Here is a 56,812-nt window from a genome sequence, read left to right as displayed (position 1 = left end):
AACATTTGCAAGCCATGCGTTGTCCCATGTGGGTTTTGCCGGGGCAACAGGCGCTTTGCTGCTGGGTTTTTCACCATTATCCGGCATGACGCTTGGTGCCTTGAGTGCAGGGGTACTGATGGGTTTTGCCGGTGAGCGCACAGCTGGGCGGGACGTGATGATAGGGCTGGTGCTCTCCGTGGCACTCGGCTTGGGAGCCCTGTTTCTGCATTTCCTGACCCATGCTGCCAGCGCGGCTACAGCCTTGCTGTTTGGTGATATTCTCGGTGTAAGCCGGTCCATGCTGCTATGGTTGCTGGTCTTGAGCGTCAGTTGCCTTGCGGTGCTGGCGTTTTTGTCGCGGCCCCTGCTTTTTGCCTCGCTGCAACCGGAACTGGCTGAGGCCAAAGGGGTTTCTATCCGGCTGCTGGACGTGATTTTTCTGGCTCTTGTGGCCCTGGCAACGGCAGAATGTGCGCAGATAACCGGAATTTTGCTGGTGTTTACGCTGATGGTCGCCCCTGCGGCAACGCTTCTGCGTATGGGGCTGGCACCATTAGTGGCACTTGCCGGGACGATTTTTCTGGCGGTCGCGGAGGCATGGGGCGGACTGGTTTTGTCCTGGTATACTGATGCCCCTACATCCTTCTGGATTGCCCTTATAGGGGGCATTGTCTTTCTGCTCACCTGCGGTGCACAGCGACTGTTTGGCCGTTAGACTTGGCCCACCACTGGCACCGCGCAGAGCGATTGATTACTGTGGCAGGGACCAGTCCAGCCATGCCCACAGCGTCATAAAAACAGCCAGCCCGATATGCAGGTAAATCAAGACCTGCATATCAATAACGGGTACGTCTGTTTCTGCTTTTTTCTTTTTCTTTGGCAGGCTCATGGCGTTTTCATCCTTACGGTACCCTGTGGGTTTGTGCAGGCCATCAAGCTGTTGTGTGAGGGAGGGGATGGTAGGCCCGGTTAAAATACACAAGACCGCCTATATTCTGGTTGACCCTTAACCCTTCCACAATGGCAAACAGCACACTGTGCGTTCCTACTTCTACAATCTGGCTGATGCGGCAGTCAAACGTGGCAACGGCCTCTTCCAGTACCGGTGCGCCGGTGGCCAGTGTGGTCCAGTGGCCTAGAGCGAAACGCTCAGCCATGGTGTTAGGGCTGGCAAAGTGGTTGGAAAGTGCCTGCTGGGCGGAGGACAGCACGTTAACGCACAGTGTCCCCCCTTCCATAAAAGCGTCCCGCGTACGGCTGCCACGGTTGAGGCAAACAAGTAATGTGGGCGGGGTATCTGTGACAGAACAGACGGCCGAAGCAGTGAACCCAATGGGGTTGGTCTGTGTTCCGGTTGTCACAATGTTAACAGCGGCGCCAAGCCGGGACATTGCATCGCGGAAGGCACTGGTCTCCAAGGCCGACATCTGCTCTCCTCTGGGTTATCGCATGGTTGCAATGTTTTGTGCATGAATGAAGAAGGAAAGCAATGACTGACGATCGTCTTTCAGGGGTATCAACAGTTAAAACCCAACGTGCAGGACATCTTGGCCGCATTATACTGGACCGCCCAAGCCACCTGAACGCCGTGGATCTGAACATGGCCGAGGGTATAAGCCGCGTGCTGGATGCGTGGCAGAATGACCCCGGCGTGCAGGTCATACTGCTTCAGAGTTCGTCCCCCCGTGCATTTTGTGCAGGGGGAGACCTTAAGGCACTCCACGGGCTGATTGCACAGGAAGGTACTGATAGAGCTTTCCAGGCTATGTCCGGTGTTTATGCCGTGATGCGGAAAATAGCAGCATACCCCAAACCCACCGTGTCCTTTCTGGATGGTATTGCCATGGGTGGGGGTATTGGGTTGGGTGGCCATGCCACCTATCGTGTTGTGACGGAGAATTCCGTTATCGCCATGCCGGAGACGGGTATTGGCCTGACGCCAGATGCTGGAGGCTCTTGGATTTTAAGCCGCGCCCCCGGTTTTTCTGGCCTGCGACTGGCCGTTACCGGCAACCGGATGAACGGCATTGGAGCAATCATGGCCGGCTTTGCCGATCGGATGGTACCAGCCGAAACGCTTTCAGACATTGCAGCCTTGCTTGAAAAGCGCGGCGCTCACGAGGTTTTTGCACTGATCGCGCCTATTCCGGCGGTGAATGTGCAGGGATTGGATGGCTGTTACGATGCGCCGGATCTGGCAACGGCTGTCAAAAATCTGGTCGAACGTGGGGGAGAGGAAGGGCAGAAAGATCTTATGGCGCTGTCTCAGGCGTGCCCGTTCTCCGTTCAGCTTGCGTGGGAGGCATGGCACCGTGCCCGCAACCTGACAACACTGGATGCGGCCTTTGAACAGGAGGAAACTCTGGTCAGCCACCTCATACGGCGTAAGGATTTCACGGAAGGTGTGCGCAGCAAGTTGATTGACCGTGATGGTGCGCCGCAATGGACCCCCGGCACGCTACCAGAAGTTGATATGGCGGAGGTTCATGCCTGTTTTACAAGATAGTCTCAGAGCGTAGATGGTGGATATGGCGGCATGAAGAATTGCCGCCAGTCTTCAAACTGTTGCTGTAAATCAGGCGTCGGGCTGCGCCCCTCAAGCTTGCCATGGGCCTGATAATGCGCCTGGCCGGAGGGCCAGTCACCTAACTGGACGGAAATAGCGACATCCGGATTTTGGTGCAGGTACCAATCCTCAGAAAACTGTTGTCCGCTTACGGTGCGTTCTTCCCAATATCCTCTTTGCAGAAAATGGTCTTTGCCCGACGCAAATTGACCTTCCTTGACAGCAGTAGCGACATCCGGGTTCGCATCAAGGTAAGCGGCCTCATCAAAAGGCTGCTGTGCCAGATATGTCTTTAAAAGGAAAAGCAGCAGGCTTTTGGGCACGGGAACAGTGCTGCTTTGGTCACAGGCAGGGGCAAAACCGAGTGTGCGGGCGAAAAGGGATGCTGCGATCATAAGTAAGCATAAACATTAACAATTGGTTAATGCAATATATCAGAACAGGTTGTAGCCTCTCTTCAAATAAGGTCGTGGTGTTTGAAATACCTTTGATAAGGGTAACAGAGAGTCCGCATTAGGAGTGAAGTGACAGGTACCATGCTGACAGTTGATATCAATTCCCTACATCGGCATGAGTTTACGCCTCTTTTTTCTCCAGCGTTCACGCTTCCGACGCCGCGCGTGCAAAATCTTAAGATCATTCCCCCGCAGATTCTGGAAGCCATGCGTCCGGGCTGGCTGACCGGCCAGCATGCTGCACGCCCCATTCAGGTTACGAAACTGTTTGATGTTTTTGTCACGGAAGAGGGATTGGTTTTTACACAAGATAGAAAGCTGATTGCCCAGAGCATTACACAACACAGCCCGCAAGAATGCCAAGGAGCCTATGAGCGCTTGACTGTTCAGGGCGCTTACCAGAGCATAGAGCAACCAAGCCTGCTCCTCCGCAAACGTGGCGACCATAATTACGGCCACTGGCTTGTGGAGGTCCTGCCAAAACTCTGGGCGGCTGAACACCGTGTGGCCGTTACCACTCTGGTTGTGCCTGCTCTGGCGTCTGCCATGCAGAGCATTATACGGGATTCCATAGCGCTCTCAGCAGCGCGACACTATGCGTATCTGCCGTTGTCTACTCAGGATATCTGCTTTTTTAAGGAGTTGGTTCTGGTCCATGGGTTGACTGAACATGGGGTTTATATGTCCCCGCAGGTTTTTGCCCGCACGGACGCCATGCGGATGAGTTTGCCGGAAAGCCAGCCTATGAAGATTTACGTGGAGAGAACACAAAGCGCCCGCAGGGTAGTCAATGCGGCAGATTGCCAAAAGGTTTTGCAGCAGAAGGGTTTTATCAGCGTTGATCCGGCACATCTGACGTTTCTGGAACAAGTCCGGCTTTTTAAGAATGCAGTATGCGTGGTTGGGGTTATGGGCGCAGGCATGGCCAATATGGCTTTCTGCCCGCCCGGCTGTAAAACCGTCGTGCTGGCTCCTGCGACAATGCCAGACACGTTTTTTTCCTTTATCGCCGGGTTGCGTGGCCTGAATTACACGGAAATACGGGGCCCAATGACCCCGGAGACCATGAGTTGGGATGAGCCCTTTAGCATTGACCCTGCACAGCTTGAGGCCAGTCTGGCGGTGTAAACGCTTACCCGAACACAACGTGATGATGTGGCACGGGTTCTGTCACGGCTGCATTGGCGCCGCGAATGTCAGGTGAAAGCTGCAATGGCCCATAGCGGTGGAAAAAGCCCGGCACGGAGGAAACGATATAGGCTGCCTGCTCAAGGCAGGAGACAACGCGCTCTCGTGGTAGGCAGGAGCTTTGGGGATGGGGCGTTGAGCTAATGCTCTGTGCCGCCTGTAACAGGCGTGCGGCTGTTACATCAGGAGCTTCATGCAGTGTTTTGAAGGATGCCAGAGCGTCCAGCAGCGCCGCGTGAGCTTGCGGAGCCAGTGTGGTGCGGCCCGCATTCCAACGGAGGCGCACGATTAATCTCCCCAGTGAGAGGGCGGCAAAGGCGGCATCTGTGTAGCCTGTGCGGTCAACCGTTTCATCCAAAAAGGAAAGACGCATGATAAGGCGGGAGATTTTCTGTAACTGTAGGCCTTCCCACGCCACCCACAGAACAGGTTTGTTATGGCGCGAGGTAGCAAGCCGTTGCACGCTGTGGGTGAGGGAACTGACCAGACGTGCAGCATCCAGCCTGTGATCTGCCGGAAGAATGACACGAAAGACCAGCACGAGCAGAATACAGGCGACAACCATAGTGGCCCAGTTGTTGGTCAGCGTGAGGTCATCATAGACAATCGGGTTGCTGACCGAGAGCATCATGGTGAAAAAGACAGCATATCCAAACGCGCCAATACTGTAGCGGGGGTGCAGTTGCAGCCACACACCAGGCAGCAGAAAAACGCAGAGTGTTAACCAGAGCAGCGGATAGCCATCAATACGGGGCAGGCCGATCACATGGCACAGGAAACTTGCCGGAATAGCCAGCGCAGTTCCTACCGCCATAAGTGGACTGGTCTTGGCAGCGGAGGGGGTGGTGGAGAGCAAGCTGGAGGCGGCCACAACATATAGCATCAGCATTGGTCCCGCACTCCAATGGAAAACATACCAGAGCAGCCCAGCCAGAAGTGCAATGAACATACCACGTGCGCCGTTCCGCATGGCCATGGGCCACTCCAGATAGCTGTTCAGTTTAAAGGGCACACGATGGGGGCGGAGCGTGGTGATATCTTTAAGGGCCAGATCGAGCTGAATCAGCACGTCCCGTGTATTATCAAGTGAGGCAAGAACACTGGGGACTGGGTTTTCACGTTCCAGCGCATCCAGTTTTCTTAACGTGACATGAATGGTGTCTGACACAGCTTTGGGGTTGGCTTCCCAGCCATCCTGCTCTGTCAGGGTGAGAATGGTACGCAGTGTCTCGGCAACATCGCGGTGCACCTGGCAGGAAGCGCCATTGGCAAGAGAGAGGTTAAGCCAGTAAGGGTGATATGTTACAATAAGCCCGGTCAGGCGGCTTAGGCCTATGCGGAGGTGCGTAACACGGGCCTGCATGTCCCGGTCATCCGCCGCAGCGTATTCAATAGCGGGGCCAAGCCCTGTCATGCGGGCCAGCAGACGGCCGCGGCTATCGTAAAGTGGTTGAGGCAGCCCACGAAAGGCCGGAGTGGCTGAGGTGTTTTCCAACCCGGTGACTTGCTCATCCATAACATCTGCGGCCTGCGCGGGGGAGGCACGGCTACTTTCTGCATCATGAAAAGAGAGCGCATGGCGGACCGTTTCCCGAAAGGCGTCATGCAGTGTTGCCAGTATTTTGGCCGGGGTACGCGGTGTGGTCAGCATGAACACAAAAGCGGAGACCACCACCCCGGTTGTGACAGCAGAGAGCCGCCCCATGGCCGCCAGGAAAATGGAGTCAGGGTCTGCAAAAGCCGGGGAGGACACGATAACAATAGTGTACCCGGTCAGCACCGCAGCATAAGCCCGGAAGAGGCGCAAAAACGTGGCCATCATGCAGGACAGGCCAATAAAGACGGACAGCGCAGCAAAATAAAGAACGGGTGACTGCACAAAAGCCGCCATTACTGCCACGCTGATACCCGCGCCAAGCAAAGTGCCAATAACACGCCAGACGCTTTTGGACACAATGGCCCCTACCGTGGGGTTGGCCACAATAAGCACGGTTGTTGCAGCACTCATGGGGGATTGGAGCTGAAAGGTGAAGGCCAGAAAAAGCGCTATGCCAACCGCTAAAAACACGCGGGCCGTGTAGGCTGCTGTACGCAGGGTCGTCTGCCACCGGACATCATCGGCAAACATGGCGGGAGCGTGCTGATTGAGAAAGGACAAAAACACGTTTGGCATGGTGTATTTTTTCTAGAAACAGTCAGACGGTTGGTTCAGGCGGTACAGAAAGCAGTAGGTCAAGCTGACTAATCAAAGGCGGGATCTGCTCAGCAGGCATGGTGGCCGTCATGTCCTGCTCAAGCTGGGCTGCGACATCATGAAAAATGGCGCAGCGTTGTTGGCCGGTGTGGGTCAGCGTAATGCGCTTTGCCCTGCGGTCCTGCTCATCGGGATGGCGGGCGATAAACCCTTCTTTTTCCAGAAGATCAAGAATACGGACCAGAGCAGAACAATCCGTGTCCATGGCTTGTGCAAGGTCACGCTGAGTTGCGCCACCTGGCATCATCATCAAATACGCCATGGGCCGCATGAGGGCTACGGTCATGCCATGGGGGCGGAGGGCGCGTTCAAGCCGGGTACGCCAGATAGAGGCCAGCCGCATGACACGGAAGGTCAACGCCATGTTATGAAAACGTGCGTCTTCCAGCCCTTTCAAACCATGCTGGGCACTCATGCGTGAACTCCATTGTTAGTATGGTAATATTTGACATGAAAAATATATTGGCACGAATATAACAGAACCTCAGGCCGGGTCAACGCGGCCTCCGAGACAGTTTTTTGCACTCCGTAAAATTATCAATTTTATCAGGCGCTTTTTTCTTGCAGCGTGCGTTGTAAGGCCTTTAAAGGCCTCTGGCTTGCGCCTGTGCGAAGGGCCGTAAAAGCATAAATGAGCCGGACACAACCACATGGGAGAGACGCCAGGTGTCTCAAAAATTTCCGCCAGCAACCCTGATCGGTTTGGGGGCGCTCTGCGCGGCAACGTTTATTGCCATTACCAGCGAACTGGCCCCCATCGGATTGATGCTGGAGATGTCGCGCACCTTTAATGTAGGGGGGGGCGTATCGGGCTGGCCATTACGGCCTACGCATTGATTGTGGCTGTTATTGCTGTGCCTCTGACCAGCCTGACGGCACGGATAGACAGGAAAAAACTGCTTCTTACGGCATTGGTCGGGTATGTGGCGACCAATGTGATTTCCGCGTCTGCCCCCACATTTACAGTCCTTTGTCTTGGGCGTGTTGTTGGTGGAGCTGCACACGCTCTGCTTATGTCCATGGTGTCTGCTTACGCGGCGCATCTGGTGCCTGCACGGCAGACCGGGCGTGCCATTTCCATCGTCTTTGGCGGGGCCTCGCTGGGCGGTATATTAGGGGTGCCTGGGGCTGCCGCACTGGGGCATTTTGCCGGTTGGCGCATAGCTCTTTGGGTGGCAGCAGGTCTTGCTGCCGTTCTTACCGTCTTTATTGCGGTTTATTTGCCCAGGGTTGGGCATGGCACGCAGGCCCCTTCCTTCACGCTGGCGCGCAAGCCGGGTGCTGTGCGGGCTTTTATTCAGGCCTTGTTGGCAAACGCTCTGTTCTTTCTGGCGCATAATACGCTCTACACCTACATTGCGCCTGTGCTTATGGCGCATGGTTTGCCAGAAAGCTCTATCAGTCTGGACCTGCTGATTATTGGTGCCTGTAGCCTGTCAGGGCTTTGGGCTTCAGGTTTGGTGGTGGATAAAAGCCCACGCTGGGGCTTGCTGGTATCCGGTGCTGTTATGGTGCTGGGTATTCTGCTTGTGTGCGGTCATGTTGTGTCTGGCGTGGCAACGGTTGCAGTTGTTGCTCTGTGGTGCTCGGGTTACGCAGGCGTTATTCCGTTCATCATGTCTGGGGCTATCCGTACACGGGCCACCTCTGCTGACATTGCCGGGGCTGCGGTGAATAGCACCAGTAATATTGGTATTTTGTTAGGGGCCGCGTTTGGCGGCAGGCTTCTGGCATCTTACGGTGTTCAAGTGCTTGCACCCGTTGCAATTGGCCTGACGGTTCTCACTCTGCTTGTTGTGCTTTTGAGCGCTCAAGCTTTTCCCGCTCATCTTGGAGAGCATGAAGAAGCTTGAAACATCTCAAAAGGGTCCTGAAGCCCGCTCTTTCAGGACCCTTACCAGACCAGAATTAGCGTATGGGAAGATGGGACTGGCGGTGTAGGACCAGGAGGGCTTGCCCGGCGTCATTTTGCAAGGTCAGTACATCGCCTTTTTCTGACAGAGTCCACGCGGCGACCGTTTTTAACGCATTAAGGAAAGCCTGTTCCCGTTGCATGGTTGTGGCTTCCATACAGGCTCTGCGCGTAGTGGCTACCGGGCCAAATTTCAGGTTTTGGGCGCTGGATGTAAAACGGCCAGAGATCTGATTACACACCGTTGACCCTGCTACAGTGCCATCATCGTGCAGTTCAAGGGTAGGTGTCTGGGAGCCATCGCGGAGAGAGGTTTCCCCAATCTGGTCTGTTTGCCAGGAGCCGGTAACAGTGTGTGGTAATCGCTCTGTACCATCCCGGCGCAGAACCAGCAGAATGTTGCCATTACTGCGCTGGTTTACGGGGGCTGGCATGGGGGTTTTGAACCAGGCCTGACCGTTTACAAAAATTGTTGCTGCAACGGCATAGGTTTTCTTGGCGGTCAGCGTTGAGCTGTTGACTGTTAACTGAAACGGCAGTGGTACCTGCTTCTCAGTTGTAAACTGCTGGGATGCTATGACCTTGGGGGGGGCTGAGGGCGTGCTAACATCCAGCAGGCGCACTTCAACTGTGGCTGGTGGGAGGGCAATACGCTCCCGGTAAGTAATGCTGCCATGAAGGGTGGTTTGAGCAGGCTGTGCATGTGCCGCTTGCCGGGTGGGTAAGACCAAGGCGCAACTGCATAAGGCCAGAAAACTGGCCTTGAGGAGAGTGCGACTGAAAAAAGAGTATCCTGACATGCCTATCCCTTTCTTGCGCAGCGCTATGCTGCTGCAAGCAAGAGAGCCGCAGCAGTATACCGGACTGGCACAAAACAAGTGGGAGATAATCAGGCTCTGCGCAGGTGCCAGCACAGCACATATTGAAGAACAACTCCTGTTATGGCCAGAAGTTGCCCTTAAGTGGAGAGGCCGTACCGATTAACGGCGGTTGTTACGCAGGTGTGTTATCAGGGCGGTCACCCCGGCCGCCAGAGCAGCCCCCCGTAGGCCCGCCATGACACTGGAGGTCGTGAAAAAGGAAAGAGGGCTGTCCAGCCTGCGGGATTTGGCATCAAACGCACCATGAGCGCCAAAGGCCCCCGGTGCTGTAGCGTACAGGTCATCCGGAGCGTTTGGCTCTGCACAGGTTTTTTCAAGTTGGGCTTTGTATCCGTGGTCGGCCAGCCGCTTTTCGCGGTAGCCAGCGCCCAGAAGTTTCTGAAACGCGGAGAAAGGAGCGCTTGGCCCGACCGAGATCGTGCGGCTTGTTGTAAAAGCTGCCCTGCAAATGGCTTCTGCAGCCACTTCCGGCTCATAGACCGGGCCAACAGGTTTAAGGCGTTTGCCTGTTGTGTTTTTGGTCCAGCCGTACCGTGGCGTGTTGATGGAGGGGAGGTCAACCATCACAACCCGGATGGCATCCGCATCGTGCAGCAATTCTGGCCGCAAGCTCTCACAAAAGCCACGCAGGGCAGCACGTGCACCATTTTCTGCTGCTTGCAGAGGCAGGCCACGCAGTGCCGGTGCAAGGTCCAGATTAATAATGGTGCCACGCCCGCGGCGGCGCATATGCTCCAGCGCAGCCAGTGTGCCATTCACGCTACCCAGATAAGTGACTTCCGTTGCGCGCCGGATATCCTGCGCAGAAAGTGTTGCCACTTGCCCAACCACGGTAGCACCCGCGCAATTGGCCCACACAGAAATAGGGCCAAGCTCTGCCTCAACCTGATATGCGGCTTTTGCCACGGCTTCTGCATCCGCTACGTCAACTGGCAGAACCAGTGTTCGGATGGCGTGGGCTTTCAGGTCGGCTGCGGTTTCTTTCAGCCGGTCTTCGTTACGGCCTAACAGGGCAATGTCAAAGCCAGCACGACCCAGGGCGCGGGCGGCGGCGCGGCCAATGCCTGCTCCGGCTCCGGTAATAACGGCAATTTGCGTGGGCATAAGGAGGGTCTCCCGGCTGTTCAGGCGTAAACGGAAAGCATGTAGAGGGTTTGTGCCTTGCTCTTGCCTGTCTCGCAAGTCAGGCAAGTGTTAGGTTGCTGTGTAAAAGACCTGGTGACGGAGTTCTGTTTTTCAAGCAGCTCAAAGATACCGGAGGGCAAGAAAACCACCCAGCAACAGCACGGCAAAAATACCCATTAGAAGCGGTAGGCGTGTTTCAATAAACTGCTCAATAGGGGCACCAAACCGGCGTAAGAGTGCTGCTACCAGAAAAAAGCGTGTGCCGCGGGTAATGGCGCTGGCAAGCAGGAAAGGGCCCATGGCAAAATGGGCCATGCCGCTGGCGATCGTAACAAATTTATAGGGGATGGGGGTGAGCCCCTTGAACAGGATGATCCACACGCCCCATTGCCGGAATTTTTCCTGCAAGGCGGCCAGTGTGTGTTCTGCGTGGTAGAAATGAACAATGGGTTTTGCTGCGTAGTCCAGCAGCATAGCCCCGATAACCCACCCCAGAATACCGCCCGCAACGCTGGCTATTGTGCAGATGGCGGCATATCGCCACGCCTTCTGCCGTTGCGCCAGCACCATAGGCACTAGCAACGTTTCCGGCGGTAGCGGGAAAAAGCTTGCCTCACAAAATGACAGCAATGCCAGCCACAGCGGCGCGTAAGGGCTGCCAGCGTGACGGAGCACTTTGGCGTACAGGCGGTTCAGCAAGGAGGGCGGGCGTGCCGGGGCAGATGTGTCAGACATACCCGCAGCAATGCCATGAGACCCACTGTTACGCTAGAGGGCAGACAGGCTTATAGGCGCTCGCGGCGCAAGACGTCTTCAGCTTTGCTGTGAATAGTGGCGTACTCTTCCTGCGAGAGGTGGCCCTTGTGCAACATCTCACTGGCACGTGCCAACGCGTCCCGCGCATGTGTTGCGTCTGGAATAGGGTAACGCCTGCCAGGCAGGGCAAAGGCGCTGTCGGGTAGGGCATCACGCTCTGCGGCGGTCAGTTTAGACATGGGTTTTTGTGCTCCCATCAGTTTGGTCTGGGGTGGAAGGTGCCGTCACTTCGTCCAGATCCGCCATGGCGGCTTCTGCGCTGGTTGTTGGCACGTCGGACACCGCAATGGTGCCCGCTGGGGGGTGGTTTGCCGGATGTTTGAGGTTTTTTGTGACCTGAAACGCCTTGAACACAGCCAGTGTGCCAAAAACAACAACACCCACAGCTTGCCCGAGTTGCACGCCAGCAGGCCCATAATGCTGCCCAATACCAACAAAGGGAATGGTCCCTAAAGTTGCGCGGCCCCAGTTGAAGGCCGTGGAGTAAAGTGGGTACCCAAGGTTGTTGAAGGCCGCGTTGGCCACAAACAGCATACCAACAAACAGATAGCTGCCGATTGTAAGGGAGCAGAACAGGTGGATGAGCATTGCAGCATCCCCCTGAGCATTAAAAACAGCCACAACGTAATTTTGCAGAACGGCAAGAATGAGCCACGTTGCCCCAATGCTGAGCATGACCAGCTTGAGGGCGGCTGTCAGGGTCTCCCGCACACGGGGGTAGAAGCCTGCTCCCATGTTCTGCGCCATAATGGGGCCAACAGAACCTGTGAGCGCAAACACCAGCGAGAACAAGACAGGCACCGTGCGTTCTATGGACGCTTGGCCGCCCACGGCTTCCAGCCCAAACCGCGCCATGGACTCGGTGACATAAACCCCACCCACCGGCGTGGCCAGATTGGTGAGGATGGCCGGTGTGGCAACGGAGCCGACATGCCGGGCATCCGCTACAACGCGGGACAGCGTTGGCCACGTCACCATATCGTGGCGCAATGCGCCCATAAGGCCCACAAGTGCTACGACAAAACGGGACATGACAGTGCTGATGGCGGCCCCGGTCAGCCCTTCATGCAAACCGAAAATCATGATCGGGTCCAGCACTGCTGCGGTAATGGCCCCGAGCAGGGTAATATGCATGGAGCCTTTGGCATCGCCCACAACACGCATGAGGGCTGAAAACCCCATACCCATGCAAATAAGCGGCAAAAATGGGCTGACAACCTGAAGATAGCGGGTTGCGTGGTCCAGCGCATCACCCTGTGCGCCAAAAAGCTGCAACAGGGGGTGGGCAACAAGCATGGTGCCAATGCCCAGAACACAGGAAAGCCCGAACATGACCAGCAGTGCGGAGGACGCAATCTGCTTTGCTTCCTCATGCCGTCCAGCCCCGATCTCTCTGCCTACGGCAGCACTGACACCAATAGTCAGACCAATGGAGACCGCAATTTGCAGGCCGATGACAGCCCCGGCAAAGCCTATTGCCGCTGTCAGTGCAGCCTGATTGAGATGCGCAATATAGACCATATTGAGCATGTCCACCGCAAACACGGCCATCAACCCAATTGCACCCGTACCCGCCATAACCAGAACATGCCGCATGATGCTGCCGGTAATAAAGCAGGCTTTCTGTCTGGTGGGCGGGTGGGGCCTTGTCATGCGTGCTCCGGTCCGGTGCCTTCAGGGTGGTGTGGAAGGCGTTAGAGAAATAATATTATGTCACGCTAGGGCATCCCTGCGAACGCCCGCAAAAGAGAGCACCCATTATTTCAGAAAAAAACATAAAGGCCAGACTGAAACGGTCACGGTGCTACATTAGGTAAGGGCTGGTCCGGGTTTTTCAACTCGACAGGGTGGCCAAGATAGGCGGTCAGAACTGTTTGTGTCGGGCCATCCATTTTGATGTGCCCGTCTTCCAGCCAGATCAGACGGTTACACCATTCAGCCACAACAGTGCTCATATGGCTGGAGAGCACCAGAATATCAGCTTTTGAGACAAGGTTTTCCAGCCGGGAGCGCGCATGTTGCCGGAAGGCGGCATCACCGGCCATAAACCATTCATCCATAAGCAGAACATCAGGCATGATGGCTGTTGCTAAACCGAAGGAGAGGCGCACGACCATGCCGGAACTATAGGTGTTGACGGGCAGGTCCATAAAAGAGCCAAGCTGTGCAAAGGCCTCAACATCTTCTTCCACACGAGTGATTTGTGGTTTGGTCAGGCCCGCCAGCATACCCCGAAGGTGAATGTTCTCCCGGCCCGTCAGCACGTTGTTCATGCCCAGCATGGGGTCCAGAAGGGTGCCGATTGTACCGTGAATGGTCACACTGCCCGCTACGGGTTCATAAATACCGGCAAGCGCGCGGAGAAGCGTGGTTTTGCCCGCACCATTCCGCCCCACAAGGCCTAAGCGGTCACCTGGTTTAAGGGTGAAAGAAATGTTCTGGAGCGCCTGCACCACAACACGGTTGCGTCTGTCCTGTGAAAACCGGCCCTGAAACGCCCCGCGCACAGTCTTGCGGAGGGAACGCGTGTTGCCGTGATAGAGGGGAAAAGAAACATCCAGATTTTGAACGGTTATCTGCGGCAAGACATTATACCCAATAAGCCAGACGCGCCCGGATACGGGCAAAAAGCGTACAAGTGATGACCCCCAGCAGAGCAGACCATAAAAGGGCTGCTGGCCAGACCATGACGCTCAGATGGTCCCCGGTCAGGGGGCCGCGTAAAATTTCTATCAGCGGGAAGAAGGGGTCCAGCAAAAGCCATTCCTCTCCCACACTCATCAGTTCCGGTGCCCATATAACGGGTGTGACGAAAAAAAGGATTTGCAGGATACTGGCCATAATGGGCGGAATATCGCGAAAGCGCGCGCCCAGTATCGCCAGAAAGAGGGTAAGGAAAAAGCTGTCAACGCCCCAGACCACCAGAGCCGCCAGCAGCGCCCATGTCCAGTGTGGTGTGGTGTGGAACCAGAGGAACACGACCACGACGACCGGCACGTTATGCGCACAGACCATCCAGTTTCTGACGGTCGAACGGATGATGTGCAGGCTATAGGGGAGGCGTGCCGCATGGATCATGGAAGCGGCTGTATTGAACGTCGTGCAGCTTTCCGTCATTAGGCCACTGACAAACATCCAGATTACCAGAGAAATGGTAAGAAACGGCAGATAGATGTGCACGTCCATGTGCATAAGGTAAGAGTAAAGCAGGCCCATGGCCGCAACCATGATGGTGGCGGAGAGAGTGAGCCAGAATGGCCCTAGCAGGGAGCCACGATAGCGCTGTTTGATGTCCAGCCAGCTCAGCGTGCAGGCCAGTTTTCCAAGCGTCAGCCCTTCCATAAAATCGTGCCAGGCATGCCGGAAACACGCAAACCCGTGCTCTGGCTCCAGATGGAGCACGGGTTCCGGGCCGGACGGCTCTGGCAGTATGGGGCCTGAGGGATGAGAGGCTTGTAGGGTATCCATGATTCTCCCAGTCGTTAGACAACACACAGCGCGTGCGCAAGTACGAGCCAAAGAGTATGGCATTTTTCGTGCCGGGAACCCTATTCCGGCCCCGTTTGCTGCACGGGGTGGATGACAACTCGGGCCGTGGTTGCTAAACCCCGCACGACTCATAGCAAGCCTGCCAACCCTGAAAGAGCCGGGAACAGCCATTACCATGAAGATCGTCGCTTGTAACAGCAACCTGCCGCTGGCCGAGGCCGTTGCCAAAGAAATCGGTTTGCCCCTGTGCAATGTCACGGTACGCCGCTTTGCCGACATGGAAGTTTTTGTCGAAATTCATGAGAATGTGCGCGGGGAGGACGTGTTTGTCATCCAGAGCACCTGCACACCAACGAACGACAACCTGATGGAACTGCTGATCATGCTGGACGCCCTGCGTCGCGGGTCAGCACGCCGTATTACGGCGGTTATTCCTTATTTCGGGTATGCGCGGCAGGATCGTAAATCTGGCCCCCGTACGCCTATCAGCGCCAAGTTGGTCGCCAACCTGCTGGTGGAAGCAGGTGCCAGCCGCGTGCTGACACTCGACCTGCACGCCATGCAGATTCAGGGTTTCTTTGATATTCCGGTTGATAACCTTTATGCCGCACCTCTGTTTGTACGGGACATCAAGGAACGTTACGGCGATCGTGACCTGATGATTGTCTCGCCAGATGTTGGTGGGGTTGTGCGTGCCCGCCAGTTGGCGCAGCGCCTGAACACGGATCTGGCTATTATTGATAAACGCCGCGAACGCGCAGGTGTGTCTGAAGTCATGAACGTGATTGGTGATGTCAAAGGCCGTCACTGCCTGCTGGTGGATGATATTGTGGATAGCGGTGGCTCCCTGTGCAATGCTGCACAGGCTATTGCCAATAACGGCGCAGCATCCGTTGGGGCCTACGTGACCCATGGTGTGCTGACCGGGCAGGCCGTTGAGCGCATCGGGTCTTCCTGCATTGAAATGCTGACCTTGACGGACAGTATCCGGGCAACGGAGAGTGTGCAGGCTGCCAGCAACATTCGGCAGATCACCATTGCAGGCCTGCTTGCCCGCGCCATGAGTGCGGTGGCAGACGAAAGTTCTGTTTCCTCCCTGTTTGATTGAGACGGCATGACACAGCTTGACCTTCGCCCTTACTGGTATCTTCGCCATGGCCAGACAGACTGGAACCGGGAAGGCCTTTCACAAGGCCGGACCGATGTGCCACTGAATGCCACAGGCATTGAGCAGGCCGGGGCGGCGGTCGGGTTTGTTCTGCCAGGATTAAAAACGCTCACACCTTTTACACATATCGTCAGCTCGCCTCTGGACCGCGCCTTCCAGACGGCGGCGATTATGCGGGAAGGGCTGATAACACACGGTCTGGAGGCGTTGCCTTTAGAGACGGATGACGGGTTGGAAGAAGTCTGCTTTGGTGAGCAGGAAGGCCAACCCATGGGCGACTGGTATGATAGCTGGATTGCCGGGGAGTACACACCGCAGGGTGCTGAACGGTTTGAAGACTTAAAGGCGCGTGCGGTTGATGCCGTTAATCGGGCAACGCAGCTTGGCGGTGTGCCGTTGATAGTTGCGCATGGTGCGCTTTTCCGTGCTTTGCGGGCGGCCATGAACCTGCCTGCAAATGTACGCCTGCCCAACGCCACTCCTTTGTGGCTGGAGCCAGGAAAAACGACAGCAGAGGCATGGACTCTGACGGTCGTTTCGGACACCCCGGAGATCTGATTTTCAGCGGGCCAGAGGAAAATACGGCTTAATCCGTTTTATCTGGCTCTCAGAAAGCAAAAATACCTGCTCACAGACCTACACATTATGACTAGGTAGGTCTGTGACAGAGAACAGCTTGCCCAGTCCAATACATGGATAGCTCTGAGCCTCTGTAGGCTGCCTCCAATCTGGAGCAACCTGCCTTAACAAAAGCCCCCCTCATTCTAAAGTAAACGAAGGGGGCTTTGTTCTTTATCCAACCAACCGAAGAGTTGTTTTGGTTGAGTTGGCTAGCAGATACGGTCCTGCTGCATGGAGTGTCAGGGAAAGAATACCCATGCTGTCTTGGACGATGTCCCCCAAGGGCAGAACGGCATTACCATTTGTCCAGGCGACCTGGCTTTCTACGCCAGTTCCATGCCAGCCTTCAGGTTTATCAGCTTGAAGATGTGCCACGATGTCGGTCTGCTCTCTTTTGGTCAGCACAAGTTGGATCGTGCCAATAGCAACGCCAAGTTCACGACGATCATCGACAAACGGCCCAATAGTGTCGGCAGGACGGCTTGCGCGGGAGACAACACGAACCACCGCAGTATTAGGTGGCAGCATGAAGCTGTAGACGCTTCCCTTCTGACGTAAGGGACGGATCACGCCACCCGTTTCCGTTACAAGATGCAGATCTGGATTATTGGTTGTTTCAGCTGTGGCGACACAGGCTGGCATCCCAAGAATCTTTTCTGATCTTTCAGCAAGACTACGGAAAATAGGCTCAACGAAAGACTGTTCGACACAAAGCGGTGCTGCGGCATCGTCTTCCCAGTTGTAATGGGTAGAGCGGAGTGCAGCAACAGCCCCTTCCTGCCGGAATGTTTTCCGATTGCCTGTATCCAGATAGCTTTCAGTCAGCATTCCGTCTGCCATGATGACGGAGTGTGTGGCTGTTTCAATGTGATAATAGTCGTAAGTGGTGATGGACGTGTCATAGAACACGGAACGACCATTAACCAGCATACGGGCAGGAACAAACTTGCCATCAAAATACAGGCAATGTTCAGCCGTGATGAGCATGTCCTTGTAAGGAACGCCTTCGGCAATGGCATTCTTGAGAATGCGCACCGGGTAACCGGCTTCATCCATAGGCAGATGTGGGCGAACTGTTGCACGTGTCTGACCAGCCCAGACGACTTTCTGAACGCTTTCCTGACCATTGTCATAGGTCACAACGTCATCGCCCAGACGCAGGGTCTGAACAGCGCAGTCACCGGTAGGCGTTTTGATCAGAGAGTCTGCAAGGAAGCACACTTCATAAACCAGATCACCATCACTATCGGCACCCAGCGTATAGCCAGCCGCTTCAGCCCCGATGATATTCAAGGTCACGCTTGCGCCGCCTGCCAGGGTCAGCTTGACGTGGTCTGCATCAGGATAGGTTACAGACGTGACATCAGCAGCCTTGACGCCATCAAGCTTAATGACATCAGAGTTGCTTGCAGACGTACCGTCAAAGCCACTGATAACAGTCGTCAACGTTCCACCAGATGCAAGGCCGGAAACAGTCAACCCGCCATTAGTGCTTCCCTGCAAATCAACACTGCCACCGGCATTGTTCCAGAGTGTGGCGAGACCACCGTTCTGAAGCGTAAGGGCGCCGGAGAGTGTTGTGCCGCTGGCGGCACTGACCTGCCCACCGCTAGAGACCGTTGTTGTGCCCAGAACACTGTTTGCATCTGCATACAGCGTGCCGCCGTTATTAACGGTATTGTTTGTGGCTGTACCGCCGGAGGCAATTTCCACGACACCGCCACTGTTGACGGTTGTGGCAGAAGCCGTGCCAGCTATACCAAGTCCGCCACCAGCGGAAACTACAGTCCCGGAAACAGTAGCGCCGCTGCTCACAACAAGTGCGGCAAGTGTTTCTACGGTTACGTTGTTCGCAGACCCGCCAGCGCTAACGGTTATTCTACCGCTATTTTCGAGAGTGGCTGAATTTATGACACCGCCAGCATCAACGTAGGCTGACCCACCATTGATGGTATTGCCGTTTGCTTTACCGCCGGAGGTAATTTCCATCACACCGCCACTGGTGACGGTTGTGGCAGAAGCCGTGCCGGCCACACCAATTCCGCCGCCAGCGGAAACTACAGTCCCGGAAACAGTAGCGCCGCTGTTCACAACAAGTGCAGCAAGTGTTTCTACGGTTACGTTGTTCGCAGATGCACCAGCGCTAACGGTTATTCTACCGCTATTTTCGAGAGTTGCTGAATTTATGACACCGCCAGCATCAACATAGGCAGAGCCACCATCGATGGTATTACCGTTCGCTTTACCGCCGGAGGTAATTTCTATCACACCGCCACTGGTGACGATTGTGTTTGAGGCTGTACCGGCAACGCCAATACCGCCACCGTTGGAAATTACGGTGCCAGAAACTGTGCCACCGGCGCTTGCAATAATATTGGCGCCACTACCGGCAACAATGCCGGCAGCATTTCCGCCGGATTGCACGTAAAGCATTGCGCCAGATGCCAAGCTGGCACCGCTGGATGTGCTGTTCCAGTGAGAGAGCACCCCGCCATTCTGAACGAGCAATCCGCCAGAAATAGTAGCACCGGGAGTTGTAAGAACGACCCCACCGCCTCCGATGGATCCCCCAACAAGCGTTCCGCCGGAATAAACAAGAATTTTCCCGCCGTTATAAGGCCCGTATAGAGAGCTGCCATTCTGCTCTATAAGGGTGGCTCCGCTGTTCACAACTATCTGGCCAGTATTTATAACGGATTGATATTGGCCTTTAGCCCCAGAATTCAGGACTTCCTGAAAATCAGAGACTGTTCCTGTTGCTGTTTGTCCCGACGTGTAAGTCGTACTCATTTACTTGTCCTCAGACATATTAACATAGAAGTGCGTTTTGTTTGTTTTTCTTTAAATATTATAGGACAAAAGAAAAACTTAGACTTAAACTGCACTTATGTTTTCATTGATGACGTTCATCATGAATAGGTGACTGTAGTTAGCCGCTTTTTAGTGGGAAAGAATCCAGCAGAGCATGCAATCAACTACAGAATTTTGACTGTCAGCCATAAATGCAATTCCTTCCCGAAATTAATAAATAGGCGTACACATAGTGGCTAATTGTTAAGCTAGTGTTTCACGCTAACAATTAGCAAACGAAAAAAAGTTGCTAAGAGGAAAAAAAGTTGTTGGGGGAAAATCGACAGGGCGGCTAATGTTTGATTTTTAAAAACTTATTTTTTGATAGAACCAGTAATGCAGCATATCTGTTTGAAATAAGAGGCTTCTCATAATAATACCGTTTATTAGGAGAACAGACATTGATAGGGAAATTATGAACGGCCTGATCCAAAAGCTGCACGTTCAGGGGGTAGGGTCACTTTGACCGACCCTTGCTGATGTAATGTCATGGTCAGCAATATAGTCGAAGATTCAGGAATTTTTTTGGTACGAAAACGAAACTTATAATTTCAGTAAATAGTCATCTGTCCTTATCAAGACACGTCTGCGGCCTATTCTTCGCACACCATGGGCAGAGGTAAATAGGGCTTGATCGGTCTTATCGGGTTCTCAGAGAACAAAACATTTTGCTCACAGAACGGCTTTTTAGCATAGGTCTGTGCGTCACCATAGTTTGCTCAGCGCAACCAATTACTCTGGTGCGTTTCTGGGAGTGTATAATACCGCAAGCAGTCTGGGGTAGGGCAGGTGCAGGGGAACGACCATGCCGCCTCCCACCTGTTTGATACGTTCTGCCTGTGCCCCGATGTCATAAGCGATAGCAGGTTTTTCAGTCAGCCATATTTGTGTCAGTACATAGGACCATGTTTCGGGCCAGATGGATGGCATGAAAAACCAGTCTATGGCGTATTGGTTTACAAAGCCCTGTATCTCATATTCCTTATAGTGCCCTGTTATGGTGACTACTCCCGTTTCGAGGAGAGCATGGTCGTTACAGCTATAACCGATCAAGACAAACTGTAAGGGGGCGTTTAGTTGCGCGGTCAGACGTGCCAATGCCAGCACTTGTGCATAGCCTTTTTCCGGCCCTATAGCTCCCAAGATACCTATGGTTCTGCGTATAGACCCGGATGGTATGGAAAAGCGAGGCCATTCTGTGTTGAGGAAGGTTTCCCAAGGTTGATAAACTGGTGAAACACCAAGCTGGCGTTTGATGCGCCTGACCGTGTCATGGGATGGGGCATAGACGGTGCGGGCATGGTGGAACAAAGACTGGCTATGTGCCCGTAACGTGGTGACAGGCGTTGTCTCCCCCGTATTGCTTCCGCATGTTTCAAGGCAGGTCTGACACTGTTTGGGGGCTGGTTCTCCGCAATATGCGCCGTCTTTGCCAGTTAACGTGATACGCGGGCAAAACCAGGAATAATCATGAATATAGACATCATAAGGAATTTTTAGAGCCTGCAACTCCACAATTTTTCTGAGTGTATGACCAATATAGCTGTGAATTTCCAAAATAGTACAATTCAGAGACTTCAAAAGCGCTTTCAAAGCATGGCGGCTACGGGGGATAATAAGATTTGGGTATGTTTCTGCCGGAAACCCTTGAATCTGCCAAAGCGGTTTTCCTGTTCTGGAGCAAATTGGTTTAAGCTGAAAAGGAACAATATTGCGGGCAAGATAAAATGTAGCACGTAGGCCTACGTGACGCGTCAGGCCACCTTGCCTGTTGTGAGTAACCAGTAGGGCTGATAACAAATTTGGTGCGTCGTAGGCTAAACGCTTGAGGTCAAGAGCGCGTCTGAAGGGGAGGAGTGGATCCTGATCCTGCCAATTTTTTATAAGGGTATCATATCCGGGATGGATGTGATTAAGCAGTTTCAGGTTGCGGGCAATCAAGTCTGTTTTAACCGATGAAAAAGACTGGCTTTCCGCGTGGCCAACATACACGCCGGGGCAGGCCACATGCCGCCATCCTAACGCAGAGGCACGGCGGGACCAGTCATTTTCCTCCCCATAACCTTGTGCAAAAATATCTGCTCTCAAAAGCCCGGTATCTTGAAGACAGGCAGCCTTGATATACATGCAAAAACCATGCGCGGTGGGAACGTCAGGAGTGGAACCATCCCATATTTGTCCAGCCAGAGTATTCAGACGGTCACAGATAGCTTCTGACGGTACCGGTGAGCTTCCATCTTTTTCGGGATAGCTGAAAATAGTGGCATTGTTGGAAAAAGGCGTAACTGTACCGATATATTCTGCAGCGTAAGCGGCCTGTTGCAGTCTTTCTACCCAACTATCAGCTACAAGTGTGTCGCTGTTGAGTAGAATAACGTCTTCCTGCTCAAAACGTGCACATAATCCGGTATTGGCTGCAGTGGGGAAGCCGCAATTTTCAGAGAGTGAAAGAAGTGTGATGCAGGAAAATTGCGCATCGTACTCTTTTACCAGATGGCACATGGCCGGGTCGGGCGACCCATCATTAACAAGAATAAGACGTGTGAATGCATTTTTATGGCGCAACACACGATCCAGGCAGATACGGGTTGCCTCAAGACCAGAATAGATAGGAATAACAACAGCAACAGGATGATCGTTCTTGTCAGAACCAGATTCTGTTTTTTCATAGAGAGCGGGAAATTTTAACGAGATGTAGCGTGCATAGACCTCTTGTTGTTCTGTCATGTCCGTCAGCAGCACAGGACTGCCATAAAGTTTATGACCGCATGCAGTCTGGACGGAAAAAGACGTTCCTAGCCGCGATAACTTGGAAAGAGAAATCGAAAAGGCATGACGGACTTGGCCGGTTACCAAAAAATCCAGATCAAAGAGTTTCGGGATATGGGTTGGAAGAGACTGTGACAGGTATGGTGATGTAGGCATCAGGCTATGGGCAAACAGCTTGACCTGGTACGTCGGGTCAGCGGGTGAACAGGTCCACCCTTTAATGTGTGTCGATGTTTTTTCTACAAACCCGCGGCATTGCGTAAAGGCAGGAATGTCAAATGATCGAAAAAACGTAGAACTGTCTGGGTCTGTCAGGGAAAGGCTTTGGAAAGAGTGCCAGTTTTCGGGAAGTTTATAAGTACTGCAAAAATGTTCAATAGAAAGAGGGGAAAGTAGGAAGGACGTTTTACTATCAGGGGAGGATAAGGTGGCGCTAAGTCTTATATCGGCCTGAGTTGAGTAAAGATATAAAGTGCCATCTAAAGACAGGCCACAGAAAGAGTTGATCTGATTGTGTTGTAAAAAGAGAGTAAGAATTTCAGAAAAAACAGGGTGCGGGAAGGGAGAGTAGCGGGAGAAATAAGACGTTATTTCCTGCTTGGCCAAACCCCAGTTGGCGCAAATACAGTGGGATGCAATAAGCAGCATGTGGCATAAGGATGACGGAAACTTCTGAGCCAGAAAGCCAAATGCTTCGGATGCAGCAGGCTGTGCAAGCTGGAGGCGAAGGCAACCGATAGCGAGTGTAATATGCGCTCGGTCGGGCGATACTCTTTGATAATATTCACAGACTCTGAGTAGTTTTTCTGAATTCTGCCCATGTTGAGCTTTTTGCCAGAGATCAGGAAAATCTGTTTTTAAGTTCTCAAACGCTTGCAGCAAAAGCCTTTTGAGCGTCCGACGTATCCAGTAAAAAGAAACAGACATGGCACGCAAACTAAAAACATTAACAAGATATTAATGAAATATCATGCTTCGGAGAGCGCACCTACCAAATTTATGGAAATTCAAAAGAACTGATGCGGCTTTCGTCTTTCAAAGTATTGTTTCAGGAAAAACTTTTATGAAAATGGTAGTAAAATCAAAAGATAGATTTTTTTATAAAAATAGTGTATAATCGTATTTAACAAAAATGATATAATGCAATTCTGGTGTTAAAAGGAAAGGTGAAAATGATAAAAATAATCTCGCTGTTAGCAGACTTTGGGGTTTTTGTCATTTTCCCCTGGCTGATGTGGCGTCTGACAAAAAAGTTATTACCTATTGCGGTTCTCCCTATACTTCTGGGTATTCTGTTGGCGGTTTGGCATGTGCCGGTGCAGCAATGGGGTATACCATCTGTCTATGGTAATGACATTGGGTGGGTTGCCGTGCTGGTGTTGGCGTTTACCGCAGGGCTGGAAATGTGGCAGCACCCAGGTCAGGATAACACTGCGGAAAATGTAATAGCACCGTCTCTGGGGCGTCTGCTTTCAGGGGCTGCTGTTGCGTTAGGTTTGCCCTTATTGGTAGGCGCTGTGCTTGTTTACCAGTTTTTCCTGCCGCTTCATGGGTGGGAGGTGCCTCACGTGCCGCAGTGGGTGGCAGCTTTGTCGCTGGGGTTGTGCATTGCAGTCAGCGCACTGCCCGTTCTTATCGGTATTGTGAGGGAGCTTGAGCCTGAACATCGCCCTTTAGGTCAACTGGCACTTAAGCTTGCTGTGGTGGATGACGCCGCTTTATGGATCGGTCTTGCTATACTGCAATTCGCGGCTAAGGGGTCTGCCGGCTTACATGGCTGGAGTGGGTTTGAATTTCTGGCCATTGGGGTATTGGCCGTGCTGGCCCTTTTAGGAGGGTGGGCAACACGCTATTTCAAAAATCCGCCTCTTTTTGTCATCTGGCTTGCTGTGCCGCTTTATCTGGCAGCCGGGTCTTGGGCCAGCATGCAACTGGGCCTGCATGAATTGATAGGCGCTTATTTTGCTGGCGCAGTTATGCCCCCCAGTTGGGTCAGGCGCTTGCCCGTTGAGCAGGTTGGCACTTTTGCCCTGATCTGGCTGGCCCCCATGTTCTTTGGTCATAGTGGGCTACATATTGACGGAGATGCGCTGACCTGGCCATCCGTTGTGGCGTCTCTGGCTTTGGTTGTTGTGTCAATTGTTACCAAAATGGGTGCTGTTTATCTCTACCCGCCTGCGTCCGGCCTGAACAGTCGTCAAAAGCTGAGTGTAGGGGCTTTGTTGCAATGCAAAGGCCTTATGGAAATTGTGGCGGCTACAATTTTGCATAGCCAAGGCATGATTTCAGAATTTGCGTTTGCGTCTCTGATGGTTCTGGCCGTTGTGTCTACATCCTTGACTGGCCCGCTGTTCAAGCTTTTTGCTGGGCGTTCTTCCACTAAGGCTTAATGCGGCGTTGAGCTTATAAAAAAGGCCTCCCCCAGAGTTATGGGAGAGGCCTTTTTACAGGACGTTACACAGCTTTTATGCGAGTTCTTTCAGTACTTGCTCAATAATATCCAGCCCTTCATCAACCAGTGCGTCAGAAGCCGTAAGCGGTGTCAGCAACCGGATTGTGGCTCCTTTTACACCACAGGAGAGAAGGATGAGCCCTTTTTCACAGGCTTTGGCACACACCTGAGCGGCGAAACCTGCGCGCTGTTCTGTTCCCTTCTGGGTTTCCAGAATGTCAAACGCGATCATGGCGCCAAGGCCGCGCGGCGCACTGACTGGTAAAAGGTCTGTTCGGTCATGCCAGCCCTGAATACGAGATTTGAAGCGCTCACCCATGGCGTTGGCGCGGTCAATCAGCTTTTCTTCTTCAATGACATCCAGCACGGCAAGAGCAGCCGCACAAGCCAGCGGTGCCCCTGCATAAGTGCCACCCAGTCCGCCGGGTGGTACGGTATCCATCAATTCAGCACGGCCAATAACGCCCGAGATAGGCATGCCCCCACCAAGAGACTTGGCAACCGAAACCAGGTCAGGCTCGACCCCTGAATGCTCAATGCCAAACAGCTTGCCGGTACGGGCAAAGCCGGTCTGCACTTCATCAGCAATCAGCTTGATGCCATGTTCATCACACAAAGCGCGCAGGTGTTTGAGTAATGAGGTGGGTGCAATACGGAAACCGCCTTCGCCCTGTACGGGTTCAATGATGATGGCAGCAACCTGTTCTGGACCAATATCTGACGCAAACAGGAAGTTCAGCATCTTCAGGCTGTCTTCCACAGAGACGTCCTGACCATCCGGGAAGGGGAGGTGATAGACTTGGCCAGGCAGAGTGCCAAAAGGGGCTTTGTAAGGCAGTACTTTGCCTGTCATGGCAGAGGCCAGCAGGGTGCGGCCGTGGAACCCGCCACAGAAGGCAATAACGCCGTTGCGGCCGGTGGCAGCACGCGCAATTTTAACGGCGTTTTCGGTTGCTTCACCGCCTGTGGAGAAGAAGATGGTTTTGGCTGGGCCGGTAAAGGGTGCACGGGCATTCAGTTTTTCGGCCAGCGCAATATAGCTTTCGTAGGCAGAAACCTGAAAAGCCGTGTGCGTAAAGCGTTCCAACTGGGTTTTGACAGCAGCCATGACCTTGGGGTGCCGGTGGCCCACGTTCAGCACGGCAATGCCGCCCCCGAAGTCAATATAGCGGCGACCCTCTACGTCCCACAGTTCTGCATTCTCGGCACGATCAGCAAAGACAGGGGTTGAGGTTGCAACACCGCGTGGCACAGCGTTGGCACGGCGGGCGAGAAGGTCCTTATTTGTCAGGCTCATACTGCTCAAAGCTCCAGAAGGGCACAGAAAATACGCCAAGTGGCACTTCGTCCACAGGCTTTGTTTTATTTCGTAAATGATTTGACAGGCGGCGGGGAGGCGATTTTTGTTGGGAGGATAGGTGATTAAAAGTCACCACTCTTTAGGAGAGTGTTCTTAGGTAGGCAGAGTAAAAATATGTGCATCAGCTTTGCCAGAAAGGCAGGCTCGAACCATGCCCCTCAGCTCGTTAGGTCTGATGGGTGGCCTGAATGGCAACCTGTTCAAGCAACCAGGTGCGAAAGACAGTCAGCGCCTTGCTGTCCCACGCTCTGTCTGTTGCCCGTAAAACATAGGTACCCAGCGGTGTTTGGTTCTGTGTAGGAAGTGCTGGAACGAGCTTGCCTGTTTGCAGGTCATCCCCGAGCAAAAAGATATTGGCAAGGGCTATGCCTTCTCCAGCACGGGCGGCGGCAAGGGTAATATGGGCTTGCCACAACCGGCCTGCGCTGGGAATGCGGGAGAAGGAAACATGATGCGCCGTGAACCAAAGCCGCCACTCCGCATCGTCTTCTTCCAGAAGCAGGGGGGCATGGAGCAGGTCTGCTGCCTCACGCGGGGGCGTGCTTAATGCGGCCAAAGCGGATGGTGCCATAACCGGAAAAACCGGGGGGCGGGCAATGGCTACGCTGCGGATGTCACGCTGGGTGGGCGGGGTTGCATCATCACGGGCATAGAAAATATCAGCGTGGCTGTCTGTTTCTATGCCTGTGCCATGAAAGCCCGTATTGGCATCAACCGGGCGCAATAGCAGGTCAATATCAGGATGGGCCCGGCGGAACGCAGCAAGGCGGGGCAAGAGCCAATGGTAAGCAAAGCCGTGGGCGCAGGTGACGGTCAAATGAGGGGCCTGCTGCCGAATATCTGCGGTGGCGCGTGCCAGCCCCTCTAAAAGCGGGGCAATCTGACTGTAATAGGTATGGCCCGCTACTGTCAGGTCTCCGGTTGCCCGGTCCCGCAAGGTTGTGCCCAGGCGCTGCTCCAGATCCCGCAGGTGACGGCTGATGGCCGCATGGTCAACACGTAGCTCTGCCGCCGCACGTCTTATACCCCCTGTGCGGGCAAAGGCAGCAAAGGCGTTTAGGGCAGCCAGAGGGGGAATGCGGTAGCGCTGATCCATCGGGCACAGATACAGCACATCGAGAATGGGGAGTAGGGGGATGTGGTGCATCGGCAAGGTGTGCAACGCGGAAAATGCGCTGTTTTTCCGCTCTATCGGAAAACGATTCGTTACAGAAAAATGACAGGTAACGGCGACTGGTAAGCTGTTTGTGATGGAAAGATGCCCTGAAAATCAAAGTTTTTAGAGGGCAGACGGATCTGCTGCCGTTTTTTGCAATCGCTCCAAATTTGAGCAAGAGGGGGCAAACGGGCCGGGGAAAGTAACAGGGCTGCCTTTTTTACAAGCCACGATAATTTTCTGTAGATTATATTTTCTTGCACCAAAAAATTCGATAATTACTTCAAAATAAAACCTGCTCTAAAAGTATTCACAATAAAATTCATGCCAGTTTCTGGCTCTCTTCAGAGGTATTGCGCTTTTTGTGAAAGGGGAGAATGAACCCACCCACCGTAATGTTTGGAAACCATGACAATGTTTATTACTCTTTTGAATACAAACTTCGCTCTTGTTGTAGACTATGCATCCACTGCCGCCATGTTCGCGTTTCTTCCTGCCGTAGCAGCTCTTATGCTGGCAACAGTAACATCTGACCGTCTGGCTTAAGGGCCTGTTTCACACTCTCTGTTCCGGGTAAAGAGGGCGCACTCCCCCAAGAGGGGCGTTGCCCGATTACAAGCCGGAAGAGACATGGCAGACCTTTTTGATGCCCACCATGTGGGGGATTCTCGCCCCCTTACCCTGTCGCAGGATGTTGTCAGCACGGCCACGTATGGTGGCCCTGACAAATGTTACCGTTACACGCTCAAACGCGTATGGGATGCCTCACTCCCGTCAGTGATGTGGTTGATGATGAATCCTTCTGTTGCGACGGAATGTGGTGATGACCGCACAGTGGCCAAATGCCAGCGCTACGCCCGTGCCTGGGGGTATGGCAGTATTCTGGTGGGCAACACCTTTGCCTATCGGTGTACGGATCAGGAGCGCCTGACCGAAGTACCAGACCCTGTTGGCCCGGAAAATGATGCCGCCTTACTGGGTATGGCGCAGGAAGCCGACAGGGTTATTGCTGCATACGGCACACCCCGTATCAAAACACTTCTGCCACGGGGGCCGCAGGCTGTGCAGATGCTCCAGCGCCATAATATTCCTGTTTATGCCATGAAAGTGGGGGTAAATGGCCGCCCCTGCCACCCGCTTTATCTGCCGGGTAGTTTGCAACCAACTCTGCTGCCAGAGGGCTGACGGGCTGGTCTGCCACGCTTCCCGGTTGACGAAAGCGCCGCTTCAGTATCCGATTGGGCCAGAAACACGGTGGCGCTGCCTAACTGAGGCTGGTGCTACCGTCTGGCGTGGACAGGGGAGCCAGCCCCGCACAGGGAGAAGAGCATGACAGGACCAGCACACGAACATCCGTACGCTCCGGGCAGCGCACAGTTTGAGGCAATGCTGGACCGTTTGGGTGAAGTGGCCGTGCGCACGGGCCTGAATGTAGCCCCCGGACAACAGGTTATCGTCACAGCGCCCCTGGAGGCCGTACCTCTTGTGCGGCGTGTGACAGAACATGCTTACAAGGCCGGGGCGTCACTGGTCACTACTTTCTATTCGGATGAAGAAAGCACACTGGCCCGCTATCGCTTTGCGCAGGATGACACGTTTGATACGGCTGCGGAGTGGCTAGCCAAGGGCATGACTGAGGGGTTCCGGTCCGGTGCGGCCCGTATGGCTATTACCGGGTCCAACCCGGCGCTGCTGGCAGGGCAGGATGCCTCCCGTATTTCCCGTGCAAGCCGTGCGGCTTCCCGCGTGAACCGGCCTGCCATGGAAATTATTACAAATTTTGATGTGAACTGGAACATCGTGGCCACGGCCACTCCGGCATGGGCCAAACTGGTGTTTCCTGACCTGCCGGAGCAGGACGCAGTGGCACGCCTGTGGCAGGCTATTTTTGAAGCCTCCCGCCTTACTGGTAAAGACCCTGTGGCAGACTGGGCGGAGCACAATGCCACGCTGCACAAACGGGCCGCCTTCCTGAACGATGTGCGCTATTCAGCACTGCATTTTACCGGCCCCGGCACGGACCTGACCGTGGGTCTGGCTGACGGTCATGAGTGGGCTGGTGGGTCTGAGGCCGCAGGGAACGGCGTGGTGTGCAACCCGAATATCCCTACGGAGGAAGTTTTCACAACACCACACCGTTTGAAGGTGGATGGCTATGTTGCCAGCACAAAACCGTTGTCCCACCAAGGCACTTTGATTGACGATATCCGCGTGCGTTTTGAAGGTGGAAAAATTGTGAAAATGCATGCCAGCAAAGGTGAGGATGTCTTTGCCCGCGTGCTGGATACGGATGAAGGGGCGCGCCGTTTGGGTGAGGTCGCACTTGTGCCGCACTCCTCCCCCATTTCCAGCAGCGGTATCCTGTTTCAGAACACACTGTTTGATGAAAATGCCGCTAGCCACCTTGCCATTGGCCAAGCCTATACCAAATGTATGCGCGATACAGCCGGGCAGGATGAAGCGGCTCTTGCTGCACGCGGTGCCAATAACAGCATGATCCATATTGATTGGATGATTGGCTCTGCCGAAATTGATGTTGATGGTGTGGCCGCAGACGGCAGCCGTGCACCGCTTATGCGCAAGGGCGAATGGGTTATCGCAGCCTAACGGAGAAGTTTCAAAAATGTCTTATACCAAAAAGAGCGTTTCATTTGTCGGTAAGTATGCCGCTGTTGTTCTGACAGTGACCCTAGGCGCTCATGCTGCCTTGGCGCAGAGCACGGCAGTGACAGGACCAGCCCAAGGCGCACAGCCGACCCTGTCGGACGAGCAGGTTAAGACCCTGCGCCATGATATGGAAACAGCGTTACACTACCCGTTGAAGGCAGATGTTCTGCCACGACTTACCAACACGCTTAAGGCTATTCATGCAGCCAACATCCAGCCTCCGGGGCGGGTTGGTATGTCTCTGGACGAGCAGATTGCTATGGTCGAAAAAGTGCCGGGTCTGGATGCTATTCTCAAAGCCAACAATTTTACCGCGCGTGACTTTGTGATGAGCCTGACCTGCGTTGGCTTGACGGGTAGCCTGATGAATGTGACCCCCAACCAGCAAACAGCGCAGATGGCACAGCCTGACCCCAAAAACGTGGCGTTGTTGAAAGCCAAGCAGACAGAGTTGCAGGACCTGATTGCTATTTTGCGTACAGCGCCTGCACAATAATGGCAGGGCGAGCCTTGGCATAAGGCTCACCTTTTCACGCCAGAGCCAGTGACTACGGTGCGGGGTCTGGCACCTTCAGTTCTGCAAGACCACGTATTTTAACAGTGGTGTGGCTTATCCGGAATGGAAAGGGACTGAAGAGTGCCTGCCATTCTGAAATCCCCAAAATCCATATCCAGTTTATCAGAAACACCATTGGCAAAATAGCGCATACCCATCTCGTAGTCGGGTAGCATGGCGCGGGCTGTCGTGTTGAAAAAAGCCACATGCACACGTGTGCTTGGCAGGGCGGCCAATAGGGGCGATGGAGCCTGCGCTGTACTGACCTTGTCCCACCCATGAGTGGAAATATAGGTATATTGCGCGCCATCCTCCCCAGTGCCGTCAAACAGCATGGGGGATAGGTCAGTTTTCGCGGTTTCAGCGGCCATGAGAATGGCCAGTGTGTGCGCCATGGGAAACAGGGTGTTGGCGGGCAGTTTAAGCGTTTTTTTGAGCGGTTTTTCGTACTGAACTTCCCCACCGCCGGGTGTCAGGGAGGCATCTCCAGACACTATTTGCAAGGTGGCGCCGTTTGATTTCTGAACGGTACGAAACGTCATATGGTGGCCGTCTTTGCTTTCCAGTGTGGTGTAATCAGACACCAGATGCACCGTGCCATTGTTGCGGGTGGAGCTTTGAATATCCAGATGCTGCTGGGTAGACCATGCCGTGCAGGTATCATGCACGGTGTAGGTCATGGTGCCGCTGGCAGACAGTGTATTGCCACCGGACACTTCCGCAAGGCTTAGGTCATACTGTGCCCGTTGTCCGGTGAGGTGCACAGCAGGGGCAGCAGTGGGGCTGGGGGTATCAGCACAGAAGGCAACAGAAGGAAGCGCACAAGAAATGGCTACCAGCAGGCCAGCTTTTATGCCGCGATATGCTGCGCTACGCGGAAAGAAAGACGGGGAGGTCTTAAAGGCGGCTGAAAGGCAGGGCGGTAATCCGATCATGCCTGACAGCAAAGAGCATCCGGCGTGGCGGTGCAACCACCCCGGATGCGAAAAGGCAGAAGTTTAGTCTTTTTTGATAACAGGCTTGGGCTTCGGCAGATCCAGCGCCAGAGAGAGTTCTTTCAGGCGGGCTGGTTCAACCGTTGCCGGAGCACACATCATCAGGTCTTCACCCTGCTGGTTCAGCGGGAAGAGAATAACCTCACGAATGTTGGGCTCGTCAGCCAGCAGCATGACGATACGGTCCACACCCGGAGCAGACCCACCGTGCGGTGGTGCGCCATAGCGGAAGGCATTGAGCATACCCCCAAAGCGCTCTTCCACAACGCTTTCCGGGTAGCCGGCAATTTCAAACGCGCGGATCATGACTTCCGGCAGATGGTTACGGATAGCGCCGGAAGACAGTTCAATGCCGTTACACACAATGTCATACTGATAGGCGTTGATTTCCAGCGGGTTTTTGCTGTTCAGCGCGTCAAGCCCACCCTGTGGCATGGAGAAAGGGTTGTGCGAGAAGTCAATGCGGCCGGTTTCCTCATTCATTTCGTACATCGGGAAATCGGTAATCCAGCAGAAACGGAACGCATTTTTTTCAACTAGGTCGAGTTCTTCCGCAATGCGTGTCCGCACAAGGCCAGAGAACTTCACAACATCATCGCCTTTACCGGCGGCAAAGAACACGGCATCTCCCGCCTTCAGGCCCATTTTGGTGCGAATGGCCTCTACGCGGTCAGCTTCAAGGTTTTTGGCAATCGGGCCTTTGCCACCATCTTCTGCAAAAATGATGTAACCCAGACCACCAGCACCGGCTTCACGCGCCCAGGTGTTCAGCTTGTCAAAGAACCCGCGTGGCTTGTCGCCTGCACCGGGGGCGGGAATGGCGCGAATTTCGCCACCGTCAGCCGCAATACGGGAGAACAGCCCAAAGCCAGAATTTGCAAACTCTTCCGTTACGTCAGAAATCAGCAGCGGGTTACGCAGGTCAGGTTTGTCAGACCCATAAACCTTCATGGAGTGCGCGTAAGGGATGCGCTCAAAGGGAGCCTGGCTGACGGTGCGGCCATTACCAAATTCGGTAAACAGGCCGGACATGACATCTTCCAGTGTTGCGAACACTTCGTCCTGCGTTGCGAAAGCCATCTCGAAGTCGAGCTGATAGAACTCACCCGGTGAGCGGTCAGCACGGGAGGCTTCGTCACGGAAGCAGGGAGCAATCTGGAAGTAGCGGTCAAAGCCGGCCACCATGGCAAGCTGTTTGAATTGTTGCGGGGCCTGCGGCAGGGCGTAGAACTTGCCGGGGTGCATACGGGCGGGCACCAGGAAGTCACGCGCACCTTCCGGGGAGGACGCAGTGAGAATGGGGGTCTGGAGTTCAATAAAGCCCAGATCCGTCATGCGGCGGCGCATGCTCTGGATAACGCGGGCACGCAGCAGCATGTTGCGGTGCACGCTGTCACGGCGCAGGTCAATGTAGCGGTAACGCAGGCGCAGGTCTTCAGGGTAGTTTTCGTGGCCAGCGACCTGAAAAGGCAGCACGGCGGCAGCGGACTGCACCACAAATTCCTGCGCGCGCACTTCAATGTCACCGGTAGCAAGGTCAGGGTTGCGGGTGCCTTCGGCGCGTTCAACCACATCACCGGTAACCGTAATCACGCTTTCAACGCGGATGTTTTCGGCTGTGCTCAGGGCCGGAGCACCTGCCGGAATAACAATCTGCGTCATGCCGGTTTCGTCACGCAGGTCAATAAACAGCAGCCCGCCGTGGTCCCGCTTGCTATGAACCCAGCCAGACAGGCGGGCTGTGGTGCCGGCATCGCTGGCGCGAAGGGCCGAGCAGCTATGGGTACGGTAAGGGTGCATGGTCTCGTCCTGAATTTTGGCCCGCTGCGCCTGCCGCGCAGGGGGCGTTTTGTGCTCTAGGTTGCTCTTTATGCGCGGGAGGAAGCCGGGGCGCTACCCATCTGTCAAGATCAAGGCGTTAATTCACCCGCCCATGGCGGCACGAATAGCGTTTGCCAGTGCCTTTATGGCCTCCGGCTTGGCATCCCACCCGAACAGGAAACGGGCTGCGCCGCCAAACATGGTATAGAATCGCCAACCTTGAGCCCGCAGGGTATTGGCAGCTTGTTCTGGCAACAGCAGGAAAACGCTGTTGCTGTCCACCGCCCATGCGAGACGCAGGTTTGGTACATCCGCAATGCTCTGGGCAAAGAAGCGGGCGCTCTCATTGGCGTGGCGGGCATTTTCAAGCCAGGCACCGTTTTTAATCATGCTGAGCCACGGGGCGGAGAGAAACCGCATTTTGGAGGCCACCTGGCCGCCCTGTTTCGCCCGCTCTGCAAAGCCCCGGGCCAAACTGCGGTCAAAAAACACCACAGCATCCCCTACGGCCATCCCGTTTTTGGTGCCACCAAAGCTGAGTGCATCTACCCCCACTTCCCAGGTTATGGCGGCAGGTGTGCAGCCCAGAGCGGCAACGGCATTGGCAAGGCGCGCACCATCCATATGTAGCTTCAGCCCATGTTCCCTACAGGTGTCGGACAGTGCCTTGATTTCTTCTGCTGTGTAGAGCAGCCCGTTTTCAGTGGGTTGGGTAATGGTCACAACGGCCGGGGTGGAAGCCTGAAAACTCTGCGTTTTGCGGCAGCACAGCTTGATGGCGGCAGGCGTCAGTTTTCCTTCCGGGCAGGGCGGTGTCATCACCTTGCTGCCGCCAGTAAAGAACTCCGGCGCACCTCGTTCTGACGTTTCAGCGTGGGCAATGTCGGTGGCAATAATGCTGCAATAAGGCGGGCAAAGTGTTGCAAGGGTCAGTGCATTGGCAGCTGTACCGTTGAACACGAAAAATACCGCAGCATCGGTGCCAAAAAGGGTGCGGATGGCGTCTTCCGCCAGCCGAGTCCACGGATCGTCCCCATAAGCGGGGGTGGAGCCCGCGGCGGAGGCACGGGTAATGGCTTCCAGCGCTTGCGGGCATATACCGCTGTAATTGTCGCTGGCAAATTGCTGGGGTGGGGCGGTGTCTGTCATTGTAAACCAAGGGCTTGGGGTCAGGGTATAAGGGCGGCAAAGGCTCGGCCCGGCTGTGCTTTCTGGCTGGCATGGCGGCTGGCCTGCGTCAATGCACCCCACGGCAGCATTGCTTTAAGGGCAGTTTTCCGCTAAGGGCACCGCACCGTGCAGGCACCCCTGGAGGCCTGTATGTTTTGGTTTTAGGAGAATTCAACGTGTCCAAAATTACATCTATCCAAGCTTCAGTGCGCGCGAAGGCTGGTAAGGGGGCAGCGCGTGCAACGAGGCGTGCTGGTCTGGTGCCGGCAGTTGTTTATGGTGCTGGTAAAGAACCTGCCCTGATCGCACTCGACCCCCGTATCGTGATCAAAGGCATTCAGGCTTCTGGCTGGCGCTCACGCGTTTACGAAATCAAGGTTGAAGGTGGTTCTACCGAGCGCGCCCTGATTCGTGACATTCAGCTGCACCCGGTTAAAGACACACCAGAACATGTTGATTTCATGCGTCTGGCAGCAGGCCAGCGCGTGACCGTTGAAGTCTCCGTTCACATCACAGGTGAAGACAAGGCTCCTGGCCTGAAGCGTGGTGGCGTGCTGAACGTTGTGCGTCACACCGTTGAAGTTGAAACCGATGCAGAACACATTCCGGAATTCTTCTCCGTGGATCTGTCTACGCTCGACATCAACGACAACGTGCGTTGGGAAGACCTGAAGGGTACGGAAAACGTAACCCCAACCAACCACACGCCTAACTTCGTTATTGCGACCATCGCTGCTCCAAGCGTTGATGAAGCTGACGAAGAAACGGAAGAAGCTGCTTCCTAATCTGTCAGGACAGTTTTTCTGACCTGATGAATAAGGGTGGGGGTACATGCGTGGTGCATGTGCCCCCGGCTTATTTTATAACGATACAGGACCAGTGATGTTGCTCTGGGCCGGGCTTGGTAATCCTGAGCCGTCCATGCGCCGACATAGGCACAATGTTGGCTTTATGGCTGTAGAAGCCATTGCCGATCGCTATGGGTTTTCACCATGGCGCTCCCGCTTTAAGGGCGAGACGGCAGAAGGCCGTATTGGCACGCAGCGCGTTTTGCTGCTGCGCCCCATGACTTACATGAATCGTTCTGGCGATAGCGTGCAGGAAGCGGCTGCGTTCTATAAGATAGCGCCGGAGCAGATTACCGCCTTCCATGATGAGCTGGATCTTGCCCCCGGCAAGGTCCGTGTGAAGCGTGCAGGTGGGGCCGCTGGCCATAATGGCCTGCGCTCAATGGACAAAATGCTTGGCACCCCCGATTACTGGCGGGTGCGTATTGGTATTGGGCACCCCGGCGCAAAAGAGCGCGTACATGGGTGGGTGCTTGGTAATTTTACAGAGATAGACCGGCAGGACTGGCTGGAGCCACTGCTGGATAAAATGGCGGCCGCCGCGCCGCTGCTGGCCGATGGCCAGCCAGAAAAATTCATGACGCAGGTTGCGTTGCCAGAAGGGAGTAAGGGCTGATGGGGTTTAACTGCGGTATTGTCGGTCTGCCCAATGTGGGCAAGTCCACACTCTTTAACGCACTGACGGCAACGGCAACCGCTCAGGCTGCCAATTACCCGTTCTGCACGATTGAGCCTAACGTGGGCCGCGTGGCTGTGCCTGACCCCCGGCTGGAAAAGCTGGTTGAAATTGGCAAGTCCCAGAAGACAGTCCCGACCAGCCTTGAGTTTGTGGATATTGCGGGCCTGGTCCGTGGTGCCTCCCGCGGGGAAGGGCTGGGAAATCAGTTTCTGGCCAATATCCGTGAAGTTGATGCCATTATTCACGTGCTGCGCTGCTTTGAAGATGATGACATTACGCATGTTGAAGGCGGCGTGGACCCCGTGCGTGATTCTGAAATCATTGAAACCGAGCTGATGCTGGCGGACCTCGACTCGCTCGAAAAACGCCTGCCCGCTCTTCAGAAACGCGCCAAGAATCGTGATGCCGAGGCTATGGCCCAGCTGGCCGTGGCGGAACCGCTGATTGAAGCTCTGAAAGAAGGCAAACCTGCCCGTACCGCCATTCCGGCAGGGCAGGAAGAAGCTGTAAACCGCTTGCAGCTCATGACCACCAAGCCTGTGCTGTATGTCTGCAACGTGGATGAAGAGTCAGCATCCACCGGCAACGCGTTTTCTGCCGCAGTCAAAGCCAAGGCCGATGCAGAAGGCGCTGCCGTTGTTGTTGTGTCCGCAGCCATCGAGGCCGAAGTCAGCCAGTTGGCGGATGAAGAACGCCGCGAGTTTCTGGACGGTCTGGGCCTGAAAGACAGCGGGTTGGACCGTGTTATTGCCGCAGGGTATGGCCTGCTGGGCTTGCGGACCTACTTTACCGTAGGCCCCAAGGAAGCACGCGCATGGACCATTATCGCAGGCACAAAAGCGCCACAGGCAGCGGCTGTTATCCATAACGACTTTGAGCGTGGCTTCATTGCCTGCGAAACCATCGCGTATAAAGACTACGTTCAGTATAACGGTGAGGCCGGGGCCAAGGAAGCGGGACGCCTGCGCATTGAAGGCCGGGAGTATGTTGTGCAGGATGGTGACGTTCTGTTGTTCCGCTTTAACGTATGATCCGCTAGGCTTGTCGGGTTCATACAAACAAAAATGAGGATGAAGGACGCCATGCAGGCGCATGAAGACGGAGCGGAGAGTACGGTAACGCAGGCTATGTCTGCCTCCGCACCGGGGCCAATGACGGCTCTGGCAAAACGGGCACGGCTTGCGGCACGCACTCTGGCCACCAGCCCTACTTCAGCGCGGGATAGGGCACTCTGGGCAGCCGCCGCCGCCCTGCGTGAGGCGTCCGATACCATTTTGGAAGCCAATGCCAAGGATCTTGCTGCCTCAACAGCAAAAGATGCCTTCCGCGACCGGCTTACCCTTACCCCGGAACGTATTGAAGCCATTGCGCGCGGCCTTGAGGACATGGCGGATCTGCCAGACCCTGTAGGGCGCGTTCTGGAAGAATGGACACGCCCTAACGGCCTGCGTATTCGCCGTGTGGCAACACCGGTGGGCGTTATTGGCGTTATTTATGAAAGCCGCCCAAATGTAGGGGCAGATGCTGCTGGCCTGTGCATCAAGTCCGGCAATGCCGTATTGCTGCGGGGTGGCTCTGAAAGCCTACACAGTGCCCGTGCCATTCATGCCGCCATGCAGGCTGGGCTGCGTGCCGCAGACCTACCGGAAGATGCCGTGCTGATCGCCCCGGATGCTGACCGTAAGCATGTAGCAGAAATGCTCGGTGCCTCCGGGTTGGTTGATCTACTTATTCCCCGTGGAGGGCGCTCGCTGGTTGAGCGTGTGCAGAAGGATGCTCGGGTGCCGGTTCTGGCTCACGCTGACGGGCTGTGCCACACCTATGTGCATGCCGCAGCAGACCACGGCATGGCCCGCCGTATTGTGCTGAATGCCAAAATGCGCCGGACTGGCATTTGCGGTGCTACGGAAACCCTGCTGATTGATGCCGCCATTGCCCCAACCCTGCTTCCGTCTATCGTGGCGGATCTGGCTGAATTCGGATGCACCTTCAAAGCCGATGCCGCAGCGCGGGAGATCGTCCCCACGCTGCCAGCGGCTACGGAGCAGGATTTCAGAACGGAATGGCTGGATGCCGTGCTGAATATTGCGGTTGTGGATGGGGTAGACGAGGCGCTGGACCATATCAGCCGCTTTGGGTCTTCCCATACGGAGGCTATTGTGACGGCGGATGAAGCCGTGGCTAATCGCTTCATGACCGGGACGGATAGTGCTGTTGTCATGTGGAATGCCTCTACCCAGTTCTGTGATGGGGGCGAGTTTGGTTTTGGGGCAGAAATTGGTATTGCCACTGGCCGTTTCCATGCGCGTGGCCCTGTTGGGGTCGAGCAGTTGACAACCTTCCGATATGAGGTGGTGGGCACCGGGCAGGTTCGGTCCTGAGGCAGGTTGCCAAGTCGGGCCATGTTCCCCTGTATGGAGATGGCCGCCATACGCGTATTGGCCTTCTTGGTGGGTCCTTCAACCCTGCCCATGCAGGGCATCTCGCCATTGCGCGCAGGGCCTTACAAGCTTTGAAGCTGGATCAGGTTTGGTTCATGGTCTCCCCCGGTAATCCGCTTAAGGCCGTTGAGGGAATGGCACCATTTGCGAGACGTATGGCGTCTGTGCTGGCGCTGGTTGATGGCCACCGGCTGATTGCAACGGATATTGAGGCCCGACTCGGTACCCGCTACACGCTGGATACGGTGCGCAAACTGCACCGGCGTTTTCCAGCCGTGCAGTTTGTCTGGCTGACGGGGGCAGATGGCTTTGCAACCCTGTCCCGTTGGAAAGGGTGGAAAAATCTTGTTAAACAAGTGCCCATAGCCGTTATGCCCAGACCCGGGCAGAACACCGCTGCCTTGCATGGGGTGGCGGGGCACTATATGGCGCGGTGGCGTATACCTGCCCGCCGGGCAGCCTTGCTGCCAACATTAAAACCCCCGGTATGGGCGTTTCTTCCAGGGCGACAAACCGGTATATCTGCAACATCTATCCGCCAGAGCGGGGCGTTTGACAGTGGTGCAAGCCACATAACCCCATCTGGTCTGTCACACTCAGGAGAACGGTCATAACCACTCAGCCTCCCTCCGAGACGCCAAAGCGTACCCGCGCGGCCTCGGCTACCAAAACAGGTGCTGCCAAAACAGCATCTTCCCGTACCAAACTGGCTGGCGCTGTTGCAGCGACAGGCTCCGTGCGCAAAAAAGCGGCTACGTCCGGCCCCAAAAAAGCCAAGCGTGAGCCTATTGCGCCTGACGTGCTGGAGCAGGCACTGACCCTCATCACCACCAGTCTGGATGATGATAAGGCCGAAGACATCGTTGTGATCGACCTGACAGGTCGTGCGTCTTTTGCAGACAAAATGGTGATTGCAACTGGTCTGGCTGACCGGCAGATTGCTGCCATGGCCCAGCATATTGAGCGTAAACTCAAGGAAATTGGCCTCAAGCGCATGACCATTGAAGGCGCAAACGGCTCTGACTGGGTGCTGCTGGATACAGGTGACATTGTTGTGCATCTGTTCAAACCAGAAGCGCGTGAACTGTATGGCCTTGAAAAAATGTGGGGCGCTGCACTGGATGATGGTGCTGCTGAGGCTGTGCCTACAGCCTGACCGGACCAGTTTTTCTTATGGTGTGTGATAGCGTTTGCCATGCCTGCCGCGTCGTGACTGTGAGGCGGGCATGAAGCTGGTTGCCGTTGGCCGCATGAAAGACAAGGCCGAGGTTGCGTTGGTTGAACGCTACCTCAAGCGGCTCCGGCCCCGGCTGGATATTGTGGAACTGCCAGATGGCCGGGGTAGCCCGGATGAAATCAAACGGCGGGAAGGGCAGGCCATTATGGCCGCATGCCCACCACAAGCTTTTATTGTGGTGCTGGATGAAGCCGGCAAAAGCTGGAGCAGCGTTGAGTTCTCCAATGCTATTGCCGACTGGTCTGCTCTTGGGCGGCCATTATGCTTTGTCATTGGCGGTGCAGAAGGGCTGGATGCAGCGGTCGTTGCGCGGTCTGATGCAGCTCTGTCTTTCGGCTCGCTCACGTGGCCGCACATGCTTGTGCGCATCATGCTGGTAGAACAAATTTACCGGGCGCAGGCCATTGCGGCGGGCCACCCTTACCACCGGGCAGGCCGTCCCTGACCCTGCGCGGTGTTTTCAGGAAAAATCGAGGGTGGAAAACTGATCTTCAGGCGACAGTTTTTCCCACTTGCGGCAATGTGTCCGTAATATTTTTGCAAATTTATTGACCAAGGGCATATTCTGCCCGGTGCGCACAGCAACAGCCAGCGTGGCGCGTGGGGCTGGATCACTGATGGTATGGAACGTCACACCACCAGCATGAATCTGGCACAAGGAACGCGGCACGACTGAAACCCCCAGCCCTGCGGCGACCAGAGGGACGGTGCCTGCAATCTGGGGAGCCTGCTGCCCAAGCTTGGGCGTGACGCCTGCGGCCTGATAGGCCGAGAGTATGGCATCATGAAAACCCGGCCCCAACTCACGCGGGAAAATAATCAGCGGTTCATCTGCCACCATATCCAGACTAATGACAGGCTTGTTGGTAAGGGGGTGACCACGCGGGAGCGCTATCACTGTCGGTTCATCCAAAAGGTGCGAGACCGAGAGGCGGGTCGGGTCCGTAACCGGTGGGCGGATAATGGCAATATCCGTGCTGGATTCATGCAGGGCCGCGCACAAGGCAGGCGTGTTGCTTTCCTCCATGGACAGCGTGACATCCGGTGCCACATCCCGGAATGCCCGGATGGCCAGCGGAATAACCGGTAGGAGTGGTACAGCTCCTGCCAAGCCCAGACGGATATGCCCAACCTCCCCGCGTGCCATCCCCTCCGCCGTGACCAGAAACTGATGTTGCAGTTCCAGAATGGCACGGGCGCGGGGCAGAAGTGTTGCACCAATTTCTGTCAGGGCAACGCCCCGTGTCTGGCGTTCAAAAAGCTGGACGCCCAGATTGCGTTCCAGTTGTCGAATTTGCTGACTAAGGGGCGGCTGCTCTATGCCCAGTTCTTCTGCCGCACGGGTAATGCTCCCATGGTCGGCTACGGTCACAAAGTAGCGTAAATGCCTGATATCCATAAATCCATACATAAAGAATATGGATACGCTATTCAATATATAGTGGAGGACTGAGCGTGGCTGTAATACCGTTTACACTTCACGGCTTCTTCATGAAAGTTCCTATGGTGCGCAGCGGTCAGACAGGTTTGAGACAGGACACACAGGGTGCCCCGGAACACGGGGAAAGCAAAAGCAAGCAGAAGCCTGTTGCCAACCGGCTGTATCAAACCTCAACCATGGCTGCACTGCTGGACGCCGTGTATGATGGAGAGACCACGCTGGATGAACTCCTCCAGCACGGAAATTTCGGCTTGGGCACCTTTAATGCCCTTGATGGCGAGATGATTGTGACTGATGGGGTAGCCCGCCAGTTCCGTGCGGAAGGTGTAGCGGCAGAGGTACCGGGAAGCCTGAAAACTCCGTTTGCCTGCGTGACGTATTTTGAGCCGGAACAAACGGTGTCTATTGATGAACCGCTGGATAAGGCGGAGTTTGAAGCTTTGGTCGACCGGTTGGTGGGGAACCCGAACCTGTTTGCGGCCCTACGCTTTACAGGGTTGTGCGAGAAGGTGGATACGCGCACGGTATTCTGCCAATGCCATCCCTATCCGCCCATGCTGGAGGTTGTGAAAAAGCAACCCACCCTGACATTGAATGCCGTGCAAGGCACCATGATCGGTTTTAGGACACCGGCCTACATGCAGGGCATTAATGTGGCCGGGTACCATGTTCATTTTCTGACAGAAGATCAAAAACGCGGCGGCCACGTTACGGAGTATAAAGTGACCAGGGGCACGCTGGAAGTGGCGACCATTTCGGATGTTGATATCCGCCTGCCCAGAACGCAGCAGTTTGCCCAAGCCAATTTAAGCCCCGACCATCTGCATCAGGCCATTCAGGAAGCTGAAGGCGGTTAGCCACATGTTTCTGAGGCCTCATGGGCATAGCTTATAAAGGGCACACTGTAACCTGTCGGAGGTGTTACCGTGCCTGAGCGTGCAGCTATGCGCTTTTGATATTTCACTCTGCTGGTTTTTTGTTATAACAAAATCCGCAAAGTGAGAGCACGCTCTGTATGGGGTCACTGTATCTGCTTCTCACCGCACCGTTCACGGAGCATGAGAGATCTGAAACCAGATGCAGTTTTCCGATGACAGAGTGACACAGTTTTCATGACACATCTTGAGTCCCTGCTGTCCTGCGGTGCCTGCCGCGGGCCAATGCAGCATCAGGCTGCCTGTGCGGCATGATATGTCATGGGCTCAACTCAACCCCGGCCATGGGTGCCCAGACCGTTACAGGCGCTTTTATGCAGCCTGACATGGTGTGCGGCTATTGGCCAAAATGCCCCCGCCAGAGAGGCCTCAAAGCCTCCGGTGGTCCCCTCTCTTGTCAAAAACTTGATTGGTGCAGGTGAAAACCTGTGTCCTAGCCGGAGGTCTTTATGAAAATTGGTTTGTTCATACCGTGTTATATTGACGCATTTTACCCCAACACCGGCGTTGCCACGCTGGAGCTTCTTGAAAAGCTGGGGCAGGATGTTGAATACCCCTTGGGCCAGACCTGCTGTGGCCAGCCCATGGCAAACTCCGGCTGTAATTCCGATGCCGCTGCTGCTGAAGCCCTGTTTGTCAAAAATTTTGCCAAATATGATGCCATTGTCATGCCATCAGGCAGCTGTGCGCACCATGTGAAAGATAATTTTGACGCCATTCCCCAGACGGATGAGGTCAAGCATGTGCGTGAAAACACTTACGAGCTGGTTGAATTTCTGCATGATGTTCTGAAGGTTGAGGAGTTCCCGTGGGCGGAGTTTCCGCACAAGGTAGGTCTGCATAATAGCTGTGGCACTCTGCGCGCCCTGCGGACGGCAAGCATGTCCGAACTGGGCGAGCCGTTTTTCTCCAAACCCATGGATCTGCTGAACAAGGTGAAGGGTATTTCCTTTGCAACGCCGCGGCGGCCTGATGAGTGCTGTGGCTTTGGTGGCACCTTTTCTGTGACCGAAGAAGCCGTTTCTGCCCGCATGGGGCTGGATAAGGTGCGCGACCATCATGATGCCGGGGCTGAATATATTGTCTCGGCTGACACGTCTTGCATGATGCATCAGCAGGGCTGTGCTGAGCGCGGCGGCGTGCCGATCCGCTTTATTCATATTGCAGAAATTCTGAACGGAGCACGGGCATGAGCAAGGTCAAACCCGTTAATCATGCCAAGGCAGCGGAAGCCTTTCTGGAAGATGCACCCCATCTGACATTCCATGATGAACGCCTGTGGGACATGCGCCAGAAGCGGGATCAGCAGATGCATCTGCTACCCGAATGGCAGGACCTCCGCACCCGTGCGTCTGAAATTAAAGAGCACACGCTGGCCAATCTGCCGGAATATCTGGAGCAGTTTGAAGCCAATGCCAAGAAAAATGGCATTCATGTGCATTGGGCAGCCGATGCGGCGGAACATAACCGTATTGTTGGCGAAATTCTGGAAAAGCATAACGCCAAGTCACTGATCAAAAGCAAGTCCATGGTCACGGAAGAATGTGACATGCGGGCTTATCTTGAGCCACGTGGCGTGACCGTGACCGAAACAGATCTGGGCGAGCGTATTCAGCAGCTTGATGACCAGATGCCCAGCCATATTGTGGTGCCTGCGGTTCATAAGCTTGTGCCCGATGTGGCCAAGATTTTTGCCAAAAACTACCACACAGACCCTGATGAGAAGAGCCCACAGGCTCTAGCAGAATCTCAGCGTATGGCCGCGCGCCCGGTTATTCTGTCAGCCGATGCCGGTATGACAGGCGGCAACTTTCTGGTGGCGGAAACCGGAACCTTCGTGGTGTGCACCAACGAAGGCAACGCAGACCTCAGCTCAACAGTGCCCAACCTGCATATTGCTACACTGGGTATCGAGCGTATTGTGCCGCGTATGGCAGACCTTGGCGTGTTTGTGCGCCTGCTCTCCCGCAGTGCCCTTGGCTCTCCCATCACGCAGTACACCACGCATTTCCGCGGCCCGCAAAAGGGTGGGGAGATGCATATTGTGCTGGTGGATAACGGTCGCTCCGCCCGTTTGGGTATGGAGGAATTCTGGACCTCGCTCAAATGCATTCGCTGTGGCGCCTGCATGAATACCTGCCCGGTATACCGTCGTTCAGGCGGGCTGTCTTACGGCGCTGTGTATTCCGGCCCGATCGGGGCGATTATCGACCCGACCTTTAATGAGCGGAAATACAGCACACTGCCGTTTGCCTCGACCATGAATGGCAGTTGCACCAATGTGTGCCCGGTTAAGATCAATATTCACGAGCAGCTATATAAGTGGCGTCGTGTGCTGGCTGAGCATCATGAACTTCCCTTTGTAAAGCGGGAGATCATGCACATGGCGGGCCGTCTTATGGGCCAGCCAACCTTGTACCGCACGGCTATTAATGGGACAGAGGTGGCTCTGAGCACATTGCCGCGCTTTGTTCTGTACAACTGGCTCAACCCGTGGGGTAAGCACCGTGAACTGCCGCACCCGGTCAAGCAGACCTTCCATAGCTGGTACAAGGAAAACCGCCTGAAAAAGGGGAAAGCCCAATGAGTTCTCGTGACAAAGTTCTGGCAACCCTGCGTGCCAACCGGCCAGACCCCGCGGCTCATCCTCTGCCTCCCGTTGCCGTGTTTGGCGATATGGATAAGGGCCGTGAGCGCTTTGAAAATGCGCTGCAACTGCTAGGAGGCCAGATCCTGCTACGGCAGGAAGGTGATACGCTGGCAACAGCTATTGCACGCCGTTTTCCGGACGCGCATGTCATTTGCTCTGCCGTGCCGGATTTTGAAGGCAGTATCCGCATTGAAGATGTGGAGTCCCCCCAACAGGCTGCGGCGACAGACGTGCTGGTGGTGCGTGCCCCGTTTGGTATTGCGGAAACCGGCTCGATCTTTCTCAGTGAAGCACAGTTGAACAGCCTGAATTCTGCGGCGCACCTGACGCAGCATATTGTTGTTATTCTGTCCGAACATAATGTGACGGCCAACATGCACACGGCCTATCTGGAACGGCCGGAATTTCATACCGCCAACTATGGCGTGCTGATGACCGGACCGTCCGCCACAGCCGATATTCAGGGTGTGCTCATTCGCGGGGCGCAGGGGGTCAGAAGCCTGTCTATCTGGTGGGAATAAATCGCTCCCCGGCTGGCTGATAACGCTAGTTGGGACAAGGTACAAAGCAAGAGGCGGGGGAGGGAAGCAGGTCTTCCTTTCCCCGTCTTGCGTTTGGGCCTGGAAAAATGAGACACCTCCTTATGCCAGACCTGAATAATCGTGCCGACCTTAAACTCTCACCCGATCACGCCTTAACGGACGAGCAACAACAGCTTGTTGACCGCATAGAAGCGTTTTGCCTGAAGAATGAGGGCGACAGGCCGGGTGCTGTTTTTGTGCTGCAAGGCGCAGCGGGAACCGGCAAAAGCATTGTCATGAACAGTGCGTTTGCACGCGTGAGGCAACGCGCTGCGGCAAAGGATGGAAATGCTCTGTCCGGGCAGAGTATGGTTTTTCTGGTCAATCATCCCGAGATGATCAAGCTGTACCGTCGCATTGCCGAGGGGGTGCCCTGTTTACGCAAGCGGGACTACGAGCGGCCTACAAGTTTCATCAATCAGGCCCGCAAGACCGGGCAAAAGACGGACATTGTTTTTATTGATGAGGCACATCTCCTCCTCAGCCGGAGGGATGCCTATAACCGCTTTTTGCAGGACAACCAGTTAGAGGAAATACTCCGCATCAGTCGGATTGTGGTCATGGTTTTTGACCCCTGTCAGGTTCTTAAATTCAAAAGTTTTTGGGACGAGGCTGCCTTGCGCCGGATCTTAGGGGGCAGGCACGTTGAAGTAGAGCATCTTACGCGCCAGTTCCGTATGCAGGCCCATGCAGATGTTATCGGCTGGATAGACGCATTCTGCCACCAAAGGCTGCTGCCGCTTCCGGCCCCGCAACCGTTTGATTTCCAGATATTTGAAGATGCACAGGCGTTGTATGACGCTATCCGTGCCCATGAAGCGGAGCTTGGCCTCTGCCGGATGGTCGCAACTTATGACTATCCGTATGTGCTGGACGGGCAGGACCATTTTATAACGGAAGGGCGCTTTCATTTACGGTGGGACCGATCACTGCCGCAGGAGCGCCTACCGTGGGCTGAGCGGCCCGACACGATTGATGAGGTTGGCTCCGTTTACACGGTGCAGGGGTTTGACCTGAATTATATAGGCCTCATTTTAGGCCCCAGCGTGGATTATGATCCGGAAATTGATAAAATTATTCTGCACACAGCCTGTTATCAGGATAGTGCGGCCTTTGCGGGCCAGTCAGCGGTGGAAAACCCAGCCGCCGCCAAGGAACAGATCATGCTGAATGCACTGAACGTGCTCATGACCCGCCCTGTACGGGGACTATATATTTATGCCAGTCGCCCAGCACTCCATCAGCGCCTTAAGGTGCTATGGCAGCAACGCAGTGCCCTTTAACCGCATAGACGAACGGAATTATGTGCGGGATGACCGAACCCGAACCTTGGCAGGCTTACGCAGGCATTTGTGGCGGTACAACTGCATAATGGACAGTAGCTGAAGCCCTACCAATACCCCGGCAACAAGCCCCTTGCTCCAGTCAGTAAGATCCAGAGAGCCAGAAAAGGGGAGGGCAACGGCTGGCGCAATGGAGAAAAACGTCAAGAGCCGTGTTGTTTTGTCTGGCATAGTACGTCGCCCTTTTTCTGTTTGCTATAGAAACGAGTCCGTATCCCTCACACTACATCACTCTCCGGCCGTGTTTGCAAATAGTATTCGCAGGCTCCCCTGCGCTATTTGCTGATGGGAATGGTGACAACAGCACCGGGGTTTTTGGTTGTTTTGGAGAGCTCAAGCAAAATTTGCAGCATGGTAAAGGCCAGTTTGCTGTCAAAGTCATCCTTTGCAATCCAGTAGTAACGCCGGTCGTACCGCACGGACACAAAAGGCGACTGCTTGGGCGCTTTATCATCCACATGCACGGTGACAATGGGTTTTGTCTCACGGCCTACCAGCATGACACGGGCCAGTGTGCGGCCGGAGATAATATCCTGTGGCGGCACTTCTATCTGGTAGGCAATCTGCCCCATAACCCCCAGCATGGTGCGGGTGAGAAGCCTGATCTGCCCGCGGGCGGGCTTGCCTGCGCCATAAACGACTTCTACCCGTTCATCATTTTGCGGCATGTTGAAGAAGCGGCGTGTTTCATAAACCACTTCGGCCAATAACGGGTCACTGGTGGAAGAGATGGACAGAAAAACACGGTCAAAGGATGGTGTTTTGCCGGGTACTTCCGGGCTGTGTTCAAGCTGTATGCCCAGAAGTCCGGCCACCTGTAGCAGGCGCAGGTCATGAATCAGCTCAAAAAACTCAGGAGAGCCACGGCCAACATTGCCGCCAATTGCTCCGGCATTGCTGATGAGATTAACGGATTGCACGGCAAGGCGGAACAGCACGTCAATAGGCAGGCCCCCCATAGCCAGCGGCAACAAACTGCCCGGCGGCAGGGGCCGCAGGAAGGTTTGCGCATAAGCATCCCCGGTAACAGGCTGGAAGGTAAAGGTTGGGCTTTCCTGTAACTGGGTGCCAATGCCACCATAGGGGCGCACAACGCCGGTATCTGTTCCCACCCCAACAGAAATATTATGTTGGAGCTGGTAGCCGGAAATAAGCTGCGTTGTGTCCAGAAAACCTGGGGTATCAGCATAACGCAGGCGCACCACATTCAGCAGGGTCTGGCGTTTACTGGAGTCCATCAGCGCATGGGAGTAGTCGTTCTGGTCTTGGTCCAGCCGGTAGGAGCCAACACTGTAACATCCGCTGACCAAAAGCAGCGCGCTACATAAAACGGTTCTCAGGAAGCCATGCATACTAGAGAATTCTCGGTCTTTCAGTGGCCAATATAATGAGGAGTAGAGGCACGGCAGACTACCGTATTTGTCGGCGGGCGTGTCGAGCTGTCATGCCCTTGCGGGGCAGCCAAGGGAAAACGTGGCAAACAGACGGATGTTGCAAAGGCTGAAAAGAAGCCTTGTGCCAGCCTGTAAGGCTACCTGCGGTTCTGTTAAGCGTAGGGCGGTGTTCTGACTGGTTCACCTGAAGGGGCCTGTGCCAGAAGACCGTTTAGGCAACGGCACTGTCCTGCATTTAAGGGCAGAACAGTGCCGGTTATGCGTCAGCCCTTTACGCGTTCAATCTGGGCACCGCAGGCAGCCAGTTTGCGCTCAACGGCTTCATACCCCCGGTCAAGGTGGTAAACGCGGCTCAGAATGGTCTCACCATGCGCAGCCAGCCCGGCCAGAATGAGCGAGAAGGAGGCCCGCAGGTCTGTCGCCATGACAGGAGCGCCAGACAGGCTGTGCACGCCCCGGATAATGGCGGAAGACCCATGTACGTTAATGCGTGCGCCCATCCGGTTGAGTTCTGGCACATGCATGAAACGGTTTTCAAAAATCGTTTCCGTAATCATGGAGGCTCCTTCCGCCACAGACAGCAGAGCCATGAACTGGGCCTGCATATCCGTGGGGAAGCCGGGGTAAGGCTCGGTCATAATGTCAATGCCACGCAACGCGCCCGTCCGGCGTACACGCATGGCATCGCCTTCCTGCGTTACTTCCACGCCAGCTTCTTCAAAAGCCCGTACAACAGCGCCCAGATGGTCAATCTGGCCACCAATCAGGCGCAGATCCCCGCCGGTTATGGCAGCAGCGCAGGCATAGGTGCCGCACTCAATGCGGTCAGACATGATGCGGTGTTGCGCCCCGTGTAGAGCCTCCACACCTTCAATCATGATATGGCCTGTGCCTGCACCCGTAATTTTGGCGCCCATGGCGTTCAGGCAGTTTGCCAGATCCACCATTTCAGGTTCCCGCGCGGCGTTGACAATTTCCGTACGCCCTTTGGCCAGGGTTGCGGCCATCATCAGGTTTTCCGTCGCGCCAACGGAGGCAAACGGCAGCATGATGCGGTCACCCACCAGTCCGTTAGGGGCGCGGGCGTTAATGTAGCCATTTTCCAGCGTAATAGTGGCACCCAGTGCCTCCAGCCCTTTCAGGTGAAGGTCAACCGGGCGCGTGCCAATGGCGCACCCACCGGGTAGGGACACGCGGGCTTCCCGGCACCGGGCCAGCAATGGGCCAAGCACCAGAATGGAGGCCCGCATTTTGGACACGATGTCGTACGGTGCTTCCGTGCTGGTAATTTCCCCGCCAACGGATAGGGTGGTGTTGTCGTTACCAACCGTTTCCACCGTCAGGCCGTGCTGGGTCAGCAGGGCGCGCATTGTTGCAATGTCAGCAATATGCGGCACGTTGGTCAGCACCAGCCGTTCGGATGTCAGTAATCCGGCAACAAGCAGCTTCAGCCCGGCATTCTTGGCACCGCCAATTGTAATCTCACCGTGTAGGGGTTTACCGCCCCGAATAATAAATCTGTCCATCAGTCTCGCTTACATGCGGGGGGTAGTAACGCCGTTCTGGCCCATATATTTGCCTGCGCGGTCTGCGTAGCTGGTCTCGCACGGGCTATCACCCTTGAAGAACAGGAACTGGCAAATGCCCTCATTGGCATAAATGCGTGCAGGCAGTGGCGTGGTGTTGCTGATTTCAATTGTAACCTGTCCCTCCCACTCTGGTTCCAGCGGGGTGACATTCACAATAATACCGCAGCGGGCGTAAGTGGATTTGCCAAGGCACACAACCAGCACATCCCGCGGGATGCGGAAATATTCAATGGTGTGGGCCAGCACAAAGCTGTTGGGCGGAATAATGCATTCATCTGCCTTGCGGGAGACAAATCCGTCAGGACTGAAGTTCTTGGGATCCACAATTGCGTTGTTGACGTCCGTAAAAATACGGAAATCATCTGCTACGCGTGCATCGTAACCATAGGAAGACAGGCCGTAGGAAATAACGCCTTCGCGCTTCTGGGTTTCGACAAATGGTTCGATCATGCCGTGATCTTTTGACATCTGACGTATCCATGTATCGGGCATCACGGGCATGTCGGGTTTTCTCCAGTCTCTGTGGTTGTGGCGGTAAGGGGTTCCTGCTCGTCTGCTTCCTGTTCCTGCCGGGTGCGGGCCTGCTGCTTGCGGCGGCGCAGGTTTGCGCGCAGGGCCGCAGCCTGACGGGCAGCCCGTTGGGCTTTTGCCTCGGCAGCTTTGGTGGACACGCGTGTGCCGGAGGAGGAGGGAGAAGGCGTATCAGTCATGCCAGCGCCTGATGAAGTGGAAAGTCGTCTCTGCTGACTAGCAGAGCAAACCAGCCATGCCTAGGGCTGCATGAGTGACCGTGCACGGTATTCTGCACGCCCCAGGCTCAGCCTCCGGCGTGCAGAAAGAAAGAGATTAGAGGTTGGCGATCAGCTTCAGGCCCACAATGGCCGCATTACGGATATGGTGGGTTTCACCGGGATGGATCATGTACTGAAAAGTCGGCTGGATCAGCAAACCGGGGAAGGCATCAATCGCGTAATAGGATTCAATGATGTGCGAATTATCCTGCACACCATGCAGCGTTGGCCCTAAGCTCAGCCCGGCATCCTGCGCAATAATCTGGCTGTCCCGCCTGCGGCGGCTGACATGGTACCAGGAATACAGCACACCAAAACGGTCAGTCAGGCGGCTTGGCAGTAGCCCGACGAAGGAAAAGCCGCCGTAAACCTGATCGGACAAGTTCACAACGCGGGGGGTGACATGCACATACCCTGCCATCAGATAGCCACCTGCCATCATGTTTCGGCCACCACGGCGATAGACCATCTGGTCCGCCTCCAGCCAGAACATGTCAGAAGGTGCGGAGCGTTTGTCAGGTATGGTCTGAGCTAGTTTGGCCGGTATGGCGGAGGTTATCTTGTCTGCATAGCGTGTCGTGTCATGCGCGTAGCCCAATACATAATGACCGGGCAGGCGGTTGCGGGTCAAAAACGGCTGCCATGTAAATTCTATGGGCAGGGACAGGCCTGTTGTGTTTTCAGCCCCCCATGACCAGCCGCTGGGGTTATCCGTCAGAGCACTGACGGAATAGGCACCTACCTGCAAAGCGGTGTCACGCGTAGGACGAATCCGGACCCGTGCGCCCCATGTTGCTTTTGGGTACACGCTAAAGCCGGGGTTCTGCTTCAGGGCGACTGGTGCGGAACAGGTTACCATAAAGGAGCACAGCAACGGAGAAGTCGCGAACACATGCGTGAGCGACATGCGGCCAAAAATAACGTCCATACGGTTATGGAGCATGCGTTTTTCCGCATACATATCCACCAGATGCGCCGCTACGTTACCGGAGAGGGAATATACCTCCTGCATGGCCACGTAATATTCACCCAGCCGGCCATTCTGGAGCGCCTTACCCGCGCGCTCCATAACCAGAGCGTGCACCGACCAGCCTTTCAGATGAGCCATACGCTCGAGGTCAAAAACTGTCTGGAGTGTGAGTTCATGCACGTAGCTCACACCCTTCTTGATTCCCCCGCTGGCAACACCCATGGCTTCACCCTTGTAGGTGAAGGAGAACGTAAAGCCCCGGTCGTGCAGCCATTTGCGGGGAGGGTCCAGTAACGGGACCAGATGCCCCGTTCCCGCCGTTGGCACGTAGTAGGGGTCGTTCATGTCAGAGCGGCGCAAAGCATCAAGGCGGGGAGGGAGTAAGCCGGAAGGTCCCTCCCAATTTGTCAGGGCGTCAAGTTCCAGTGTGTGGGCCGCGCCCTGTTCTTCCCCGGCGGGCGCGTAGGACTGAACGCTCATGGTTGCGTAGCCCGGTGACGGCAGAATCGGCACGCCACTGGGGGGAATGGGCGTGTTTGCCGGGCGTCTGATGGCTGAGGGATCAGGCTCGAAGCTGTCCACATCGGGGGTGCTGCTTGTGCTGAGTGGTTGCAACGTCACAATGGGGGCGGTGTGGGGCGTGGTGGTGGTGACGGGCGTATGCTGGCCGGAGGCTGCGGTGGCAGGCTTGCCCACGGTAGCAGGCGCGGCAAACGCTTTAGGCGTTGCCCCGGACCAAAGCGCTACCAGTGCAAGGGCTGCGTATCCCTTGTCTTTACCCACAGTGAAAAGGCACGACATTGCGCGCTGCTTTGTGCAGCGTTCTTGTGACAGTGGCATGACTGTACTCGTTTTTAAGAAAACTGTGTGGAGGTCCGGATTTAAAAAAATCAGACCAAGGCGCGGGTTCTGGCGATCAGGCTGTTAAAATGTGCCGAAGCACATAAACGGCGGGAACCACGCCATGCAGGGGCTGCCAGACAGCAGCAAAACCTGCTGCCTCAACGGCCAGATGGGCACAGGGTACAGTCTTGGAGCAAAGGAGAAGCTGTTTCATGAAGCTGAAGACCATTTCTTTTTTATTTTTGTGGTCAGGCGCAAATTTGAAACAGAAACCCCAACACCCGTCAACAGTGTGAGGGATGTTATAACAAAAATGGGTCAGTTTCTAAAATAGTGTTACTGGAAAACAAGTATTGAGAATTTGTTATAACAGAAAGACGTGCCGGGACTAAATATCTTGCCAGCCGCACAGTGTGGCGTTCGCGTGGTGCAAGCCTGCTTTAAAGCCGGCGGAGCAAAGGGCTTCAAACTCAGCCTCATGCTCATAGGTCGGCATCAGTTTTTGCAGGAGGTCATTTTTATGAGACGCCGGATGAAAATAAATTTCTGACACGCCGTCAGGCAGATGGGCGGCAAGTGCGGCTACCCGGTCCGGGGTCATGTGGCCGCTCCAAGCCAGCCCGAAGCACCAGTCATTTGTCACCATACCGGCAGAGCGGATCTGGTGGCGGAGCAAGCGCGTCCAATGTCGGAGGGCGGCGTCTCCCAATGTGTCCGTATAGGTGCCAGCGGCATAAAGCGGTGCGGTTGGCTCCAGAGGAGTGCGAACGGCCCGCAGGCCATACTTGCGGCCAACATCAATCATAAGCTGTCCCACCGTTGGGTGGAGATGCATGTGTTTGTGCGCGTTGGCATGGTCAAGCGTAAGCCCGGTGCGGCGGAAGGCTTCAAACTGGGCCGTTATCTCTGCTCTCAGTTCGCGCCGGCCTTCAGGGCGAAAGAAATACTCCACTCCCAATCCAAGCTGGGAGGAGGAAAACCAGCCATTCGGTTGTGTGATCACTGGCAATTGTAGGTGGGGAAGGGTGGAGGCACCCTCAATCACCACCAGATGCAGGCCAACGCGCAGGTTAGGCAGGCGCTTGGCCCGTTCTATGGCGTCCTCTACCGCTGGACCGGCCACCATGAGGCTGGCGGTTGAGAGCACACCATCACGGTGGGCAATCTCAATCGCTTCGTTGACTTCAACAGAAAGGCCGAAATCATCAGCCGAAATAATGGCACGTTTCATGGGAGAGGAACTTTAACGTTCCGCAGAGGGATATCCCCCCGCGGAACGCGTGTTTGGGGTCATCAGGCCGCTTTGTTGCGGTCACGCAGGAAGTGGAAGAATTCCACACCTTCGCGCAGGCGGCGTTTCATCATCTGTGGTGAGCGCACCATCTCGTTCACGATGGAAGCGATCTTGGGCGCACGGAAATAGAATTTACGGTAGAATTCTTCCACGCCGTTGAAAATCTCGGTGTGAGACAGATGCGGGTAGTGCAGCGGTGCCATCTGGACGCCGTTTTCGTCAATCAGCTCGGCATTGCTTTCGTCCAGCCAGCCGTTCTCGGTTGCCTGCTTGTGCAGGGCGGTGCCGGGGTACGGAGCAGCCAGAGAAACCTGCAAGGTATGCGGGTTGATTTCCTTGGCGAACTTGATGGTTTCCTGAATGGTTTCCTTCGTCTCGCCCGGCAGACCAAGAATGAAGGTGCCGTGAATCTTGATACCGAGTTCATGGCAGTTCTTGGTGAACTCACGCGCAACTTCTACGCGCATACCCTTCTTGATGTTGTGCAGAATCTGCTGGTTGCCGCTTTCGTATCCTACCAGCAGCAGGCGCAGGCCGTTGTCACGCAGCACTTTCAAGGTTTCACGTGGCACATTGGCTTTTGCATTGCAGGACCAGGTCACACCCAGCTTGCCCAGTTCACGCGCAATGGCTTCTGCGCGGGGCAGGTCATCGGTGAAGGTATCATCGTCAAAGAAGAATTCTTTAACCTGCGGGAAATACTGTTTGGCCAGACGGATTTCTGCCGCAACATGTTCCGGGCTGCGGGTACGGTAGCGGTGGCCACCAACAGTCTGCGGCCACAGGCAGAAGGTGCAGCGGGACTTACAGCCACGACCCGTATAGATGGAGATATACGGGTGCATCAGGTAACCGATGAAGTAATCTTCAATCTTCAGGTCACGTTTGTACACTTCCGTTACGAAGGGCAGGCTGTCCATGTCTTCAATCATGGCGCGGTCGCGGTTGGTGATGATTTCACCATCCTTGTTGCGCCATGTAATGCCGTCCACATCCTTGAAATCGCGGCCTTCGGCAATTTCCTTGATGGTGTAGTCAAACTCATTGCGCGCCACGAAGTCGATTGGCGGGCCTTTCAGCAGGCTTTCATCAGGCTGCACGGCAACCTTGGCCCCAACCATGCCGATAATCAGCTTCGGGTTTGCGTCCTTGAGCATCTGGGCCACCTGCACGTCCTTGGTGAAGGACGGGGTGGAGGTGTGCAGAATAACCAGATCGCGGTTTTTCACGTCTTCCAGAATGGGTTCCATGCCCATACCGGTGGGCGGTGCATCAATCAGGCGGCTGCCTTCAACCATTGCGGCAGGCTGTGCCAACCATGTTGGGTACCAGAATGACTTGATTTCCCGCTTTGCCTGATAGCGGGAGCCGGCGCCACCATCAAAGCCATCAAAAGACGGAGGCTGAAGAAAAAGGGTTCTCATCATGGGAGTCTGATTCCTGACAAGGCTGGGAGGTATACTGAACAGTGCTCAGCTAAATTATTGGTAGGCATTACTCCCCAGCGCGGCCGGAGACAACCCGTATCACCCTTCAGGGGATAAATGGCTGGTAGTCGGTGGTGGCACTGTATGGGGGGCAACATGCATGGTCTGGCCCCGCCAGTCCACGCGGGTGCCGCTGGCGCTGCCCACCATAATGGCGGCAGACAGCCAGTCCCGCAGGGGGAGCAGCAGCAGGGGCCATAGCTGATGGGTACCCACGGCACGGTCTATGGCAAAGGACGTTGCTGCCCGAATAGTCCACACCGCAAAAAACAGCACGCAGGCCCAAAGGGCATGGGGCTGAAACAGCCACGCCAGAGACGCCCAGAACAATGGAAGCTGAATGGAGGAGGCTGCGTAGCCAGCAGGAGCCAGCGTACAAACCGTGCGGCCCCACCGCAATTCATGGCTGAAAAGGTCATAGGCTGACTGTTCTGCAACGGTGGTCCAGGTCATGCAGTCAGCAATGGCAATGGTGTGCCCGGCCTGCCGGACCAGCCGACCCAGCACGGCATCATCCGCCACATGCGGGAGCAATGCTTCCAGCCCACCAACAGCTTCCAGCATGGGGCGCGTCAGCGCCATGGTTGCGCCAAGGCAGTCCTGCCGCCCCAGATAGCGAGACAGAATGACCCCAGGCAAAAAATTATGGTTTATCTGGCAGGCAGCCAACATCTGAACCAGCAGGGAGGACGCCGGCAGTCCAGCATAAAGCGTTGTGACCAGACCTGTGTTGGGCGTGTGGAGGGCTGTGACAATATGTTGCAGATAGTCCGGGCTGACATGAATGTCGGAGTCGGAAATAACCAGAACATCATGCTTTGCAAAAGGCAGCATATTGATCAGGTTACTGATTTTACGATTCAGCCCATGTACGGCTGGATTGACGACAATCTGCATATCCAGGTGGGGGTGACGTTCCCGCAGGCGTTCAACACTGGCTATGGCGGGGTCATCATGATCACGAACCCCAAAAAGCAGCTGGATAGCGGGGTAATCCTGCGTACAGAAGCTTTCCAGCGCCTCTTCAAGAAGCGGCTCTGACCCATAAAGGGGTTTGAGCACCGTAACGGGGGGCAGGGGCTTGAAGGTAACAGGCCGCCGTTCCTGCCTCCGGAAACGGTTGAGAAGTGCCGCACCGGCCAGAGACTGAAAACACCCTGCCAGAGCCAGTGCAGCACTTGAGTAAGCCAGAAAGGAAAAAGCAGACATTAAAAATCGACCGTTCCAAGGCCCTTGGCCGGGCCGATATCTCGTCTGCTTTTCGTCACAACCAGCTTATCCCGCGTTACTCGTTTGAAAACGTTTTGGTTTTGCGTTCCAGAACAGTGATCAGACCAGAAACGCCGCTGGACGCCAAGGTGGAGCGGAAGTCTGAACGCTGGGCAGCAGCCTGACTGATGCGGGCTTCAGCCAGCAGAACATCGGTAATGCGCCAGCCGGCTGCTTCCTGATGCATGATGTAGCTGACCGGGGTTCCCGGCATGCTGTCAGTGGAGCCAATAAACGTATTGACGATTTTGTTGCCACCAACCGGTGAGTTTTCAACGGAAGGTTTCACTGTAAAGCGGGCACCTGCACCGGGTTTGAAGCTGGAGACGTAGCGGGCAATCGTGAAGTCACGGAACGCAGCCAGCAGCTTCTGTTTGTCGTCAGCGCCAAGGGACTGGTAACGCACACCCACGGATGCGCCCAGCACGGTGTCCAGATCAAAAGACTGGTCAACCGCTGCGCCAACAATCTTGGCCCGTTCGTCAAAGCTGCCATGCATGGTCTGGATCTTATCCAGCGCAGCATACAGGCTGTTGACAGGGGCGCTGACTGCGCTGTCCGACGCGGTTTGAGCCATTGCCACCGGAGCGAGCATGCTCAGCCCTGCGGTGGGAAGAAGAGCCATGCCCAGACCGAGCATAAGCCCCGTACGAAGAGAAATACGTTTCATGCTCATGATTTTGTTCCCGTTGAGCTATTTGGCAAGTTCACTGAGAGCATGTCTCCGATGCCCAGTGCGCTGAGAGCGGTTTGTACGATGTGTGGGG

Annotated in this window: 55 protein-coding genes (1 of these 55 cut by a window edge); 24 read left to right on the top strand and 31 right to left on the bottom strand. The window is 55.1% G+C overall.

Annotation, left to right across the window (positions count from 1 at the left end; genetic code table 11):
* Positions 1 to 697, top strand: the 3' portion of a protein-coding gene (locus tag Abci_RS00950; RefSeq protein ID WP_048837280.1) for a metal ABC transporter permease. 98 nt of this gene lie to the left of the window's left edge; 697 of the gene's 795 nt are visible here — the last part of the coding sequence; its start codon lies beyond the left edge, outside the window; the stop codon is at positions 695 to 697.
* A gap of 36 nt (positions 698 to 733) precedes the next feature.
* Here Abci_RS00950 and Abci_RS00945 read toward each other — a convergent pair whose 3' ends face one another.
* Positions 734 to 871: a hypothetical protein gene (locus Abci_RS00945; protein ID WP_181015804.1), complete on the bottom strand. Its 138-nt coding sequence runs from the start codon at positions 869 to 871 to the stop codon at positions 734 to 736.
* Positions 872 to 914: 43 nt separating this feature from the next.
* The gene (locus Abci_RS00940) at positions 915 to 1,409 is read right to left on the bottom strand and encodes a flavin reductase (protein WP_048837279.1); all 495 of its coding nucleotides are present in this window, start codon (positions 1,407 to 1,409) and stop codon (positions 915 to 917) included.
* A gap of 62 nt (positions 1,410 to 1,471) precedes the next feature.
* On the opposite strand from Abci_RS00940, the gene Abci_RS00935 reads away from it, so the two are divergent.
* Complete coding sequence (locus tag Abci_RS00935; RefSeq protein WP_048837278.1) at positions 1,472 to 2,488, top strand: enoyl-CoA hydratase/isomerase family protein; 1,017 nt, start codon at positions 1,472 to 1,474, stop codon at positions 2,486 to 2,488.
* Positions 2,489 to 2,490: 2 nt separating this feature from the next.
* Here the strand turns inward: Abci_RS00935 and Abci_RS00930 are convergent, their stop codons facing one another.
* A complete protein-coding gene (locus Abci_RS00930) occupies positions 2,491 to 2,943 on the bottom strand; it encodes a hypothetical protein (RefSeq protein WP_048837277.1) in 453 nt (150 codons plus the stop codon).
* A gap of 141 nt (positions 2,944 to 3,084) precedes the next feature.
* Here Abci_RS00930 and Abci_RS00925 point away from each other — a divergent pair, with 141 nt between their 5' ends.
* Positions 3,085 to 4,131 (top strand): glycosyltransferase family 61 protein, encoded by a 1,047-nt coding sequence (locus Abci_RS00925; protein ID WP_146806932.1) that lies wholly within the window; start codon positions 3,085 to 3,087, stop codon positions 4,129 to 4,131.
* A gap of 4 nt (positions 4,132 to 4,135) precedes the next feature.
* Here Abci_RS00925 and Abci_RS00920 read toward each other — a convergent pair whose 3' ends face one another.
* Together Abci_RS00920 and Abci_RS00915 are read right to left on the bottom strand one after the other, a co-directional pair.
* Positions 4,136 to 6,364 (bottom strand): FUSC family protein, encoded by a 2,229-nt coding sequence (locus tag Abci_RS00920; protein WP_048837275.1) that lies wholly within the window; start codon positions 6,362 to 6,364, stop codon positions 4,136 to 4,138.
* Positions 6,365 to 6,386: 22 nt separating this feature from the next.
* Complete coding sequence (locus Abci_RS00915; RefSeq protein WP_048837274.1) at positions 6,387 to 6,860, bottom strand: MarR family winged helix-turn-helix transcriptional regulator; 474 nt, start codon at positions 6,858 to 6,860, stop codon at positions 6,387 to 6,389.
* Positions 6,861 to 7,111: 251 nt separating this feature from the next.
* On the opposite strand from Abci_RS00915, the gene Abci_RS14335 reads away from it, so the two are divergent.
* Positions 7,112 to 7,282 carry a hypothetical protein gene (locus tag Abci_RS14335; RefSeq protein WP_306302099.1) on the top strand — a complete coding sequence of 57 codons (171 nt, stop codon included), beginning with the start codon at positions 7,112 to 7,114 and terminating at the stop codon, positions 7,280 to 7,282.
* A gap of 2 nt (positions 7,283 to 7,284) precedes the next feature.
* Positions 7,285 to 8,298, top strand: a complete 1,014-nt coding sequence (locus tag Abci_RS00910; protein ID WP_306302098.1) for an MFS transporter — start codon at positions 7,285 to 7,287, stop codon at positions 8,296 to 8,298.
* A gap of 55 nt (positions 8,299 to 8,353) precedes the next feature.
* Here Abci_RS00910 and Abci_RS00905 read toward each other — a convergent pair whose 3' ends face one another.
* From Abci_RS00905 to Abci_RS00875, 7 genes are all read right to left on the bottom strand, one after another.
* Positions 8,354 to 9,157 carry an META domain-containing protein gene (locus Abci_RS00905; RefSeq protein WP_048837273.1) on the bottom strand — a complete coding sequence of 268 codons (804 nt, stop codon included), beginning with the start codon at positions 9,155 to 9,157 and terminating at the stop codon, positions 8,354 to 8,356.
* Between the two features lie 180 nt (positions 9,158 to 9,337).
* Positions 9,338 to 10,342: an SDR family oxidoreductase gene (locus tag Abci_RS00900; RefSeq protein WP_048837271.1), complete on the bottom strand. Its 1,005-nt coding sequence runs from the start codon at positions 10,340 to 10,342 to the stop codon at positions 9,338 to 9,340.
* Between the two features lie 141 nt (positions 10,343 to 10,483).
* Positions 10,484 to 11,062 carry a YqaA family protein gene (locus Abci_RS00895; RefSeq protein WP_048837335.1) on the bottom strand — a complete coding sequence of 193 codons (579 nt, stop codon included), beginning with the start codon at positions 11,060 to 11,062 and terminating at the stop codon, positions 10,484 to 10,486.
* Positions 11,063 to 11,148: 86 nt separating this feature from the next.
* A complete protein-coding gene (locus tag Abci_RS00890; protein WP_048837270.1) occupies positions 11,149 to 11,358 on the bottom strand; it encodes a hypothetical protein in 210 nt (69 codons plus the stop codon).
* Positions 11,351 to 12,832, bottom strand: a complete 1,482-nt coding sequence (locus Abci_RS00885; RefSeq protein ID WP_048837269.1) for an MATE family efflux transporter — start codon at positions 12,830 to 12,832, stop codon at positions 11,351 to 11,353. Before Abci_RS00885 ends, Abci_RS00890 begins: the two co-directional genes overlap by 8 nt.
* A 143-nt stretch (positions 12,833 to 12,975) precedes the next feature.
* Positions 12,976 to 13,764 (bottom strand): ABC transporter ATP-binding protein, encoded by a 789-nt coding sequence (locus Abci_RS00880; protein ID WP_048837268.1) that lies wholly within the window; start codon positions 13,762 to 13,764, stop codon positions 12,976 to 12,978.
* A gap of 4 nt (positions 13,765 to 13,768) precedes the next feature.
* Positions 13,769 to 14,647: an ABC transporter permease gene (locus tag Abci_RS00875; RefSeq protein WP_084597456.1), complete on the bottom strand. Its 879-nt coding sequence runs from the start codon at positions 14,645 to 14,647 to the stop codon at positions 13,769 to 13,771.
* Between the two features lie 196 nt (positions 14,648 to 14,843).
* Here Abci_RS00875 and Abci_RS00870 point away from each other — a divergent pair, with 196 nt between their 5' ends.
* Together Abci_RS00870 and Abci_RS00865 are read left to right on the top strand one after the other, a co-directional pair.
* The gene (locus tag Abci_RS00870) at positions 14,844 to 15,776 is read left to right on the top strand and encodes a ribose-phosphate pyrophosphokinase (RefSeq protein WP_048837267.1); all 933 of its coding nucleotides are present in this window, start codon (positions 14,844 to 14,846) and stop codon (positions 15,774 to 15,776) included.
* A gap of 6 nt (positions 15,777 to 15,782) precedes the next feature.
* Positions 15,783 to 16,394: a histidine phosphatase family protein gene (locus Abci_RS00865; protein WP_048837266.1), complete on the top strand. Its 612-nt coding sequence runs from the start codon at positions 15,783 to 15,785 to the stop codon at positions 16,392 to 16,394.
* A 234-nt stretch (positions 16,395 to 16,628) separates the two neighbouring features.
* Here the strand turns inward: Abci_RS00865 and Abci_RS00860 are convergent, their stop codons facing one another.
* Both Abci_RS00860 and Abci_RS00855 read right to left on the bottom strand, forming a co-directional pair.
* The gene (locus tag Abci_RS00860; RefSeq protein ID WP_084597455.1) at positions 16,629 to 19,247 is read right to left on the bottom strand and encodes a Hint domain-containing protein; all 2,619 of its coding nucleotides are present in this window, start codon (positions 19,245 to 19,247) and stop codon (positions 16,629 to 16,631) included.
* A gap of 792 nt (positions 19,248 to 20,039) precedes the next feature.
* Positions 20,040 to 22,034, bottom strand: coding sequence for a glycosyltransferase (locus Abci_RS00855; RefSeq protein WP_158319762.1), 1,995 nt, complete (start codon positions 22,032 to 22,034; stop codon positions 20,040 to 20,042).
* A gap of 1,214 nt (positions 22,035 to 23,248) precedes the next feature.
* On the opposite strand from Abci_RS00855, the gene Abci_RS00850 reads away from it, so the two are divergent.
* Positions 23,249 to 24,466, top strand: coding sequence for a cation:proton antiporter (locus tag Abci_RS00850; protein WP_048837264.1), 1,218 nt, complete (start codon positions 23,249 to 23,251; stop codon positions 24,464 to 24,466).
* Between the two features lie 75 nt (positions 24,467 to 24,541).
* Here Abci_RS00850 and gabT read toward each other — a convergent pair whose 3' ends face one another.
* Both gabT and Abci_RS00840 read right to left on the bottom strand, forming a co-directional pair.
* Complete coding sequence (gabT, locus tag Abci_RS00845; RefSeq protein ID WP_048837263.1) at positions 24,542 to 25,825, bottom strand: 4-aminobutyrate--2-oxoglutarate transaminase; 1,284 nt, start codon at positions 25,823 to 25,825, stop codon at positions 24,542 to 24,544.
* Positions 25,826 to 26,054: 229 nt separating this feature from the next.
* A complete protein-coding gene (locus Abci_RS00840) occupies positions 26,055 to 26,984 on the bottom strand; it encodes a LysR substrate-binding domain-containing protein (RefSeq protein WP_048837332.1) in 930 nt (309 codons plus the stop codon).
* Between the two features lie 468 nt (positions 26,985 to 27,452).
* Here Abci_RS00840 and Abci_RS00835 point away from each other — a divergent pair, with 468 nt between their 5' ends.
* From Abci_RS00835 to Abci_RS00820, 4 genes are all read left to right on the top strand, one after another.
* Positions 27,453 to 27,590 (top strand): hypothetical protein, encoded by a 138-nt coding sequence (locus Abci_RS00835; protein WP_158319761.1) that lies wholly within the window; start codon positions 27,453 to 27,455, stop codon positions 27,588 to 27,590.
* An 84-nt stretch (positions 27,591 to 27,674) separates the two neighbouring features.
* On the top strand, positions 27,675 to 28,229 hold the full coding sequence (locus tag Abci_RS00830; protein ID WP_048837261.1) for a DUF1643 domain-containing protein: 555 nt from the start codon (positions 27,675 to 27,677) through the stop codon (positions 28,227 to 28,229).
* A gap of 144 nt (positions 28,230 to 28,373) precedes the next feature.
* Positions 28,374 to 29,651 (top strand): aminopeptidase, encoded by a 1,278-nt coding sequence (locus tag Abci_RS00825; protein WP_048837260.1) that lies wholly within the window; start codon positions 28,374 to 28,376, stop codon positions 29,649 to 29,651.
* Positions 29,652 to 29,667: 16 nt separating this feature from the next.
* Positions 29,668 to 30,207 carry a hypothetical protein gene (locus Abci_RS00820; RefSeq protein WP_048837259.1) on the top strand — a complete coding sequence of 180 codons (540 nt, stop codon included), beginning with the start codon at positions 29,668 to 29,670 and terminating at the stop codon, positions 30,205 to 30,207.
* A gap of 98 nt (positions 30,208 to 30,305) precedes the next feature.
* Here Abci_RS00820 and Abci_RS00815 read toward each other — a convergent pair whose 3' ends face one another.
* From Abci_RS00815 to Abci_RS00805, 3 genes are all read right to left on the bottom strand, one after another.
* Complete coding sequence (locus tag Abci_RS00815) at positions 30,306 to 31,202, bottom strand: cell envelope integrity EipB family protein (RefSeq protein WP_048837258.1); 897 nt, start codon at positions 31,200 to 31,202, stop codon at positions 30,306 to 30,308.
* A 63-nt stretch (positions 31,203 to 31,265) separates the two neighbouring features.
* Positions 31,266 to 33,062, bottom strand: a complete 1,797-nt coding sequence (gene aspS / locus Abci_RS00810) for an aspartate--tRNA ligase (protein ID WP_048837257.1) — start codon at positions 33,060 to 33,062, stop codon at positions 31,266 to 31,268.
* Positions 33,063 to 33,185: 123 nt separating this feature from the next.
* Positions 33,186 to 34,232: a threonine aldolase family protein gene (locus Abci_RS00805; protein WP_048837256.1), complete on the bottom strand. Its 1,047-nt coding sequence runs from the start codon at positions 34,230 to 34,232 to the stop codon at positions 33,186 to 33,188.
* 197 nt (positions 34,233 to 34,429) lie between these two features.
* On the opposite strand from Abci_RS00805, the gene Abci_RS00800 reads away from it, so the two are divergent.
* The 7 genes from Abci_RS00800 (at position 34,430) to Abci_RS00770 (ending at position 39,903) form a co-directional block, all read left to right on the top strand.
* Entirely contained in the window at positions 34,430 to 35,038 is a 609-nt protein-coding gene (locus Abci_RS00800) for a 50S ribosomal protein L25/general stress protein Ctc (protein ID WP_048837331.1), read from the top strand.
* A gap of 97 nt (positions 35,039 to 35,135) precedes the next feature.
* Positions 35,136 to 35,717, top strand: a complete 582-nt coding sequence (gene pth / locus Abci_RS00795) for an aminoacyl-tRNA hydrolase (protein WP_048837255.1) — start codon at positions 35,136 to 35,138, stop codon at positions 35,715 to 35,717.
* A complete protein-coding gene (ychF, locus tag Abci_RS00790) occupies positions 35,717 to 36,811 on the top strand; it encodes a redox-regulated ATPase YchF (RefSeq protein WP_048837254.1) in 1,095 nt (364 codons plus the stop codon). Before pth ends, ychF begins: the two co-directional genes overlap by 1 nt.
* Positions 36,812 to 36,862: 51 nt before the next feature.
* Positions 36,863 to 38,161: a glutamate-5-semialdehyde dehydrogenase gene (locus Abci_RS00785; protein WP_048837330.1), complete on the top strand. Its 1,299-nt coding sequence runs from the start codon at positions 36,863 to 36,865 to the stop codon at positions 38,159 to 38,161.
* Positions 38,158 to 38,835, top strand: coding sequence for a nicotinate-nucleotide adenylyltransferase (locus Abci_RS00780; RefSeq protein WP_048837253.1), 678 nt, complete (start codon positions 38,158 to 38,160; stop codon positions 38,833 to 38,835). The genes Abci_RS00785 and Abci_RS00780 overlap by 4 nt, the downstream gene beginning before the upstream one ends.
* Positions 38,836 to 38,927: 92 nt before the next feature.
* The gene (gene rsfS / locus Abci_RS00775) at positions 38,928 to 39,377 is read left to right on the top strand and encodes a ribosome silencing factor (protein WP_048837252.1); all 450 of its coding nucleotides are present in this window, start codon (positions 38,928 to 38,930) and stop codon (positions 39,375 to 39,377) included.
* 70 nt (positions 39,378 to 39,447) lie between these two features.
* On the top strand, positions 39,448 to 39,903 hold the full coding sequence (locus tag Abci_RS00770) for a 23S rRNA (pseudouridine(1915)-N(3))-methyltransferase RlmH (RefSeq protein ID WP_048837251.1): 456 nt from the start codon (positions 39,448 to 39,450) through the stop codon (positions 39,901 to 39,903).
* Positions 39,904 to 39,918: 15 nt separating this feature from the next.
* On the opposite strand, the gene Abci_RS00765 is transcribed toward Abci_RS00770, so the two are convergent.
* A complete protein-coding gene (locus Abci_RS00765; protein ID WP_048837250.1) occupies positions 39,919 to 40,857 on the bottom strand; it encodes a LysR family transcriptional regulator in 939 nt (312 codons plus the stop codon).
* Positions 40,858 to 40,913: 56 nt separating this feature from the next.
* On the opposite strand from Abci_RS00765, the gene budA reads away from it, so the two are divergent.
* From budA to Abci_RS00740, 5 genes are all read left to right on the top strand, one after another.
* Positions 40,914 to 41,756, top strand: coding sequence for an acetolactate decarboxylase (gene budA / locus Abci_RS00760; protein WP_244877540.1), 843 nt, complete (start codon positions 40,914 to 40,916; stop codon positions 41,754 to 41,756).
* A 527-nt stretch (positions 41,757 to 42,283) separates the two neighbouring features.
* A complete protein-coding gene (locus Abci_RS00755; RefSeq protein WP_048837249.1) occupies positions 42,284 to 43,027 on the top strand; it encodes a (Fe-S)-binding protein in 744 nt (247 codons plus the stop codon).
* A complete protein-coding gene (locus Abci_RS00750) occupies positions 43,024 to 44,421 on the top strand; it encodes a lactate utilization protein B (RefSeq protein ID WP_048837248.1) in 1,398 nt (465 codons plus the stop codon). The genes Abci_RS00755 and Abci_RS00750 overlap by 4 nt, the downstream gene beginning before the upstream one ends.
* Positions 44,418 to 45,005 carry a LutC/YkgG family protein gene (locus Abci_RS00745; protein ID WP_048837247.1) on the top strand — a complete coding sequence of 196 codons (588 nt, stop codon included), beginning with the start codon at positions 44,418 to 44,420 and terminating at the stop codon, positions 45,003 to 45,005. Before Abci_RS00750 ends, Abci_RS00745 begins: the two co-directional genes overlap by 4 nt.
* A 107-nt stretch (positions 45,006 to 45,112) precedes the next feature.
* Positions 45,113 to 46,348, top strand: a complete 1,236-nt coding sequence (locus Abci_RS00740; protein WP_244877539.1) for a DUF2075 domain-containing protein — start codon at positions 45,113 to 45,115, stop codon at positions 46,346 to 46,348.
* Between the two features lie 18 nt (positions 46,349 to 46,366).
* Here the strand turns inward: Abci_RS00740 and Abci_RS00735 are convergent, their stop codons facing one another.
* The 11 genes from Abci_RS00735 to Abci_RS00685 form a co-directional block, all read right to left on the bottom strand.
* Positions 46,367 to 46,579, bottom strand: a complete 213-nt coding sequence (locus Abci_RS00735) for a hypothetical protein (protein ID WP_048837245.1) — start codon at positions 46,577 to 46,579, stop codon at positions 46,367 to 46,369.
* Between the two features lie 104 nt (positions 46,580 to 46,683).
* Positions 46,684 to 47,760 (bottom strand): hypothetical protein, encoded by a 1,077-nt coding sequence (locus Abci_RS00730; RefSeq protein WP_048837244.1) that lies wholly within the window; start codon positions 47,758 to 47,760, stop codon positions 46,684 to 46,686.
* 305 nt (positions 47,761 to 48,065) lie between these two features.
* The gene (gene murA / locus Abci_RS00725) at positions 48,066 to 49,328 is read right to left on the bottom strand and encodes a UDP-N-acetylglucosamine 1-carboxyvinyltransferase (protein WP_048837243.1); all 1,263 of its coding nucleotides are present in this window, start codon (positions 49,326 to 49,328) and stop codon (positions 48,066 to 48,068) included.
* Between the two features lie 9 nt (positions 49,329 to 49,337).
* Positions 49,338 to 49,892 carry a dCTP deaminase gene (dcd, locus tag Abci_RS00720; RefSeq protein WP_048837242.1) on the bottom strand — a complete coding sequence of 185 codons (555 nt, stop codon included), beginning with the start codon at positions 49,890 to 49,892 and terminating at the stop codon, positions 49,338 to 49,340.
* Positions 49,883 to 50,101, bottom strand: coding sequence for a hypothetical protein (locus Abci_RS00715; RefSeq protein WP_048837241.1), 219 nt, complete (start codon positions 50,099 to 50,101; stop codon positions 49,883 to 49,885). The genes dcd and Abci_RS00715 overlap by 10 nt, the downstream gene beginning before the upstream one ends.
* Before the next feature lie 136 nt (positions 50,102 to 50,237).
* The gene (locus Abci_RS00710) at positions 50,238 to 51,953 is read right to left on the bottom strand and encodes a carbohydrate porin (RefSeq protein ID WP_048837328.1); all 1,716 of its coding nucleotides are present in this window, start codon (positions 51,951 to 51,953) and stop codon (positions 50,238 to 50,240) included.
* 115 nt (positions 51,954 to 52,068) lie between these two features.
* Positions 52,069 to 52,209, bottom strand: a complete 141-nt coding sequence (locus Abci_RS00705) for a hypothetical protein (RefSeq protein ID WP_158319759.1) — start codon at positions 52,207 to 52,209, stop codon at positions 52,069 to 52,071.
* A gap of 174 nt (positions 52,210 to 52,383) precedes the next feature.
* The gene (gene hpnK, locus Abci_RS00700) at positions 52,384 to 53,226 is read right to left on the bottom strand and encodes a hopanoid biosynthesis-associated protein HpnK (RefSeq protein ID WP_048837239.1); all 843 of its coding nucleotides are present in this window, start codon (positions 53,224 to 53,226) and stop codon (positions 52,384 to 52,386) included.
* Positions 53,227 to 53,288: 62 nt separating this feature from the next.
* Complete coding sequence (hpnJ, locus tag Abci_RS00695; protein ID WP_048837238.1) at positions 53,289 to 54,716, bottom strand: hopanoid biosynthesis associated radical SAM protein HpnJ; 1,428 nt, start codon at positions 54,714 to 54,716, stop codon at positions 53,289 to 53,291.
* A 99-nt stretch (positions 54,717 to 54,815) separates the two neighbouring features.
* On the bottom strand, positions 54,816 to 55,985 hold the full coding sequence (hpnI, locus tag Abci_RS00690; RefSeq protein ID WP_048837237.1) for a bacteriohopanetetrol glucosamine biosynthesis glycosyltransferase HpnI: 1,170 nt from the start codon (positions 55,983 to 55,985) through the stop codon (positions 54,816 to 54,818).
* A gap of 76 nt (positions 55,986 to 56,061) precedes the next feature.
* Positions 56,062 to 56,715, bottom strand: a complete 654-nt coding sequence (locus Abci_RS00685) for an ABC transporter substrate-binding protein (protein WP_052944742.1) — start codon at positions 56,713 to 56,715, stop codon at positions 56,062 to 56,064.
* Positions 56,716 to 56,812: the final 97 nt, after the last annotated feature.

Origin of the sequence: Acetobacter cibinongensis, assembly GCF_000963925.1 — a bacterium.
Classification (GTDB): Bacteria; Pseudomonadota; Alphaproteobacteria; order Acetobacterales; family Acetobacteraceae; genus Acetobacter; species Acetobacter cibinongensis.
This window is presented reverse-complemented; position numbering and strand designations above follow the sequence as displayed.

Excerpts from the sequence above, each read along its gene's own strand:
- Abci_RS00945 (WP_181015804.1), bottom strand. The coding sequence starts at position 871 with ATGAGCCTGCCAAAGAAAAAGAAAAAAGCAGAAACAGACGTACCCGTT.
- Abci_RS00940 (WP_048837279.1), bottom strand. The coding sequence starts at position 1,409 with ATGTCGGCCTTGGAGACCAGTGCCTTCCGCGATGCAATGTCCCGGCTT.
- Abci_RS00935 (WP_048837278.1), top strand. The coding sequence starts at position 1,472 with ATGACTGACGATCGTCTTTCAGGGGTATCAACAGTTAAAACCCAACGT.
- Abci_RS00930 (WP_048837277.1), bottom strand. The coding sequence starts at position 2,943 with ATGATCGCAGCATCCCTTTTCGCCCGCACACTCGGTTTTGCCCCTGCC.
- Abci_RS00925 (WP_146806932.1), top strand. The coding sequence starts at position 3,085 with ATGCTGACAGTTGATATCAATTCCCTACATCGGCATGAGTTTACGCCT.
- Abci_RS00920 (WP_048837275.1), bottom strand. The coding sequence starts at position 6,364 with ATGCCAAACGTGTTTTTGTCCTTTCTCAATCAGCACGCTCCCGCCATG.
- Abci_RS00915 (WP_048837274.1), bottom strand. The coding sequence starts at position 6,860 with ATGAGTGCCCAGCATGGTTTGAAAGGGCTGGAAGACGCACGTTTTCAT.
- Abci_RS00905 (WP_048837273.1), bottom strand. The coding sequence starts at position 9,157 with ATGTCAGGATACTCTTTTTTCAGTCGCACTCTCCTCAAGGCCAGTTTT.
- Abci_RS00900 (WP_048837271.1), bottom strand. The coding sequence starts at position 10,342 with ATGCCCACGCAAATTGCCGTTATTACCGGAGCCGGAGCAGGCATTGGC.
- Abci_RS00890 (WP_048837270.1), bottom strand. The coding sequence starts at position 11,358 with ATGTCTAAACTGACCGCCGCAGAGCGTGATGCCCTACCCGACAGCGCC.
- Abci_RS00885 (WP_048837269.1), bottom strand. The coding sequence starts at position 12,832 with ATGACAAGGCCCCACCCGCCCACCAGACAGAAAGCCTGCTTTATTACC.
- Abci_RS00875 (WP_084597456.1), bottom strand. The coding sequence starts at position 14,647 with ATGGATACCCTACAAGCCTCTCATCCCTCAGGCCCCATACTGCCAGAG.
- Abci_RS00870 (WP_048837267.1), top strand. The coding sequence starts at position 14,844 with ATGAAGATCGTCGCTTGTAACAGCAACCTGCCGCTGGCCGAGGCCGTT.
- Abci_RS00865 (WP_048837266.1), top strand. The coding sequence starts at position 15,783 with ATGACACAGCTTGACCTTCGCCCTTACTGGTATCTTCGCCATGGCCAG.
- Abci_RS00860 (WP_084597455.1), bottom strand. The coding sequence starts at position 19,247 with ATGAGTACGACTTACACGTCGGGACAAACAGCAACAGGAACAGTCTCT.
- Abci_RS00855 (WP_158319762.1), bottom strand. The coding sequence starts at position 22,034 with ATGACAGAACAACAAGAGGTCTATGCACGCTACATCTCGTTAAAATTT.
- Abci_RS00850 (WP_048837264.1), top strand. The coding sequence starts at position 23,249 with ATGATAAAAATAATCTCGCTGTTAGCAGACTTTGGGGTTTTTGTCATT.
- gabT (WP_048837263.1), bottom strand. The coding sequence starts at position 25,825 with ATGAGCCTGACAAATAAGGACCTTCTCGCCCGCCGTGCCAACGCTGTG.
- Abci_RS00840 (WP_048837332.1), bottom strand. The coding sequence starts at position 26,984 with ATGGATCAGCGCTACCGCATTCCCCCTCTGGCTGCCCTAAACGCCTTT.
- Abci_RS00835 (WP_158319761.1), top strand. The coding sequence starts at position 27,453 with ATGACAATGTTTATTACTCTTTTGAATACAAACTTCGCTCTTGTTGTA.
- Abci_RS00830 (WP_048837261.1), top strand. The coding sequence starts at position 27,675 with ATGGCAGACCTTTTTGATGCCCACCATGTGGGGGATTCTCGCCCCCTT.
- Abci_RS00825 (WP_048837260.1), top strand. The coding sequence starts at position 28,374 with ATGACAGGACCAGCACACGAACATCCGTACGCTCCGGGCAGCGCACAG.
- Abci_RS00820 (WP_048837259.1), top strand. The coding sequence starts at position 29,668 with ATGTCTTATACCAAAAAGAGCGTTTCATTTGTCGGTAAGTATGCCGCT.
- Abci_RS00815 (WP_048837258.1), bottom strand. The coding sequence starts at position 31,202 with ATGATCGGATTACCGCCCTGCCTTTCAGCCGCCTTTAAGACCTCCCCG.
- aspS (WP_048837257.1), bottom strand. The coding sequence starts at position 33,062 with ATGCACCCTTACCGTACCCATAGCTGCTCGGCCCTTCGCGCCAGCGAT.
- Abci_RS00805 (WP_048837256.1), bottom strand. The coding sequence starts at position 34,232 with ATGACAGACACCGCCCCACCCCAGCAATTTGCCAGCGACAATTACAGC.
- pth (WP_048837255.1), top strand. The coding sequence starts at position 35,136 with ATGTTGCTCTGGGCCGGGCTTGGTAATCCTGAGCCGTCCATGCGCCGA.
- ychF (WP_048837254.1), top strand. The coding sequence starts at position 35,717 with ATGGGGTTTAACTGCGGTATTGTCGGTCTGCCCAATGTGGGCAAGTCC.
- Abci_RS00785 (WP_048837330.1), top strand. The coding sequence starts at position 36,863 with ATGCAGGCGCATGAAGACGGAGCGGAGAGTACGGTAACGCAGGCTATG.
- Abci_RS00770 (WP_048837251.1), top strand. The coding sequence starts at position 39,448 with ATGAAGCTGGTTGCCGTTGGCCGCATGAAAGACAAGGCCGAGGTTGCG.
- Abci_RS00765 (WP_048837250.1), bottom strand. The coding sequence starts at position 40,857 with ATGGATATCAGGCATTTACGCTACTTTGTGACCGTAGCCGACCATGGG.
- Abci_RS00755 (WP_048837249.1), top strand. The coding sequence starts at position 42,284 with ATGAAAATTGGTTTGTTCATACCGTGTTATATTGACGCATTTTACCCC.
- Abci_RS00750 (WP_048837248.1), top strand. The coding sequence starts at position 43,024 with ATGAGCAAGGTCAAACCCGTTAATCATGCCAAGGCAGCGGAAGCCTTT.
- Abci_RS00745 (WP_048837247.1), top strand. The coding sequence starts at position 44,418 with ATGAGTTCTCGTGACAAAGTTCTGGCAACCCTGCGTGCCAACCGGCCA.
- Abci_RS00740 (WP_244877539.1), top strand. The coding sequence starts at position 45,113 with ATGAGACACCTCCTTATGCCAGACCTGAATAATCGTGCCGACCTTAAA.
- Abci_RS00735 (WP_048837245.1), bottom strand. The coding sequence starts at position 46,579 with ATGCCAGACAAAACAACACGGCTCTTGACGTTTTTCTCCATTGCGCCA.
- Abci_RS00730 (WP_048837244.1), bottom strand. The coding sequence starts at position 47,760 with ATGCATGGCTTCCTGAGAACCGTTTTATGTAGCGCGCTGCTTTTGGTC.
- murA (WP_048837243.1), bottom strand. The coding sequence starts at position 49,328 with ATGGACAGATTTATTATTCGGGGCGGTAAACCCCTACACGGTGAGATT.
- dcd (WP_048837242.1), bottom strand. The coding sequence starts at position 49,892 with ATGCCCGTGATGCCCGATACATGGATACGTCAGATGTCAAAAGATCAC.
- Abci_RS00715 (WP_048837241.1), bottom strand. The coding sequence starts at position 50,101 with ATGACTGATACGCCTTCTCCCTCCTCCTCCGGCACACGCGTGTCCACC.
- Abci_RS00710 (WP_048837328.1), bottom strand. The coding sequence starts at position 51,953 with ATGTCGTGCCTTTTCACTGTGGGTAAAGACAAGGGATACGCAGCCCTT.
- Abci_RS00705 (WP_158319759.1), bottom strand. The coding sequence starts at position 52,209 with ATGAAACAGCTTCTCCTTTGCTCCAAGACTGTACCCTGTGCCCATCTG.
- hpnK (WP_048837239.1), bottom strand. The coding sequence starts at position 53,226 with ATGAAACGTGCCATTATTTCGGCTGATGATTTCGGCCTTTCTGTTGAA.
- hpnJ (WP_048837238.1), bottom strand. The coding sequence starts at position 54,716 with ATGATGAGAACCCTTTTTCTTCAGCCTCCGTCTTTTGATGGCTTTGAT.
- hpnI (WP_048837237.1), bottom strand. The coding sequence starts at position 55,985 with ATGTCTGCTTTTTCCTTTCTGGCTTACTCAAGTGCTGCACTGGCTCTG.
- Abci_RS00685 (WP_052944742.1), bottom strand. The coding sequence starts at position 56,715 with ATGAAACGTATTTCTCTTCGTACGGGGCTTATGCTCGGTCTGGGCATG.